We start from the raw sequence: 41,206 nt of genomic DNA on the forward strand, positions 1-41,206 counted from the left end.
TTGAGCTTAGTCGCGGTCAGCGCATCCGTGTAGGGGGCGAAATCTACAGCGAGGGTTTGGCAAGCCGACGGGTAGCGGGAGTGCAAGCTGGCCCGCTCGGCCTTGGCGACCAACCCGGCCCTCGACGCCTGCGGACATTCGGAGATCGCGTTTTTACGTCCTAAGTTCGTTGCTGTTCGAGATTAGGAGATCGTCTGTCCTGTTTGACATTGCTGGTCTCCGCAGCCTTCTAAGCGAGGAGCATGGCTGTGCCGGGATCGCGTAGGTGGGTGACAAGGCCGGTCACTCCTGCCACCCGACGTGGTCTTTGAGAAGGTGGAGGTTGCGCTACCGGCTGGAGAGCATGGTGCCAGTTTTCACAAGACAAGGGTCGCTTAATCGAATGGGCGTCAAGTTCATAGATTGCGAACAGATCATGGGGGGATTTGAATAGTGCTACTGACCGAGGCAGAGCTGAAAAGAGTTGCGAATGCCAGTCGAGGACATAGAGCCGCATCGATCGTTCTAAAGGAAGAGACGGCCGCAGCTACAGCCAGATCGTCATTCGACGTTTTTCTGTCACATTCTTTCAAGGACGCAGAGATCGTTCTCGGTGTGAAGCGAATTTTCGAGGAGCTTGGGTTCACTGCTTACGTAGATTGGGTCGAAGATTCACAACTGGACCGCACAAAAGTCTCCTCGGCCACCGCCGAGTTGCTGCGGACCCGTATGAGGCAGTCAAAGACGCTAATCTATGTGCATTCAAACAATTCTCCAGGATCCAGATGGATGCCTTGGGAGCTTGGCTTTTTCGATGGGTTTCGGACCGCGGTAGCGGTTCTGCCCGTGGCAAAAAATTCTTCGGAAACATTCTCCGGGCAAGAATTTTTGGGCCTATACCCTTACATTGATGGGACAGGACCTGCATTCCTGTTTATGAACAGAGGGACCGCGCCTCGCTCAAGAATAGGCTCTGTAAGCTCGACTGCTAACCTCACGTTTGCCAAATCCTGGCTTAAAGAATTTACCGCCACAAAATAGACTGGTGTGCTTCAAAAATGAAATATCCTGGACTCTATAATAGCGCCGACGTGGCATCCAACGAGCAGCAGGCGACGTTTCTGCGCCTGATCCGGGCAGAGTACGTTCTTCTTTTTTTAGCGTCGGTGCTCTCTTTGGACTTGTCGCCATCAAAAGCCTATTTCGGTGTCTATGCTGCGGTATTTCTTTGCTCAATGGGAGTCCTCATTTTCCGGTCGGTCACAAAGCCCGAGCAGGTCTGGTATCAGGCTCGAGCTCTGGCAGAGTCGGTGAAGACATTGACTTGGCGCTTCGCGATGCGAGCACAGCCGTTCGATGACGCGCGCGCCGCTGACGCCAGAGCTGATTTTCGAAAGCTCATGGAAGGTATCCTTGATAGCAATCGTCACCTTGGTAGCGCGTTGAGCGGCACCGATTCAGCATCCCCCCAAACAACCGACCAGATGATGTCGATAAGGGACTCCCCGCTAAAAGAAAGAAAAGACCTATATCTGCAGAGACGAATCTGCGACCAACGGAAGTGGTACGAGAAGAAGGCGCGCTCGAACAAGAGGTCCGCGAAAGTCTGGATGGGCCTTGGTATTTTTGCATACGCTCTGGGATTCTCGTTCATCGTAGTACGCATCGCTGACCCCGCGATGCCAGGCTGGCCGACCGAGCCGCTAATTGTCATCGCCGCCTCCCTTATTGGGTGGACCCAGATCAAGAAATTTAACGAATTGGCATCGGCTTACACGTTGACAGCTCACGAGATCGGCTTGACTGCCGACCTTATTACGGACGCCAACTCGGATGAGGCATTCTCCGCCGCGGTGAACGAAGCCGAACTGGCTTTCTCACGGGAGCACACCCAGTGGGTTGCTCGTCAAAACAACTAAGAGACAACAATGGCATACAGCGATCCGACCTATGTAATATTTGACGGCGATGAAGACGCTTGGGCATACCGCTTTATGAAAGGGTGGAACGCCAGCGAGAATGTGAGTTTTGAATTCGCGAACGCTCACGATCTGGACAATATGACGAGCCGAGCACAGGACGAAGATTATGTTAAACGCAATCTTCGCAACAGAATGAATGGATCGAGCCAGGTACTTGTCCTGATCGGTGAGAAGACGAAAAACCTTTTTCGCTTCGTGCGCTGGGAAATGGAATTGGCTCTTGATCTAGGTCTGCCGATAATCGCAGCAAACCTTAACGGCTCGCGGCAACAAGATGTGAGCTGTCCGCCTATCATCAGGGACAAATGTGTTGTGCACGTGCCGTTCAAGATGAAGGCCATCAAGCACGCGCTAGCCAATTGGCCGAGCGAATTTCATCGGCTTTCAAACGCTCAGCGTGGCGATGGCGCCAGGAGCTATGGCGAAAGCACCTATCGCGATCTCGGCTTATAATCGCCACCTAAAAGCACTTAGCCGCCCAAACATCCTCGCCATCCGCTGGCGGCGACTAGCCTTAGCAACGTCCGCCAGCGTGTTCCGAGCTTGCCGAGCGATGATAAGAAGAGCACGACGTCCGATTTGCTGAGTTTGGCTGAAAGCTGCAGGTCATGTGCAACCTATTAGAGGAGCCCCGCTCGAAGCGTCGGATCGTCAGACAAGATCATGTCGCGCGAGGGCGCTGGTTTCGCGAGGAAAAGGAGCGGCTGTTCGATGTTTGAGGCTTGATCCAGCGTTTCGAGACTGCACGAGCGGCCAGCATTGATGGAGGCAGCTTTTCAGGCCGCGCAATTCTGTCGGCTCGCCCCCTCCTGCGAGCCGCAGCTCGGCTCGCCCTGCGCAGCAACCACGAATTTGCGATCGCAAGAAAGGCAACACGCTGACGATAGAACTTGGCGGCGCTGGTCGGCTGCGAATCAAGATGTCAATGGCAAGGAGCTCTCGCCGCGCGTCTTTGCCGGGCCGAACCTTCTGGCTATGCTCCTTCGAGAAGTCTGCCGAGCACCAGCCGCCGCACCGCCAAAGCTATCAATATGCGCGAGGGCACGACCTCAGCCTCTCAGCGCTGGCCAACCAGGTTGGAGCCTGTGCCGCGGCACGGAACCCGCTGCCTGCTGATCGAGGCGAATGTGCTTTGCCCCTGATCACCTCATTACCACCCTTGGGAAGGGCAAGACCGATCCGGACCGTCAGAATGTAAGGGATGACCGGCAGTTCGGCGGAACATGGCCGCCGGCGCTCTATCGTGCCTCGCGCGGCCGGCGGGAACAGCGTCCCGAGCGCTATTCATCCGTCAATATCGCCCGCTAATCGGGCACTATGCTGGGCGCATGCGCGTCGTAAGCTGTTCGTGTTTGCAGGACGCGCCCCCGACCCTCGGCTAAGGCGAAGGTGACGCCTTAGTTTTCACGGCAATTCGGGCCGATCCCGCGAATTTCACGGCGAATAACCTGCATTCCCGAGAAACTCAAGGGACGTTTCCGGTATGCTATTTGCTAAACAGGTGGCTGGCCGAGTGCCCTCCGCCAATTTATCGCGAGGAGAGGGACATGCGCTTGAGCAATCTGGGAACCGAGCAACTCCGGGAGAAGGATAGAAGCTTCGTCTTCCATCCTTCTACGCATCTGGCCAAGCACAGCCGAGGCGAAACGCCAAATAGGATTATGGCCGGTGCGGAAGGCGTCTATATCTGGGACACCGAAGGCCGAAGGAGCCTCGACGGTTTCGGAGGACTCTACTGCGTCAACATGGGATATGGATGCACGGAGATCGCCGAGGCCATTGCCAGGCAAGCACACGAATTGCCGTTCGCGCACGTCTATGCCAGCCAAGGTACGGAGCCGGTCGCCCTGTTGGCAGAGGCCGTGGTCGAGTATTTCGGTCAGAACATGCGAAGGGTCTATTTCGGCCTCTCCGGTTCCGATGCCAACGAAACCAACATCAAGCTGGTCTGGTACTATAATAACATTCTTGGCCGGCCCGAAAAGAAAAAGATCATCTCGCGAAATCGCGGCTATCACGGGTCTGGATTGGTCACGGGTAGCCTAACTGGCCTTCCCTTCTTTCACAATTTCTTCGACCTGCCTCTGGATTTGGTGCGCCATACAACCACGCCGCACTATTACCGCCAGGCGCGTGTCGAGGAGAGCGAGGAAGCGTTCTCCCGGCGCTGTGCCGATGAGCTTGAAGCCTTGATCCTGGCCGAAGGACCGGAAACGGTTGCAGCTTTTATCGGAGAGCCGGTACTTGGGACAGGAGGTATTGTGCCGCCCCCCAAAGGGTACTGGACGTCCATTCAAGCGGTGCTCGACAAATACGATATCCTTCTAATCGCGGATGAAGTGGTCTGTGGCTTCGCGCGAACCGGCGAGAAGTTCGGTTCCCACCTGTATAACATGCGTCCGGATTTCGTGACCATCGCAAAGGGTTTGAGTTCCGCCTACCTCCCCATCTCCGGGTCAATCATTGGCGACCGTGTCTGGTCGGTTTTGGAACAAGGAACTGAGAAGCACGGCGCACTCGGCCACGGCTGGACATATTCGGGGCACACGCTTTGTGCCGCAGCCGCGCTCGCCAATATTCGACTGCTTAAAGAAAAAAATATTCTGGAGCATGTCCGCGATGTTGGACCGTATTGGCAAGACCGGATGAAGGCCGAGCTGGCGGGACATCCCATCGTTGGTGAAGTTCGCGGAGTGGGTATCCTGTCGGCCGTAGAGATGATGCGGGACCCAAAACAAAGGATACCATTCGAACCCGACCTTCAGGTCGGGGTGCGCACTGCAGCTGCTCTGTTTGAGAATGGTGTCATCGGACGGGCCATGCCGCATGGCGACATCCTCGGTTATGCCCCCCCCCTGATCATTACCCGAAAAGAGATCGACATCATTGTCGACGCGACGGTAAAGTCGGTCGATACCACCTATCGCGCGCTGAAGGCCGAGGGTGCCGTATGATTTTGCGATCGCGAAGGAGCGAGTCCGGAGGCAGGCATGTCCCTGCGCGCTACTGCGCCGAGCAGACCCAAAACTGTTGAATTCCAGATATCTGATCTTGAGCATGCTCCGGGCTATTTCAGTCACGATTTGTAACCGAATCAGTTCTGCCGCCGCTGTCCTGTTGCCCAACGACCAGGACCTCTGTGCGGCGCGCCCTGCGGGTGTACCTCCCCGCCGGCAGGGCGCCCTTTTTGACCCACGTAATCAGTATCATTATGGCCCGTGCGGGATCGAGGGTCTGGTAAAGGTCATCTGCACGTTCCGATGCAGATTGAGCTTAGACGTGCCCTTTACATCATTGCAGCGGGCCATAATCATTGCGGTGAATTTTATCACGTCAGGTATATAGAAGGACGATACTCACACGCCACCCCGTTCACAAGGAAAGGCATTTTAATATTGTTGAGACGATTTGCCTATCAAAGAAAAGAAAGCATCGCAACACTTCTTTGCGGATCACGGCGCCCCGGGTGGGGGATGAGCGGCTATCCGAATTGTTATGCTAATGCCGACCCAAATTCCTGCAAAAGCTGGGGTCAATGATGGCTTTTGGTCAGCGCAGGATGATTTCTCCTGATTTGGTCGGTGCAGGGGCGGTCATGATTTAATGCATGGAGATTCTCTGATTGAGCTGTTGAGATCATGAGGCGTCTGCCAGACGCCCATCGGGTGAGCCCAGCATGATTGGGATGACCGACGAAGATCGAAAGTGTGGCAGCATTCTGGAGCCCGGTCAGCCCAGCGACGCCCGCGAATTCAATCACGTTTGTCGGGACATACACGACGCAGCCGGAAGGCGTGCAGAAAGAGGAAGAATCGAGCGCGACGATGACGAGGCACATGCCACTTGTTTTCGAGACATTCCTTGAAAGACTGTCACAGAGTATCGATGAGGCAGATTTCCGGGATGCCATGGCTGAGGCGGCCGGACGACTTGACCTAATCTTCTTTGCCTACCTCTCCTTGCCAGCACGGCCTTCCGGCAAACCGAGGTTAATTTCAAACTATCCACCCCGCTGGACCAGACAGTATCTGGAAAATCAGTATGAGAAACTCGATCCTGTGGTCTTGCGTGCTCGAAATGGCGGCTGCCCGTTTCACTGGGGATCGAATTTGGGAGGCGATAAAATGTCGCCGGCTCAACAGCAGCTATTCGATGAGGCGGCTCAATTCAGCATCTGCTGCGGTTTGACGATCCCAATTGTCGATCTCCGCGGCCGCATCGCTGCGGTTACTTTTGCCGCCGATGAGCCTCGTCCAGTATTTCTTCGGGTCGCTGAGCGGTACGAACAAGCTCTTCAACTGATGGCGGCCTGCTTTCATCGTTGCGTTCGCCGCAAATTGCCGAGCGATCGAACAGTGGATGGGGTTTCGCTGACATCCCGCGAATATGAGTGCCTGAGGTGGGCAGCGCGGGGTAATTCAGCCTGGGTGACCGGCCGCATCTTGGGTATCAAGCCACGCACGATCGCTTTTCATTTGGACAATGCCAAGAAGAAGCTAGGCGTGCGAACCCAAAATCAGGCTATAGCCCTTTTGGGGTCCGAAGGGTCCTCAATTGTCTGAGAAGCTTTTTGATCCCCTTGTGCTCGGGCCATTCGATCGCGCGCTTTGTATCGAGCGTTGACTGGATGCCGAGATCTTCTGTTCCGCCGGCTCGGGCGATGCAGCCGTATTCTTCCAGTCCGCGCCGGTGATCATAGTCTATGGGTGCTCGAGCGGGTGTGTCGTCGCTGACGAGCTAGTTGTGGAGCCTCAACAGGTTGTCCTCGGTTAGAGCGAGGCGACTGATAGGTGTTTTGGACTTTAGGCTCCCGTGGGGACGGTGCCAATTGTATCTGTGCAGCCAGACCGGCAACTCTGCGGCGCGGTGATCTGAAGTCGGATAAGCGATGGCATAAGCCCATTCGCGCAGTGCTGTCTGGATGAAGCGCTCGGCCTTGCCATTGGTCTTGGGTGTATAGGGTCTTGTCGTGACGTGCTTGAGGCCGAGATCGCGGCAGGCCTTGGCGAAGGCCTTTGATCTGTAGCAGGAGCCGTTGTCGGTCATGACGCGGGCTATCGTGACGCCGAGGCTGGCGTAATAGGCCACCGCCGCCTTGAGGAAGGCGATGGCGCTTTCTTTTTTCTCGTCGGGCAGGATCTGCGAGAAGGCGATGCGGGAGGCGTCGTCGATGCAGACATGGACGAACTCCCAACTGCTGCCGCGCGAGCTGGCATTGCCGGTGCGCTTGCCGGTAATGCGATGACCGATGCGCTCGAAACGACCGAGCTTCTTGATATCGATATGGATCATCTCGCCAGGATGCTCGCGCTCGTAGCGTCGGATCGGCTCGGCCGGTTCGATATCCCGCAACCGCGACAGTCCGGCACGCTTGAGAACCCGGCTAACGGTGGCGGGCGAGACGCCGACCTCATGGGCGATGTGCTTGCCGGTCCAACGTTGCCGCCGCAGCGCCATGATGCGCTCGGCGATCAACGCAGCGGTGGCCTGCGGCATATTGGCGGGCCGCGAGGAACGGTCGATCATGCCGGCCCGCCCTTCGGACTTGTAGCGCTCGACCCAGCGCGCCACGATCTTGGCCGACACGCCGTAGACACGCGCCGCATGGGCTTTGGAGAAAGCGCCTTCTATCACCGACAGCGCCATCTCCTCTCGACGCAGCGGTGTGAGACGGGCATTCTTATGGATGTTCATTCGGACCCTCCGGTGAGTGCTGAAGCTTGGTAACTCCAGTCTCCCCGGTCCGGTCCGAATGGACAACCTCCCGAAAGCTCACAGCTAGTCGTGCGGTTATATAGTTTCCGAGGATGGCCCGCTTGCATACCTGCCTGCCGGTAATCTCTAACCCTTGACTTAGGGCGATGGCTATCGGTTATGCGGCTTGAAAGCGAAGAGGTGGACCCTTCGTCGAGCGCCGGTACGATATGGAGTGCTGCTCCGGGCTAATACCCATCCAGACAGAGCGGAACCTTCTATCACGTCAGACGCTCGGACAGTTGCCAAACCCCGATTTCCTGGGAACTGAATTGTGCTCGCCACCGGGTCCATTTTGCCGGCGCGTCTGTGGTGCAGGCCCCGATCAGCCTGACCAATGGCACAGGAACGCTTCTATGACCGAGCACTGCGAATTTGTCAGCTGGCGAACAATTCCTTGTAGCCGCTCGTCACCATCCAGTTCGCACGGTCGAGATGACTACGAAGCGCCTTCCTGGCGCGCTCCGGTTCAAGTGCCGGATCAATGCCGAGGATCAGTTGGGCCATTTCCTCTTCGGGCGCCTCATCGGCTGAGGCGTCCAGGAGCCTCATATAGATGGTAAAGTGCGCCCTGTCGTAGGCGGTAAGACGGTCAGACCAAGGGACTTCGTCGAGCAGTGTTGAGCTTTGAGTCCTATCTGTTCCCGTTGATTGATTCATGTCTGCCGCGAACCTCGCATGTTGATCGCTGGATCCAAGGCAGAATATCCCAAAATGGGATAATCCGAAACGGGGATTAGTCGCTGAGCCGGTCTCTACCTGCCGGTTCACCTAAATGCCCAAATCTCTTCGATCTCCCCGCCACCAGCGGTTTCTGGCCCAGTTGATCTCACTGCGCAATGTCAAAGGGCTGACGCAGGCGCAGGTGGCTGAGAAGCTTGGTCGTCCGCAATCTTTCGTGGCGAAATATGAGGGTGGCGAACGGCGTCTCGATGTCATTGAGTTTCTCGACGTAACTGCGGCCCTCGATGCTGATCCGTGTGAGATTCTGTTGAGCCTGCGCACGTAGTGGGCGCCCGCGCCCATCACCGCGCGTGCCGTGTGCCGGTGGGTCGAGCCCCGATTTTCTTGGCTCTGGCGTCTCGACCATTCCGCTGCGCCTCCTAGCGCGTCGTTAGACTCTCGCAATTCGCTCTGTTTTGTGCCTTTCTCAGCAGGTGGCGCCGCATCCTTCTAGGCCCGCCGCGGCGTCCCGCAACCCTTAGCCAGCTGTGAGCTTTCAGTAGGTTGTCCATCCGGCCCTTCGGATGCGGTGCGGCTCAGACGGCGGACCCGTTCCTGTCATGATTCGCCGCCGCACCCATTCCTGGGAAGCAGCCATTGGCGAGCGGAGGACAAAATGATGAGACAGCGAAGCGCTGGGCCATCCGCGCTGTGGTGATACGTCGATGCATGGCGGTTGCGCGACTTCGTTGCTTGAAGCGAAGCGACCGCACCGCCCATTTCGTCAACTGGCGAACAAATCCTTGTAGCCGCTCGTCACCACCCAGTTTGCACGGTCGAGATGACTGCGAAGAACGTTGCGTGCGCGCTCAGGTTCGCGTGCCGGATCAATGCCGAGGATCACTTTGGCCATTTCCTCTTCAGTGGCGTTGTCGGCCGAGGCGTCCAGGAGCCTCATATAGGTTGTAAAGTGGTCCTTGTCGTAGGCTGTAATGCGGTCCGACCAGGGGACCTCGTCGGCGAACGGCGTGTTCGATCTGGGCTGCAACATCGCTAATTCTATCTCCGGCCAATGGACCCGCGAAGCCCTGTGCCTGCTAAATGTGGATTACATATTATAGTTGATAAACTCAAGCCGCCTGATCCGCTGGCTTGCGTGCATGGATATGCGCAAGTTGGTCGGACGGAATGTGCAGAGGATCAGGCAAAGGAAGCGCCTGACGCAGGAGCAGCTTGCGGAGATTTCCGGGTTCAGTCAGCAGTACATCAGCGGCTTGGAGAAAGGCCGAAGAAATCCGACAATTATCACGATCTATGAACTGGCATTGGCCCTCGGCGTCAGCCACATGGATCTGGTTCGGCCCGACAAACAGGCATGATACACCCGCCCTCCAAGTAGCTGGCCGCCTGATGGCGCGCGCCGGGTGCTCGTGAACCCAGGCTTTTCTTAGGGTCCCCCGGCAGCCCCTGCCATTTGGCTCGCCCTGGCCCGGCGCACCCTATTGGACAGTCGGCCGCTGCGGTTTTTGTCAGCCTTTCCTGGGGCGGTCGGCATTGCCTTTTAGGCCCGCCGCGGCCTCCCGCAACCTTCGCTCTCGCTTCAGGTCCTTCTCTTGGTTACGATCCTTCGGATGCGGTTCGCCTCTTTCAGCGGGCCTAATCGCTTTCTGCCGCCCACCCCACGGGGACAGCCACGCGAGACTAGTATGGAGCGTTGCGGTTAGCGCACGAACAGCAAAGGAACTGAAAAAACAGGCAACTGTCGAAGCATGGCTGAACCAGCCATCGTGTCGGCATCTTGGAGCCGCGTGTTCGCCTTGAGGCCCTGCCGGTAGGATCCCTGCAGTTGAAGTCATTGTCGGCATTCTGACAACAATGGACATGAACCGCCGAACTATCAAGGCGACCAGGTTGTTGTCTAGCAATGGTTTTCCGAATCGGCACGGCACTTGCGTTACCAAAAACAAGTACGCCGCGGCACGGATCGCCCAAGAGGCTGAACGACCTGATCTGTTTGACCCTCGCAGCAGGGGTGGATGGCTAACACAAAGGAAACTTTGAAGGTGGACGTTTTCGAAAGTTCTCCAATACCTGTCAGGAAAACACGGACGCCATCTTTCTCGGTGGATCTAGCCTTGCTGGGAGTCGCATTCGTTTGGGGGGCGAGCTATCCGGTCGGGAAAGGCGCACTGTTCTACGCGCCGGTTTCGATACTTGTTCTTTATCGCTTCCTGATTACTACGATCATTACGGCAGTGGCTGCAAGACATGAGATCGCATTGGTCTCCTGGGGCGATTTCATCCGCGGCTTCGCATTGGGAACAATACTTTTTTGCATCTTTATTGCTGAAACTTACGGCGTTGCATCGACAAGCGCAATGAACACGGCCTTGATCATATCGCTTTGTGTGATTTTCACGCCGAGCATCGACTATGGGCTATCACGGCGACTTCCACCTACGGGCATTTTGGCAAGTGCTGCCATAGCGTGCATCGGTGTCGGCATTCTCACTGGCGGGATCAGCAGGTTCAGCCCGGGTGACGCGCTTGTCTTGGGGGCCGCGATTCTGCGAGCGGTTATGGTCGTTTCCACCAAACGCCTTCTGGCCGGCCGGCAGATTTCATCTGCAGCCCTGACGGCCATCCAAGGATCGACGGTGGCAACACTTACTTTCGTTTTGGCCGTCGCTCAGTTCGGAATTTCAGGCCTTGTTGTGAGGGCCACCCTTCAGTTTTGGGGCGCTGTTGCCTTCCTTGCACTCTTCTGCACCCTCGCTGCATTCTACATTCAAAATGCCGCAGTGAGAAAATCCACACCGACACGGGTTGGCTTCTTGATGGGAACAGAACCTTTTTTTGGTTTCGTTCTAGCGCACCTTCTTCTGAATGAGCCTTTGACAGTACCGAGCTTGATAGGCGCAGGCCTCGTCCTCGCTGCGACGTTTGCTGGCATCTGGTTTGAGAGCAGGACATCCAAATGAACCCCATCTTGGCTTCCACCAAACCCGCCATCGGCGGCATTTCGAGTTTTGAAGATCTGGAGGCTTTTCCGGACCGAACCGCACCAGTTGCAACCATGTTCAGCGGCGGTCTCGACAGCACCTATCTTCTCTACAAGCTGCAAAGCCTTGGCTTTGCGAACATTGAAGCTGTCGCAGCGGATGTCGGAACGCGCATCGATCAGCCTTTGTTGGAACGGACGGCAGCCATGTTCGGCGCGCGCTTTGTCTGCCTCGAAGGGCGGGATGCCTTTGTCGAACAAGGCGTGAAATCAGCCATTCGAGCCCACGCCAAGTACCTTGGCATCTATCCGTTGAGCAGTTCGTTGAGCCGTCCCATAATCGCATCTTTGGTTGTTAATCATGCTAGGTCAATCAACTCACGGCTGGTTCTTCATACAGCAAACCTTTCTCAAAACAGTCTTCCGCGCCTTAACAATAGCATTAAGCGCTCAGGATTTTCCGGCAACTTCGGCAGTCCGTATGAATGCTCTGTGATATCCCGACAACAGAAGACCTCCGACCTGTCCAAGTGTGGAGCGACTTTTGTGGCGGACCGCACGTGGAGCGCGGACGAAAACCTCTGGTGTCGGGAATTCGAGTCGGGGCCTTTGGAAGATCCCGAGAACTTTTCCATCCCCGAGGAGGCATTTGCTTGGACGCGCCACATTCCCGCAGAGCAGCCGGTAGAGATCAAACTCGGGTTTGCAGACGGAAGTCTCGTGTCAATTGATGACCGTGATGTTGCATTGGTCGACGCAATCCCGTTCCTGAATAACACGGTCGGCAAATTCGGGCACGGCCGCTTTGTCGGGCTTGAACACATCACAACCGGCCAAAAGGTTCTCGAAGTCCGCGAGGCCCCTGCCGCGGCCATTATCTTCGACGCGCTGCGTCACCTCGAAACCGCTTCTCTTGACGTGGCATCAATCGTTTTGAAGCAAGGGCTTGAGCAAGCCTGGTCCCAAGAGGCGGTTTCAGGTGCATGGGGCAGTACTATTCACCAGATGTGCGAACGGGCCATTGCATCCGCCCTCGAGGGCGTTAGCGGGAGCGTCAGCTACATAGTCGATCACACACGCTTTTTACCTCGGTCGATCCGAGCCAGGACGCCGAGATACATTAGGGACCGCGACCTTTGGGAATACCAAGCCGCAACCCACATAGCGTTGTCCAAAGCGTTCCGTCCTCGCCAAGTCACCAAAAGGGAGACACCCGTGGAAAACAACGCACCCCAGGCGCCGGCCAACCTCAGTCAACAATGCACTGACGGTCTGGTGACAAATGGATGGTGGTTTTCAAAAGGCGAGCGCGCCGAAGCCTGCTTTGGCATCGAAATTGATGCAGCCTGGAAGAACTTTGCTGACCATTGGAATCGACTTCTTCTCGATGAATACATGCGTGACGGCGGAACATATCGTTACCGGCGCTATAGCGCTTTTGAATATGACGCGACTGACGGAATCTTTAGGCTCCTACCCCACGCCCCCTACGAACAATCAAAAAGTGTCAATCATCTGAATGGCGGCTTCAAGCGCCACTTCGAGCCCCTTGAAAACTCCTTTATAGACCATCCCGTCTTAGAAAAGATTCTGACAGGTTTCTGCAGAATTCTATGTGAAGCCGCCCGACATGATCGTTGGAATATCAAGATCCATCCCTACCGGATTGTCGCGCGCGATGGTGTAAATGGCAAACCGGCACCCGAGGGCCTTCACCAGGACGGGGTGGACTTCATTGCTTGCTATATGATTGGGCGGGTCAACGTCACCGGCGGCATGAGCATGATCACCGACGCCTCAAAGGAGTTCCTCGGCGAGGTCGAAATGAACTCCCCGAATGATTTTGTGATCTGCAACGACCGCGAAACCTTTCACGATGTATCGTCGATTGTGGCCGAAAACCTGAAAATGCCGTACGCTTATCGCGACGTCCTTGTGATCGCCTTCGAGAAATTATAACGCCCAGCGCGCCGAGAGCATTTTCAACAAGGTTCAATACTGCTTGGTATCCTCTCGGGTGTTCCTGGTGCGGGAACAATGCAGGATTAATTTCTTGCATCTAAACACCTAGATAGCAGTTTCGCCTCTCTGGTATGATGGTTTTTGGCCTCGCGGATCTCGCGTAATACGAATGACCGTGGACACCCCCGATCTTCGCAAGAAAGTGAGAAATTATCCTCATGCTGTCCGACGAGGTGGTCTGCGGCTTCGGAGGCACCGGGAACTGGTTTGGTAGCCAGACATTTGGGATGGAACCGGACATGCTCTCGATCGCCGGGGGGCTTTCATCCGGTCACCTGCCCATTGGCGGCGTCATTATCTCGACAAGATTTATCAATGCGCCGCTGACGAGGCCCACAAGGTCGGCGTGTTCGGTCACGGTTTCACCTACTCCGGTCATCCGGTGATAGCGGCCGTCGCCGCCGAGGCGATCAGGATCTACAGCGAGATCGATTTCGTGACCCAGGCGCGTCGTCTCGGCGATCACTTGCATGGAGCCCTCGCGGACGCGCTCGGCGACCATCCGCTTGTCGGTGAAGCCCGCGGCCGCGGCTTCATCGCGGGGGTTCAGATCGTCGAGGATCGTGCGCCCGTCGCGTCTTCGCGCCCGAGCTGAGGATCGGCGATGTCGAGCGGCGGTGCCGCGAGCACGGCGTCATGATCCGCAATATGGGAGAAGTGCTTGGAATCTGTCCGCCCTATATAATCACCGAAAGCGAGATCGACCCCTTGGTTGACGGCATTCGTTCTGCACTCGACGGCGCCGCTGCTGCGAATTCCCGGGTCGGTCGGGTGGCATGAGTTCCAGCATTAAGACCGACTGCTTCACTTCAGTGGATATTATCGAGCAAACGCTCACCCGAGGGGTGCACTTCATCCGTGTCCGGTACAAAACGTCACCCATGTCTCAGGTCGGGCACGCCGCTCGCCAACGACACCGAGTTCGGCCTCGCGGCCTACTTCTACACCGGCGATCTCGGTCGCGCCTTCCGCGTGATGGAAGGACTGAAGTACCGGCGTCAATGAAGGCCTGATCACCACGCCGGAGGTGCCGTTCCGCGGCGTCAAGGAATCGGGCCTCGGCAAGGAAGGCGGCCTCCAGGGCATCGTGGATTATCTCGACACCAAACATGTCTGCATCGGCGGTCTCGGCGTCTAGTGGTTCCCGCCTGACATAGGAGTCCAATCAGAGATTCCCTTTCTGGCCTGCGCGTGCGAGTCTGGCGCATGCGCACAGGAAGATCGTTCACCGTTTCGTCGGCCGATCGCGTCCGTCTGACGGCGCTGATCAGGGATCGCAACGCCCCGCAAAAGCATGTCTGGCGCGCCGAGATAGTGCTTTTGCCCGCCGACGGCGTCGGCACCGGCGAGGTCATGCGCCGCATCGGCAAGTCGAAGACCGACGTCTGGCGCTGGCAGGAGCGCTTTGCCGCGGAAGGCTGTGACGGGCTGCTGCGCGACAAGACGCGACAGTGGCGCATTCCGCCGCTCGGTCCCGATGTCGGCGAGCGCGTCGTGGCACTGACGCTTGCCGATCCGCCGGGCGAGAGGACCCACTGGACCGCCGACATGATGGCGCAAGCCGCCGCAATCAGCGCCAGCGCCGTCAGGCGCATCTGGAAGGCGCATGGTCTCGCACCCCACCGCTGGCGCCAGGTTCAAGCTCTCCAATGATCCGAAGTTCGTCGACAAGTTGCGCGCCGTCGTCGGCCTCTATCTCGATGCGCCGGCCCATGCCATCGTTCTGTCGGTCGATGAAAAGAGCCAGATCCGGCGCTCGACCGCACCCACCCGGCCTGCCGATGAAGAAGGGGCGGCTCGGTACGATGAGGCACGACTACAAGCGCAACGGCACCACCACCCTGTTCGCCGCCCTCAACGTCCACTATTGTCCCGTTGACGAGAATATCATCTTAGTTGCTTGTAAAAATTTGTTCTCCACTTCCGTCTCCATCGTATCTCAGTCAACGCGATGGAGCAGGAAATGACTACAAACATTGTGAAACTGGAAGAAGGCAGGGCAATCGGCTCTAATCGTGACGTGCCGCTGTCAGATCATGAGGCGGAAGCCCTAGGGCATCTTGCGGTGGCGCTGAGTGGCATTTCGACGACCATTCGGTCCGCCGCCTACAAACACGCGCTAAACTCTAGTCACGCGATGAAGCCCCTAAAGGAGACGGAGGACGCGCTTACCGACTACGACGCCTTGGCGAGGGCGGCGGGCCGAAAGCAGCCGAAAGCGGCGGAGGAGGACGACAGGAAGGGGGACGCCCTAGCGAGAGAGGCCGCCGCACAGGTCAGCAGGGTCGATCAGACCCGATCTTCCCGCTGGAGCAGACCGCGAAGGGTACCGGTGGCATCAACGGACTACGTTCGGCAGGTGGTCATGGCAGATAGTCAGCTTGGAGCAGTGTCGGCACTGGTAAACGCGCGGCGAGTGGCTCCAGAACGCTTCCATGCTTCTGTTCCCAGTGTAGATAATAATCCGGATGCTCCGCTTCTGACCTCTTTTTCGGACTATCTGAGCAGGGTGTGCGGACTGGAGTCAAAGTCCCGCGAAGGCGTTCTCCTGGGCAGCCGCCGCTTTCTGGATTGGTTCCATCACCACCATTCCCGGCCAAGCCCTCGGCGCGTTGACGGCTGAGCATGTCCTTGCCGCTGTCGAACATCGGCTGTCACTATCGGCGACCTCCGGTACCCGCACCGGCAGCAACTTCTCACATCGTATTGGGCTGGCCACCACGACCAGAATCTCGCGCGCGTCGTCCCCAGGACGCCCCACTGGCGTTTGGCTCATCTAACCCTCGAACTCGGCTACGGCCCGTCGACGGTCTTCTTCACATGGGTCGGATTCGACGAAATGGACGAGGTCACAGGCGACGGCCATGCTGAACTGCTCGACGACGGCTCCATCGACATCACCTTCTATCACAACGGCGACGAGGCAATCCTCAAGGCCAAACGGGACACTTCTTCAACGGCCTGCTAGGAGATCCGTGTTCGCCTTGCGCTGACAAAGAAGCTCACACATGACGTCCGGGAGACGATGCTGGCAAATGGTCTGGCTGAAGCATTCCACCCACAATACCAAAGCCCGTCCCGATCCAAAGCGCTTCTAAGCACTCCACCTCAGGCGCAAGGCCGGTTGGCCAGTGCATCTTCTTGGTCCGCCGGAAGAGAACCCCGCCCGACAATAGCTTCATGAGGTCTTGCGCTGCAGTGTCGACCGTAAAAAAGGGCGCGCGAGGCGCCCTTCATTTAAACCGGCAGTCGGGAAGCAGACTTCACTCTGATATTCAAAAGCGGTAGGTGACACCTGCGCCTATCAGCCAGGGATCGAGCTCCGCCTTCCCCGTCAGCTTCGCGCCGGTCACCGTGACGTCGAAGTCCGGCTTCAGGAAAAGCTTCTTCACGTCGAAGTTGAGGCCCCAGTGCTGGTCCACCATGTAGTCGAATCCGACCTGCAGCGCCGTGCCGAACGTGTTCTTCACCTTGAGAGCATCAGCGCTGCCAGTGTCCTGGTTGTAGAAGATCGTGTAGTTCACGCCGGCGCCGACATAAGGCTTGAACGCGCCGAGATCGGTAAAATGGTACTGCAACGTGAGTGTCGGCGGCAGCAGCCAAACTTTGCCGATGTTGCCCAACCCTCCGATCGTCCCTTGGCCCGCGATGTTGGCATAAGTGGTACCGAGTATGAGTTCGGCGGCGATGTTGTCGGTGAAGAAATACGAGATATCGAGTTCCGGCGTCACCGTGTCCGAATACGAAAGACCGGAGCCGGGAAGCGTATCAACGTAGCCCAGATCTTTCGTAACGACGCCCAACGCCCGCAGGCGGACCTGCCAAGGGATTGGCGCTTCGGTGACCGAGGCTCCCGTCTCCGCCAGGACGGTCTCTGCTTGCGCAGGCTCCGCGGCGACGGCCTGCTGTCCCACCATGATCAGGGCCACCGCCGCTGCTGTTGCCCGCGCTACGCCCATTCGCGTTCTCGCCATGAGATTCACTCCTTGATGTTCAGAAAGGATGCACTGCACTATTTCGTCTCCTGCTCGAATGAATTGTTGATGGACCTCAAATGCCCCTCTTGCGTTGCAACGCGTTCCGCCGTCTCCGGAGGGTGATCGTTGAAGCCGATTGCGCTGCGGAGAAAATTGGTGCCTAGACTGATGAATGCGGCTTGCTCCCGATTGTCCTCGCCGCAGCCGTGCCCGCCTGCGCTGGCCTCGTAGAAGTAAGCGGGATAGCCAAGAGCCTGCAGTTTTGCGGCCATCTTGCGCGCATGGCCCGGATGGACGCGGTCGTCGCGTTTCGTGGTGGCGATCAGGATAGGCGGATAGGGCTGTCCCGGCGCTGCGGCGTGATAGGCGGAGATTTCCTTCAGGAAAGCCCAATCGTGAACCTTGTCCGGATCGCCATATTCGTCGATCCAGCTCGCGCCCGCCAAGAGCTTGGTGTAGCGACGCATGTCGATAAGCGGTGCTGTGCAGAACAGAGCCCCGAAATGCTCAGGATAGCGGGTCAGCATGTTTGCGATCAGCAGGCCGCCATTTGAGCCACCCTCGGCGGCAATCCGCCTCGGCAGGGTGATGCCCCTTCGCACGAGGTCGGAGGCAACGGCGGCGAAATCGTCGTGGGCGAGACGCTTGCCCTCCCTGCGCCCGGCTTCGTGCCAGCGGGTGCCGAACTCGCCGCCGCCGCGGATGTTCGCCTCGACACACGTGCCACCGCGCTCGAGCCACAGCTTGCCCAGCGGGGAGTTGTAGTAGGGCAGGAATGATACGCCGAACCCGCCATAAGCGGAAAGGTGAATCGGAGCATCTCCGTTCCCGTTCGCCGGACCAACCTGCGTATAGGGGATCAGCTCATGATCGATAGAGACTGCCTCGTGGCGCGTGACCACCAGTCCGGATGCATCGAAATTCTCCGGGCTGCGCTTCAGGATTGCTGAAGCGCTGAGAGACGGCGCGGCATTCAGATCGAACAGCAAGAGCTGCGGCGGCGTGATCGGATCCTGAGCACAGATCAGGACCTCTCCATTGGTCTCGTGAACTGCCGCATCGAATGACCAGACGTCGACAGTACCTTCGGCGGGCAGGGTGTTCAGGACTCGGCGCGTCCATTCCTGGTGGCCGGGAGTGAACATCTCGAAACGCGGTGCGAGATTGACGAGGTAAGAGATAATGAGCTTCCCGTCATTCCAGAAGAATGACTGCATGGAGCGCCTTTCCCCTGGTTGAAACAGGGTCTCAAAACGGCGTCCGCCGGCGAGGAAAGTGGAAAGCGAGATGACGATCAGCGCGTCGGCGGGATGGGTGGTGCCTCCCACCGTCCAGGGCTTGCGCGGCCTTACCGCCAGCCAGTCGCCGAAGACCCGCCACGACGCGTCGCGAGGAAGATCGATCTGCCTCCTCGGCCCGCTCCTATCGCCGATCCAGCTGATCTTCTCGAAGAAGGCCGGCTGCTCGATGAACCAAAGGCGCTCGCTGCGGCCGGTGCGGTCCGAATGACCAGACACTTGGAAGCTTTCGAACCCGGCCTCGAAGATTGCCGGCGTGGTGAGGGGATCCGCGTCACGCTTCCACAGTCGAACTGTGCGCGCATAGCCGGAGCGGGTGGCCATGCCATTACCAAGCGCACTGGAAAGCAGAAGCGTGTCAGGGTCCAGCCAATTAACGTAGCCTTTGGCCTCGGGGAGGTTGAAGCCGTCGGCGACAAAGCTCAGAGAAATCAGGTCGAATTCGCGATGCACGACCGCGTCGCTGCCGCCGCGCGACAGGCGCAGAACGGCTCTTTCCCGTCTCTCCGGCTCGATGGACGCGCCGTCCCAGATCCAGTCCTCTCCGTCGCTAGCCGCGAGAGCATCCAGATCGAGCAGTAGCTCCCATTGGGGATCCGCCTTCATGTAGGCGGCAAGGGTGGTCCGGCGCCACAGTCCGCGTGGATTACCGTCATCTCGCCAGTAATTGTAGAGGTACTGACTACGGCGCGCGATCAGGGGAAGATTGTCGCGATTGTCGAAAATGGCTGTCAGAGCCGCGCGGTCGCGCTCGAACTGCGTTCCACCGAAGTGCTTCAGAGTCCTTGCCGATTGGCCGGCGGCCCAGGCAAGTGCCCGCTCGCCCTCTACATCTTCAAGCCAGACATAGGGATCGTCGTCGGGAGCATCAAGCGTTGGACGGACATCAAATGCGTTCATGTCCGGACAGCCTTCAGAAAGAAGGGATAGAGGCTTCCGTCGGCTCGGGAACGCTCAGTGTCGGTAGCGGCGCCCACATGTTCGAAAAGCGTGATCATTGATGAGTTCTTCCAGTCGGTGCGGCATCGCAGTGCTTTTGCGCATAGGGCCGCAACCTTCGTGCCAACTGGGAAAATCGTTTCGGAACAATGCGATCGCTCTGGAAGCGTTGTGTCACATGTCCGACATCGTCGAGAATCCGACAACGAGTGCTCCTCCTAATCACCGGATCAACCTCCGGCGCCAGTCGTGGACACTGTGCAGAACTCGAGAAGTGAAGCTCATTGGAGTGAACCTGGTTGACGCCCAACATCTTCGCTCTGGAGCGCTTCACGCACACGGATTCATGGCAGACACCATGATGCGATCGATGCTGTTAGAGACCAAGCTGGCTGCGCCTGTGAGTTTCAGCCGCCAGCTGGAAGCAGCGGAGTTCTGAGGAGAAGGGTGGGGGGCCCAAGCCCTGCCGCAATCTTGGCCTGCACCGTCCCCTTGATTGTTGTGGGTCAACGTCTGCCTGCCCGCTGAATTTGGCACGCCTTACACCTACGTCACGACCAAGACCTTCCTGTTGCACTTCGGCCTCGACACACTGCGGGATTTGCCCGATTTCGAGGCGATTGAGGTTGCCGCGCTGCTCAGCAAGGAGAAGCTGCTGGCGGGCGATACTCCCATCGGGCTGGTGAGTGGTGGAGGAGGTGAGGAGCGACACTCCAAGGCCAGGACGGGCTAGCGCAGCAGATACATGGAAGTAATCGCTTGATATGAGCGGTTGAGAGTCGAATCAGGGAACTATGCGATCACTATCGATAAGAGGTGGCAATATCGATCGTGATTGTATCGGGCCACTCTACGGCGAAGGAGGCGGCAACTTGTGTCTCCGACCCGAAACGATTACCTTGCGGCCATTATGAGCAAGCATTTGGCATCCGTCTTGACGACGTGAACGCGCCCTGCAGCGTACAGCTGGACGACGCGGCGCTGGCCGATTGCTTTGCGGATCTCGATTTGGCCAAGCAGCATCCCGCTCATGTCAGCGCCTTTCTCGGCGAGGTCCCTCTCGCCCAGCAAGTCGAGTTCGCAACCGCGCACCACATTCGCGGTCGACGAGATGAAGGCTTTTGCCGCCAAGTTCTCTGCCTGGTCCGGCGAAAGCTATCCGCTCGCCGCATAATGGCTGGACATGATAGCCGACGCCCGTCCCGAATGGCGGCGGCTTTTTCGTATTATATCGACCTGATCGACAAGATGCGGCGGAACAGGGGTCCACGTGCGATGCGGCCAAAGCGGATCCAGCTCTCGAGCGCGACTACGGGGTAGGTGTGGTCGCTGGAGCCGCGGCCGACCTCGACCTCGCGCCAGCCGGTCTTGCCGCGCAGGGTGACCAGCAGCCCTTGCCGTCAAAAATCTCGATCCAGCTGGCGCCATCGCTGTTGTCGTCGCGCATGACGTCGAGACCGACGATCTCGGAGCGCCGCAGGCCGCCGCCACAGCCCAGGAGCAAAATAGCGCGGTCGCGCAGGCCCTGAGGTCGTGGCCGAGCGTGGCGATCATCGCCAGCAGATCGTCGCCAGGACCGCCTCTTTCTGCCGCGGTGGCTTTGCGTGCTTGCGGCGAATGCCGGCAAGAACCTTATAGATATGCCGCTCCGCGCGGTCCAACGGCCGGCCGCGCTGGGTAAAGTTCCAGGCGAGGCCGGAAAGCCGCCGCTCGATGGTCGCAAACTAAAGGGCAGGGGCGCCACGCTTCGGATCGCCGGCGGCGGTGCCCGAGGCACAGGCGCTGATATTGAGCCTGATCACCTTCGAGCCCGGAGGCAGGGGATCGAAGCCAGCGCGCCGGCACCAGGAGGAAAAATGCCGCCAATCCTTGGGGTAGGCGTCGCGCGTGTTCTCCGAGGTGGCGTTGTAGCCCCTCGCGGTCTCGACCAGTTCCTGGACATGCGCCGGGACTCTTTGAGCCGGGTCTCCATCTCCTTGTAGAGCTTGTCAAGCTCGCCATCGACTGGCTTCAGGTCGTCGATTGAACATTGCGTCATCATAGGCTTTGTGCCTTGTTGTAGCAGGCATCGTCCGTTCGCGCGGCGGACACAGACATCACCGTCGCTGAGCCGAGAACGACGGTAAAAGAAAATGCACTCACTGACTTCATAACCAATCTCTTTTGCGGGTGATTTAGAAACGGACGCCGAGCTTGGCGCTGAACCCGTGTGTCTGGGCATCCGAGGCGATCTGTCCCTGATAGGCGATGCCGAACGTCGCGTTCTCGGTGATGTTTACGTCAAGCCCAGCTTCGAGCAGAGCTGCGTTCTTTGCGATCGGCACGCCCTTGATGGCGAAGGAGGAACCGCCAGCAAAGGCAAGAGCGGTATCCGGCCTGACGTCGCCGAAGGCGTGGCGCCAGCCAAGACCGCCGCGCGCGGTAGCAGTCACGGTGCCGAGGGTCAGTACCGTCGACGCACGCAGACCTAGCGTGGTAAACGCCGTGTCGCTCGAGCGATCCCCGCTCGACAAGGCGGCTGCGCCGCCATTCTCGGTGAAGCCATCGGCGTCAAAATTCACATAAGCGAGATTAGCGTAGGGCTCGAAGGAAGCCGAAGCCGTATTGATACGGTAGCCGAGCTCGCCAAAGGCCTGGAACGTGCCGGCGTCGTAATCGGCCGAAAGGCTGTCGGCGAAGCCTGGAAAGACCACGGACCTGCCGGTCTCGATGCTGTGCCAGGTATAGGCAAGGCCGGAACGAAAACCGAGATTGCCGTTCTGCGTGCCGGCAAAAAGACCGAGATGGTAATTCTCGCTCGAGCCCGACGACGCGCGATCGTCCGCCTCCAAGGAGGTATGGCTGTAGCCGCTGATGAGGCCGAGCCGCCAGCTTTCGCCGACAGCCGCGTCACCGCCAGCCAGAAAGCCGCCTGTCGAGTGATCGAGACCGGCGGCATTGCCGTCGCTGTCGAGATGACCCCAGGCGCCGAAGCCACGGCCCCATACGGCGAAATTCTCACTCGTTGCCGGGGCCAGTTCCAGACCACCCAGCCCATAAGTCATCACCGGAACGCTGGAGGCACCGACGCCGTCGAACGCCGCACGGATCCGTTCGCTCGCGGCATCGCGTACAGAATGACTGTCCTCGATGAGGCCGCTATGAATGGAAGCATGAACCTCGCCTGATAGCATATCGAAAGCGTTGCGGGCTTCCGGCGCCGTCAGGAACAGGATGTTGTCCTGGATCGGATTACCGCTTCCAAGCGCCTGAGCCGCTGCGGCGACCGAGCGTTGATTGAAGGTGCTGGCTACATCGGCAAACGCCGTCGATGTGCGGCTGATATCGAGATAGACATTGTTGGCATCGTAGACGAGCTGGAAATCGACGAAGGGCGTCGCGTCTGTCGCCAGAGCCCCCGTCAGCCCGCCATAGGTGCCGCTTACGCCGCCTGCTGCGGAGAGCAGAGTATATCGGGCATCGACCGATAGCGTTCCCTGCCGCAGCAGCTCGATCTGCGCGCCGCTGTCGATCGCCGCTGCTCCGCCAACATCGATGAGATCGGACGACCTTGCGAGGTCGACCTGATAGATCGATCCGGACTGCTGCGCGAAATCGCCCGTGACAGTCAGTGTGGTGACGATCCTGCTCGGATCGGTCGCACTGCCAGGAGCGACCGTGCCGCCCTCGGAAATGGTGACCGCACCGTAGGTGCCGCCGCCTGCGACGACACCGCCGCTGTTTGCGATAGCCGTGCCCCCGATCTGCCCGTCATTCCCGAGAAAGCCGGACGTGGTCGCATCATGGGAAAGCACACCTGTATCGGCAAGCAGCAATCCCGCGCCGGAACCGACCGTCGTCATGCCGGAAAAATTGTTCTTTCCGCTCAGCGTTTGCACGCCACCGGCAACGAATAGTTTGCCGCCCATATTATTGTTATCAACGTCGAGGTCGTTGATGCTGCCGGCGAACGTGTCGTTCGAATCCGTTAGCACCAGGGTACGCTTGCCCAGTTCGACCGTTCCGCTGCCACTCAGGCTACGAATACGGGCATCGTTGTAGGCGTCGGAGATTCCCCAATAGTCGCTGCCATTTCCATGTTCGGAGATATCGAACGTGCCGTCTGCAACGACTTTCGCTGACCGTTGGATGTTGCCGAGCCCCGCAAGCGAGAGATAGGCATCCTGAGCAATATTCGTCTCGCCGGTGTAGGTGTTGACATTCGTCATCCGGACCACCGTCTTTGTATCAAGCGTCAGCGATCCGGAGCCGGAGACGACACCCGCTATGCCGAACCCGCCCTCATTCCCCATGCTCGTCGTGATCCTGCTCAGACCGGTCCCTTCGGGTGCGGATGAATCGGTAGAGAAGTTGCTGGCAGTGACGAAATGTGACGTATAAGCGGTATACTTCTTCTCCAGATCGAAAATGACCGATCTGTTTTTGAAGAAGTCAAGACCGGCAACAAAACTGGTCTGGTCATTGGGTTGTTCCGTCGTGCCGCTGGTGTAGGTGAAGTCGATATTGTCCAGCCTTACCGGATCGCCATCCGTTCCTGCGATTGTAACGCTCGGGATGTTGCCCGATGCGCTTACGATCTCGCGTTGCTCATTTCTCCGAACATTTTTAAGTTTGACGCCCGCATCCTGAAATTGCTTCAGCATCGCATCACTGATCTCCAGACTGCCACCGCCCGGTGTGCCGGTGTCGAGCAATACCGCGGTCTTGTTGGGGTCGGTGATTGGTGGGGCTCCATCCTTAACCGTGTACTGCAGATTGTAGCTGCCTTCGTATTCGGTCGAGGCATTGGCGCCAGAGCCAGGAAAATTCTGATAAGAATCCTGATCTTTTTCCTCGGGTTCTCCCCATGGCATGGCATTAGTATATTGGGCCCGGAGGCTTGGATTGAGGTTGACAATCGTGCAGGGGGAACAGCCAGGCGTTTGGTCGCTCTCGGAATCCGGATTCACATTGGCGGAGACCACGTAGCCAGACCTGGTGACACTGCCCATCATGCCCCAGACACTTGTCTTGCCAAGAAAATCGCCGGCCCCGAATGTACCTGCGAAATCGCCGCCTTCGTCTGCCATCTTGCCAGCGGTCATTTTCGCCCGCTGCTCCTTATCGGCGTGATAAGGTTCTTGGAGATCCTGACCATACATATCTTTAAGTCCATCCGTCACGGATCCCGGCGTGCACTTAAGATTGTTGTCCTTGCAATACGCATGGGTATAGACAAAATCGAGAATGCGAGCAGCCCGGTATTTCTTATCGCTTACAGACGGCCCGTCGATTGTTATCTTTTGATCTGGATCGACATATGTAAATTTATCAATTTCCACGTTCTGAAGCTTATTACCATACGTTCCGTCCCCGTACGTATATACGTAAGGCGTGTCGGCAATCGGGCGGACCCCGGTCACCTCTGACCCGATCTGCGTGTTGAGCTGGTCCGAGCCCGTGTCGAATACGTATCGCTGCGCGTTGCCATTGTTGATCTTGGCCCAGATGCCCAGGCGGTCATGGCCTTCCCCGACATACTCCAGCGGGATCGAAATCGGGTCGTCGGCCAACGCTTCTCCAGTTGGAAATGCTACCAGACCCACCCCGAGAGACACAGCCGGCAGGAATACCGTCGTCATCGCGGTGGTTGCCGCCAGAAAGTTCTTTGTCCTGAAACAAGCCTGCATACCTGGTCCTCGAAAAAGTCTCGCAAACTGATTGTTCATTGGAACGGCCTCCTGAATTGTTTAACGAGACCCTTTATGGCGGCCCTGGCTGACAACAGCCTGAAAGCTGCAAGCGGCCTGCGAGAATGGGGCGATCCTGAATGACGACAGGTGCTGTCAACAATGGATGAGTGCTCGGCCTGAAAGCTGAGCACGCTTTATGCTCAGGCTGCTGACAAGGCCAAAGCAGCGTAAGTGCGGAGTGAAATCCAAGGTCCACATGGGTCGTCGCGCTTCCCGTGCGCCTGGGAAGGCGCCGGCCCGGCCAAGCTTTCCCAGATCGTCCGGATGGCGCACAAGATACCGGTTCAGGTCGATCGAGATGGAGGCCGAGGCGTATGCCAAGGCGGTCGACTGCCTGACGAAAGATCAGAATGCGTCGCTGGCGCTCTACGATTTCCGCCGGCAGCGAGCTCAGCTCCTGCCGGGCATCCGTGTTTACTGGCGACGAGACACAAGATGTGCCCAAATTGCCACCAGACCGTCACCTGCGATGAGTTTCGGCAACTGATTTTGTCCTTTCAATCGTCGCCACTTCCTGGCCGCGGCCAACATGGGCCACTCGAAGGCAGCAGACTGGCGGCTATATGGACGGGCTGTGAGCCCGCACCGGAGACATTGGCGAAATCTACGATCTCTATAGCAACGTCAAGGAGAAGCGCGAGGTGTTGCAGATGTGGTCAAATCACATCGAATGGCTGATCAAGCAGGCTGCGGATGACGCTCTGGCGGCGTAGCTGCTGGCATGGGCGGAAGATGCGGCGCAACAATCGTCAGAGCCTCATCGAATTGGAGATCATGCTTGACCAGCAAATGCGCGGCCAATGCTTCGATGGCTGACCAGTGATCGAGTACTAGCCGGGCCGTGCGATCTTCGATCCGCCTCCAACGGGGGCGGCGCGGCATCAGGAACCGCAACTCACCATAGATTCGCTTGGCATCCGCGTAGTCGCTGCTCCCCTCATTCCCATCGGACGCATTCATCGCCATATCGCGCGGGTCCAGATAGCCTTCGAATGCGGATTCTGCAAAAGGACCTGCCAGACACGCAACTATCTCTTGGATCGCTTCATCGCGTTGGAAATGTCGATCCATATCGTTCTCGAAAATCGGCTTTAGCTCCGAGGTGAATCCTTGCGCTGAATAGAAAACCGTGCCTTCGACAAAACCACCGCACTCTCCGTCACCGGCGTCGGGGTAAATACTAACACTTGAGAAAGCAGGGAGTTCACGGTCGTCGTCGAACATCTGACGGTGCAAAACGATGGCGGCCACCGCGTGCCCGGCTTCGTGATGCGCCACAGACGGGAGAAGATATTGGGAGGCTACATTCATGCGGTGCGGCTCTCAGATCTAGTTTCCATCCAAGCCCTGATATCGGATTCAAGCCATGCGACTCGGCCGGGGGAGATGCGACGCCGCTTAGGGAACAGGCCTGCCTTCAGAGTCGCGCGGTCGCGCTCGAACTGCGTTCCACTGAAGTGCTTCAGGGTCTTTGCCGACTGGCCGGCGGCCCAGGCAAGTGCCCGCTCGCCTTCCACATCTTCAAGCCAAAGATAGAGATCGTCGTCGGGAGCATCCAGCGTTGGACGGACATCAAATGCGTTCATGTCCGGACAGCCTTCAGAAAGAAGGGATAGAGGCTTCCGTTTGATCGGGAACGCTTAGTGTTGGTAGCGGCGCCCACATGTTCGAAAAGCGTGATCATTGATGAGTTCTTCCAGTCGGTGCGGCATCGCAGTGCTTTTGCGCATAGGACCGCAATTGTCGTGCCAACTGGGAAAATCGTTTCGGAACAACGTGATCGCTCTGGCAGCGTTGTGTCAGATGTCCGACATCGTCGAGAATCCGACAACGAGTGCTCCTCCTAATCACCGGATCAACCTCCGGCGCCAGTCGGTGACACCGCATTCCTCTGTCTTTCCAGGAGACGGCGTGGACATCAATGCCGTTCCTCACCGAACCCGCCTCCTAGCCCTTCGCCCATACGTCACGGCCGCCCCCCGGTTTGGCTTCAACCTGAAGGATTACGGCGTCCTCTTCGCAGAGAAGATCGGGTTGTTCGTGGCGCGCGCAGCGGAGCCCAAGGAGCTTTTCTGGGTTGCGGATACTGGCATGTCGATATTACGACCGTGTGTCCTTCGACAAGCTTGGTGGCTTCTTCAACCAGAATCTCGCCGCGGAGATCGAATCGTTATCTGCGCCGCAAAGTGCGGCCGGTGAGCGGCGTGGCCCTGCGTTCCAGTTGGCCACGGTCCTCGCTGGGACGAGCAAGTAAATGGCTTGCGCAGCAACGGTGCGATCACACCTGGAGCACGGCGTCATCAGGAAAGCGCCATCCTTGTGCGCCCACGACACCCTGGTCGCCATCGGCCGCATCGCGGGGGGGCACTGTGGGCGATAACCATTCATTGATCTGGGCGATTGAGGGTTCTGCCGGGGCGCTATTGCTGCTCGGTAGGGCTGCGGGCTGGCGAGTCTACCAAGGCGAGCAACGACAGGCGAGACGGCAGACATTACGTGACGGAACTTGATATTGCAGTGCAGCAAGCGTAGAGCACCGCGCGCTTATCGGAGTGTCGTCCATGGCCCTTACCAATGCTGGTAACGAGGCAGAACCTGTCGAACAATCGAGCCATTCTGAGGTCGAGCAGCACAGCACCAAGGCGCTGATGTTGGGCGCACTAGGTGTCGTTTATGGCGATATAGGCACCAGCCCGATCTATGCATTTCGCGAGGCGTTGCATGCATCAGCGGGTGGCAACGTCGCCAGCCGTGGCGACATCCTCGGCGTACTCTCGCTGATCATCTGGTCCCTGACGATCACCGTGACGATCAAATACATCATGTTCGTGCTCCGCGCCGACAATCGAGGCGAGGGCGGAGTGCTGTCGCTTATGGCGCTGGCGCGCAACAGTTTCCCGACCTGCTCTGCGGTGATCCTCGGCATCGGCATCGGCATCGGCATCGTCGGCGCGGCGCTTTTTTTTGGCGACGCCGTCATTACGCCGGCAATCTCGGTACTGTCGGCGGTCGAAGGTATGAATGTCGTCACGCCGACGTTCCAGCCCTATGTGGTGCCGCTGACACTGGCCATCCTGGCGATCGTGTTTGCGGTACAGCGGTTTGGCACCGGCGGCGTAGGATTGGTGTTCGGACCCGTTACCGCGCTGTGGTTCCTGGCCATCGGCCTTTCCGGGCTCAACCACATCATGGACGACCCGGAAATCCTGCTGGCAATCAGCCCGCATTACATCGTGTCGTTCCTGGTCAACTCGCCTGACGTCGCCTTCGTTACGGTTGGTGCAGTCTTCCTCGCCGTCACCGGAGCCGAGGCGCTCTACGCCGACCTCGGCCATTTCGGCCGCAAGCCGATCGTGCTCGCCTGGCTGGCGATCGTGTTCCCTTGTCTGTTGCTCAATTATGTCGGGCAAGGCGCCTTCGTGCTGGCAAATGGCGGCGTTGTCGGTCATCCGTTCTTCGAGATGAACCAGGGCTGGACGCTTATTCCGATGGTCGTGCTTGCCACGGCGGCGACCGTGATCGCCTGCCAGGCGGTGATCTCCGGCGCCTTTTCGCTGACCAGGCAAGCGGTACAGCTCAACATGCTGCCGCGTTTCGTCATCCAGCACACGTCGGAAAAACAGTCGGGCCAGATCTATCTGCCGCGCATCAACCTGATGCTGGCGCTGGTGGTGATGCTGCTGGTGGTCGGCTTCGGCGAATCCAGCCGGCTGGCCTCGGCCTACGGTATTTCGGTGACCGGCAATATGCTGGTGACGAACATACTGCTTTTTGTTGTGATGACGCGCATCTGGAAATGGCCGCTCGGCGTCGCGATAGCCTTAATGGCGGTGTTCGTCTTCATCGATACCGGCTTCTTTGCAGCTAACATCGTCAAGGTATTCGAAGGCGGCTGGGCCTCGCTTGCCATTGCCGCAGTGATCGTGATGACCATGTGGACTTGGATAAGAGGCAGCAGGTATCTATTTGACAAGACGCGCAGGAACCAGATTCCGCTCGATTTCCTTGCGGGCAATCTGTTGAAGAAGAAACCGCAGCTGGTGTCCGGTACGGCCGTGTTCCTGACCAGCGATCCCGCCAGTGCGCCGACCGCGTTGATGCACAGCCTGAAGCACTACAAGGCGCTGCACGAACAGAACGTCATCCTCTCTGTGGTGACGGCGCAGCAGCCCGTGGTGCCCGACAGCGAGCGGATCAAGATGGAAACGATCAATGAGCTGTTCATGCGGGTGACACTGACCTTCGGCTACATGGAACAGCCTAACATCCCGCGTGCGCTGGCGATCTGCCGCAAGCAGGGTTGGAAGTTCGACATCATGACGACGTCCTTCTTCCTGTCGCGTCGCTCGCTCAAGGCGTCACCCAACTCCGGCATGCCGGTGTGGCAGGACAAGCTGTTCATCGGCTTGGCGCGCACGGCCGCCGACGCGACGGAGTATTTCCAGATCCCGACCGGACGTGTGGTCGAGATCGGAACGCAAGTGGCCGTTTAGGTATGCCCGGTTAAGCAGAATCAATTGGCATTTCGCGAGCCGGTGAATGCCTGACCGGGCGGAGGCCACGATGCTTGCGCCAAACTGGGGTCCGGTTCCAGGCCTGAAGCTTCCGGCCCCGAAAGCCGTCCTTTACGCCTGCGATCATTTCCGTTCCGCATTGTCTTGCCGACCCACCAGTCGAGATGCGCTGAAACGACCTCGCCGGGCAGCAACTTATCATTTGAACCTAATCGATGTGCCGCAAGTCCGACCTTCATTCTTCAGTTCACAGGCTAGCGTTGCCAAAATCGGCGTGCCGCCTAACCGGCGCCGCACCGTGACCTGTCAGGATGCTATGCAGGCGCGAGGCAGAAGCTGGCTCGAGGCCGCCGGCCTGGTGCTGGTCCGGCAGCGGCCGGGCTCGGCCAAAGGCTTCATGTTCCTCTGGAGGATGAGACGGGTGCGGCAAACGTCGTCGTCTGGGTCAAGATCTCTCGAGAAATTCCGGCGCGTGCTTCTTGCTTCGGCCATGCTCGGCGTCCGCGGACGCATCCGACGGAAGAGGAGGTGGTGCACCTCGTCGCCCACGAGCTGACCGATCTGTCGGCCGGGCTGGCCAGCGTGGGAAACCGCAAGACGCCGTTTCCGTTGCCGCACGGCCGAGGGACGAGGCTCATCACGGCGGATCGGGCATCGATCCGCGCGGCATGCCGAAGGGGCGCGACATCGTCGATGCAGTATGACCATATCGACCCTATCAAGTTCAAGACGCGTAACTTCCGGTAGCGCTTCCGGAGGCCACTTCAGCAGCATGTTGTGCACACTTTTGTCGGACCCTGTTAACTGCCGATTGGCAGCAGGTCACCCCGTGCCGGATCCCAAATGTCGTCGCTCTCAAGCGCAACGACTGCCCGCACCCTTTTTAAGTCAGCGAGCACCTCCACCGCCGGACGCCGCCCCGTTTCCTGAGCCGCGGCGTAACGGGTGTATTTGTGACTGTCCGGCTCAAACCACTTCAACGATTCCAAAGTAGCCATGGCATCGCCCTTGCGGCTGCGCGTGATGCGAATGATCGTGATCCCATCCTAAGCGCTCGCGTCGAATGGAGACACGCTGCCAACGCTTCATCTGCTCTACCCCATCTTTGTTCCAAGGCGGTCGGATCATCTCAATGAGCCCTGCCTCGGGGTGGCCAAAGCATGCATATTTATCGTTCGGCCCCGCATCGAATTATCATCTGCGATGTGGGACTCGATCTTGGGTTGGCGACGGCTTCGCTCCGGGAGTAGACGTCGGACCACTGATAAGTGCCGGACCTTCTCCACAATTTCTCGGCGGACTCATCGTGAACGCTCGATTGGACGTAAATGCGGTTCGCGGAAACGCAGGTCTGGCCGGCATTGCGGAACTTCGCCTGGACCGCACCGTCAACAGCACCGTCAATGTCGGCATCATCGAAGATGATGAAAGGTGCATTGCCGCCGGTTTCAAGGCTGACCTTCTTGATCTGGTCAGAGCACTGACGCATCAGCAGCCGTCCGACCTCGTTCGAACCGGTAAAGCTGATCTTTGGAATTGGTGCAGAGTTCACGGCCCACGCGATCACCTTCGGACGCATAGATCAGGTTGACCACGCCATCGGGAAAGCCGGCCTGATGGCGAGAGCAAACATTGCACCTAGCCACGCCACGATAAGATCGAGCGCGGCTTCGTTGCGTGCGGGTCTGTGGTCAGTGGAGGGCGGAGGAAAAGCGCTCGGCGTGCTCGCCCTCGCGATACCACTGGTTCGCGCCGGCAAGCGCCAGTTTCTGAGGCAAATCGCCGAACAGCTGGTAGAGCCTTACTCTCAGGGCTTGGCATCTATGTCGCCTACGACCGCCACATGCAGCCCGTCGCGTGCGAAAGCGGCTTTGTGGAAGGCGCTTAGATCGGAGGGCGTTACGCTAGTCAGCCTCCCTTGGGCGGTCTCGAATACGGATGCGTGCGTAGATTCCGCGCCGCCAGGCCAGCTCGGCGATCGCATGAGGTTCGCGCTCATTGGCAATGATTTCGGAGAGAAGCTGGGCGCGTATGCGGTCGAAAAGTGCTGGTGTAGCCGGATGCGGGTCCCGCCGCCGAGAATGTCGGCCAGCAGTCGAGCGCCGCGGCCCCGCACCAGGGACCGCCCATGAATGACTCATGCGAGGCGTCTCAAGGCTGTCCGCGATCCAGCGCCAGATCTCCGCCTCGCCCGAGACGCGCAGAGCTGGCCGGTTGTGCAGGAGCCGTCGGCAATATCCGCCTTCCTCGTTCGGATGGGTAACGCTTGCGATACGGAGTCTTGACTTTGGCAGTCGCTCTGTGACATTACCTATATAAAGTTCGAAAGAAGGCGATATGGATCATGCATAGGTCACAGAGACCCGAATGAAGGCAACGTATAAACGCACCTATTCGCGCTACGCGATGGAAGCGCTTGGCCTTTTCGGTAAGACCATCCGGCTTGGCCGGATGCAGCACCGGTTAACCGCACAGGAGTTAGCCGAGAGAATCGGTGTTTCACGCAGCACCCTGCAGCGCATCGAGAAGGGCGATCCCAAAGTCGAAATCGGACTGATGTTCGAAGCTGCTGCCATTGTCGGTGTGAAGCTGTTCGATGCCGACGGCAATGGCATCACAGCCCTCACAGGCCGCATGGACGATCGCATCGCGCTGCTGCCGAAGCACGTCTACAAGGCCGGCAAGCAGATCGTCGATGAGTTCTAAGGTCCCCAAGTACGACGAAGCCTATGTCTGGGTCTGGCTGCCGGGCGAGACCGCGCCGGTTGTCGCCGGGCGGCTATATGCCCATGACGGACTCGTCAGCTTCAACTATGGCAGGAGCTTTCGTGAACTGGGAAGCGCGATCCCGCTTTATCTCCCGGAACTGCCCCTGAAGGCAGGCGAATTGCCTTTGCTTCCTGGCCTAACCATGCCGGGATGCATCCGCGATGCTGCCCCTGATGCCTGGGGACGACGGGTTATCCTAAACCGCAAATTCGGTGTGAAGGGCGATGAAATCGCGCGGCTCGATATTTCAGAACTGACGTTCTTGCTGGAATCAGGCTCGGACCGCATCGGCGCGCTCGATTTTCAGTTTTCGCCAATGCATTACGAGCCGCGCGCACTGGCCAATGCCACTCTCGAAGAGCTTGTCCAATCGGCGGAGCGGGTAGAGAAAGGTATTCCGCTCACCCCCGAATTAGATCAGGCGCTGCATCACGGCAGCTCGATCGGCGGCGCAAGGCCAAAGGCGCTGATCGAGGGTGACGCCGTCAAGCATGTCGCGAAATTTTCCTCGTCTGCCGACCTTTACAGCGTCGTCAAAGGAGAATTCATAGCCATGCGGCTTGCCGCCTTGTGCGGCATCAGAGCGGCATCCGTCTCGCTCGTTCGCGCCGCAGGCAACGACGTGTTGCTCGTCGAGCGATTCGACCGGATCAAGGTCACGGGCGGCTGGCAACGCAAATCCATGGTCTCAGCGCTGACGATGCTCGCGCTCGATGAGATGATGGCGCGTTACGCCAGCTACCAGGATTTGGCGGAGATCATTCGCCACCGATTCACCGCGCCGTCGGAAACTCTGCGCGAGTTGTTCAGCCGCATTGTCTTCAACATACTTTGCGGCAACACCGACGATCATGCCCGCAACCATGCGGCATTCTGGGACGGCGCTAAGCTCACCCTCACGCCTGCGTACGATATTTGTCCGCAGGCCCGCAGTGGCCAGGAGGCCAGCCAGGCCATGCTCATCAGCGGCAATAACCGCATGAGCCGGATAGCGTCCTGCCTTGAAGCGGCGCATCACTTCCTGCTCAGCGCGCCGGAAGCTCTTGCGATTGTTGAAGGCCAGCTCCGATGCATTGCGGAGAATTGGCCGCGTGTCAGCGAGGAAGCTACGCTATCCGGCACAGATCGCAATCTGTTCTGGGGCCGACAGTTCCTCAATCCCTACGCTTTTACGGCGCTGGAAGGAAGCGCCGACGTTCTCCGCGCTCTGGCTGACGAACTACGCAACAGTGTTCACGCCTGATCCGGCGCTGGATTTCGGACAAGCTCGGCAAGCGCAAGACGCCCACAATATCGACAACCCTTGCCGTGCCAGGACGAAGATTGAACAAACGGCTCTTCAACAGTGACAACGTGCACTGCGGAGAGATGTGGAGCTGACACCGCAAAAGCCCAAGACGCGCGACTTCCCGCGATACAACTCCACATAACTGAGCGTCTACAAGCGGTGCAGCCAGCCAAACATCCAGCCATCAAAGCGATGATCGTCTGATCTTTTGCCGATGACATCACGTCGGGGAAGCCTTGTTCGAGCGCTTGCCGCTTCATATCGATACCGGCCTGGGCGTAGCGCATCGTTAGTTCAGCCCGAGTGGCCTGGCCATCGACTGATGGTGGCGATGTCAACACCCGCCTTGACGAGGTGGATGGCCGTCGTGTCCCGCAAAGGGCGATGATGGATGCTTTTTTCCGCCATGGTGGTTCCTTCGCCCGCAGCCATGTGTGCGCAGCAAGTATGGAACACCGAACCGGGTGAGCAGTGTGGGGCGGTCGTTGCTTTGCTCGGCGGGACAGGGCGATACCAGACGAAGGTCACAATCGAAGATTCAGGATCCCTGAACTCGTGCATCCGTATTGAACATCAGCGAAAACAGAGCGTAATCCCGCTGTCCAGAAGGCGTGCGGCGGACGATACGCGCCAGGACGCTCTTGATTTCCGGGCTCATCGAGATATTCGACAGGTGCCACCCACGCGCCCTCTTGAAGGGAAGTGTCACCACCAGTTGCAGCGTATCCTAATATTCGGGGTGCTCCGAAATCAGGAACCGCGCAAAGGCATGCATCGCCGCCAGCCTTGCATTGCGGGTCGCAACTGCCACGCTCGACCTCAAGTGATGTGAGAAAGCTGCCCATCCTGTCGGTATTGATGTCGGAGACCGCTTCTTCTTTCAAGAATATCTTCCCGCTCTCCCGCGGCATGAGCCCGTGGCATGCTTCGGCCCAATGCTGTGGATTGATGTTTCTTCATGCCACAACCTCGCTGACGAGACCGCCGAAAGCCCCTTCAAAGCGGTCGGTGGCGATCTCTCGCAGCTTTGGAAGGTAGTGCATTGATTTTTCGTGGAATGGGGACCCTGTTTAAAGGGTGATTTTCGTCCAAACGGGACCCCTTAACGATGGGGTCATCAAGATGCCTCCGGCTTGATCGGAGGCATTTGTGTTTTGGATGTTGGTTTTAGAGACGATTGCAAAGATACGTCGGCTGTCGCTGGTCCAGGGGAAGTCGATCAAAGCGATCTGCCGTGAGCTGAAGATCTCGCGCAAGGTGGTGCGCAAGGTCCTGCGTTCTGAGGAGACGCAGTTCCGCTACGAGCGCAAGCACCAGCCCTATCCCCGCATGGGAGCTCGGCGTGAGACGCGGGACCGGCTGCTGTCGGCGAATGCGGCCAAGCCGCAGCGGGAGCGGCTGCCGGTCGCTTCGACGGCTTCCATTGCATTCCCCCGTCGGTGTCGAAGACCTGCACGGTGCGCTTCGACAACAACAAATACTCGGTGCTGTCGAGTGCCGTCGGTCGGCCCATCGAGATCCATGCTTATGTCGATCGGATCGCATCCGCCAGAGGATGGCGTGGTCGTGGGAGAACACGTTCGCTCCTTTGGCCGCAACGAGGTCGCCTACGATCCCTGGCACACGGCGCGCGCCGTTCCTTGGCTGGGTCGTGCGGTCGGCAATGGAGAAGGTGCGGCGCAGCTCAAGGCGGTTGATGACGTCGACCGGCAGATGGTGTTGATCCTCACCTGGGTGCTGACCGACGGATTGAGCGCGGTCGAGGCCGCCTGTCAGGAAGCCATCGAGCACGGTGCATCGTCGGCGCCGGTGATCCTCAACATCCTGGCCCGCAGCCGCGATCCGGCGCCGGGCACGATCCTTTCCATTCCCCAAGCGCTGAAGCTAGCTCACGAGCGGTCGCCGACTGCACCCGCTATGACAGTCTCAGGAGGACAAACAGCCATGGAACGCACCGAGGTACTGGAACTGATGGGAGCGCTGAAGCTCTACGGAATGCGCAGAGCCTATGACGAGATCATGGGCGCGTCGCCATCAAGCGACGGCACGAGCCGCCCAGGATTGTCGGTGATCTCTTGCAGGCCGAGATATCGGAGAAGCAGGCCCGCTCCATCAAATACCAGTTCGCTGTCGCCAAGTTGCCGCTGGCCAAGGACATCGACGACTTCGACTTCGCCGACACGCCGGTCACCCCCTGATGCGCGATCTCGCCCGGCCGCGCCTTCGTCGCCGATCAGCGCAACATCGTCCTGGTCGGCCGCCTTCACGGGTCACCCAACTCGCGCGGAAGGTCGACCGCATTGCGACGGGCGCGTGTCGACTTCCCAACAATGTCAGACAGGAGACGCAACGCTATCGGAGCGATCGCATTGCCCGAAACGATTTTCCCAGTTGGCACGACAATTGCGGTCCTATGCGCAAAAGCAAACTAGACCTGAGAGCCGCACCGCATGAATGTAGCCTCCCAATATCTGCCGCTTGTGGCGCATCACGAAGCCGGGCACGCGGTGGCCGCCATCGTTTTGCACCGTCAGACGTTCGACGACGACCGTGAACTCCCTGCTTTCTCAAGTGTTAGTATTTACCCCGACGTCGGTGACGGAGAGTGCGGTGGTGTTGTCGAAGGCGCGGGTTTTTATTCAGCGCAAGGATTCACCTCGAAGCGAAAGCCGATTTTCGAGGACGATATGGATCGATGTTTGGAACGCGATGATGCGATCCGGGAGATAGTTGCGTGTCTGGCAGGTCCTTTTGCAGAATCCGCATTCGAAGGCTATCTGGACCCGCGCGATATGGCGATGAATGCGTCCGATGGGAATGAGGGGAGCAGCGACTACGCGGATGCCAAGCGAATCTATGGTGAGTTGCGGTTCCTGATGCCGCGCCGCCCCGATTGGGGGCGGATCGAAGATTGCACGGCCCGGCTAGTACTCGATCACTGGTCGGCCATCGAAGCATTGGCCGCGCATTTGCTGGTCAAGCATGCTCTCCAATTCGATGAGGCTCTGACGATTGTTGCGCCGCATCTTCCGCCCATGCCAGCAGCTACGCCGCCAGAGCGTCATCCGCAGCCTGCTTGATCAGCCATTCGATGTGATTTGACCACATCTGCAACACCTCGCGCTTCTCCTTGACGTTGCTATAGAGATTGTAGATTTCGCCAATGTCTGTCAAGGACGCCGCCTTGTGATTCAGTATGTGCTCGATGACGTGTGGCAATACCTGCCGCCTGCCGAGATTTGTCGCGAGCGTCCTGCGCAGATCGTGAAGGGTCCAGTTCTCCAAAGCCACCCCGTCAGTATTGACCTTGCCGTCTAGAGCCTTCTTGCCCTTCGCGTAGCCTGAGAAGTGGCTTCTTTCGTTGCCCCTCGCAGGGAAAAAAACGTGTCATTGGTCTTCGGTACCGTCTGGGGGACCGACACCGCCAGTGTGGACAGCGGAATAAGCGTAGGCTCTTCGTTCTTCGTGCGGTCACCCGATAGTTCCATGTTCCGGCTTCAAGGTTGAGGACCAACGCATCGCGGCAACTTCCGTACGCCTCTGTCCGGTCAGAATGAGCAGCTTGACGATGGAGCCGAACGAATAGCCGATATCGCCCGGTTCGGGCTCACAGCCCGTTCATATAGCCGCCAGTTCGGCATCGTTCACCACTCGCTTGCGCTTGACGATCGGGGCCGGATCCGGATTTTCCAATCCCTCGCGGGGAAACCGCGGATGAGCCGTTGCGGCGGTTTGCGACACCAGTTGAAAAATGCCCGCATACACCAGAAGGCCGTGTTAGCCGCTTGCGGGTGACCCCCGGCGACGATCTTCTTGGTGATGTTAGCAATGTCGGTGTCGATCACATGGTGGATAGAGCGACTCCCGAGGGCAGGCACAAGATACCGGTTCAGGCTGGCCTCGACCAGTGCGGTGTTTTGAGGGTCGTTACTCGGCGGCCTGGAGGTGACCGCCATCGCCGTCCTCGGTATCGTCAGCGCTGATATGCGCCTGATCGGCAAGGAAGGCTGGCAGTTCCGATGGAGCTATGCTGGAATTTGGGTGACGAGGCTGATCAAGCGGCGCTCTGCGGCTTCGTTTCGATGACCTGGATTCCGTCCAGGAACCTGGCACCTGCGATGAGTTTCGGCAACTGATTTTGTCCTTTCAATCGTCGCCACTTCCTGGCCGCGGCCAACAGCTTGAAGACCATCAGCTGGGCGGTTTTCGAGGATAGCGAGCCCTTGGTACGCACCGTGCGATAGCGAACGGTTGCAAAGACGCTTTCGATGGGATTGGACGTTCGCAGATGATCCCAGTGTTGGGCGGGGAAATCGTAGAGCGCCAGCGACGCAATATGATCTTTCGTCAGGCAGTCGACCGCCTTGGCATACGCCTCGGCCTCCATCTCGATCGCATGCGCAAGCAATTTGCGCGCGCCGCTGCGAAGTACATCCGTCAGGGTATCATCGATTTCGTCGGGCTGACGAAGGCGAACAATGTGTTGATAGTCTCGTTCATGGCGTATCACTCTCCTTGAGAGGTACTGGCAGGCTTCATCACCCGCCTCGATACGCCGCTCTCCTCAAGCCGCCATCATCCAGTTTCCGCCATGGCTCCCCCTGATTGATCCGCTTCACCTGTGCAACTGCACAGGCTGCCCTAGCGGGGAGATTGGCCTCCAATGGCGAAAGCTTGCCGCAGGAGACCCTCCGATGACCGTGCCTATGGCGCCGCCGCTACGACAACTTGCCGACAAGCAGCGTGCGATCCACTGCCGCGCTACTGCGCCTTCAAGGGACGTCTGGATCGCGACGCAGGAGCCGATGACCGTTACGGGATCAATTCCAGGTCGCGCTGGCCGTCGCTGTGCCAGTTCGACGGTCTGGTGGCAATTTGGGCACATCTTCTGTCGCCGACAGTGGCGATGGCTGACGCTTCAACGAAACGGGGTCTTCGACGTCTGCTGCCTTCGCCGATGCTTTGCGAAGTGGCATAATGTTTCGACGCACGCAGGCGCGGGCAGGGGATGTCAGTCATGAATCTCCTGACTGGCGCGGATCAGGCCGATTGGCGGGATGAAAGATCATACGACTACACCGCTGGCCTGACGCTGCGGGAGTGGGCTTGGGAGTTCTTACGCCGCAATCCAGCGTTCCAGCGCGATCTGACCGCTGCGCGCCAGCATTGCAAGACTTGGTCTCTCCAATCCTTTCTCGATATGGTCGCGTCGGCCGGCGACCTGTCACGCTGGGGTGTTCTGTTTCGCGGAGTCTTGTGGCCGCGCTTCGGTCGTATTCTGGTGTCCGCTCTGGTGCGTCCATGTGCTGCCGGTCATTGCGGAACGGTTGCCTGCCTCGTCGCCGACACCGCCGTTCGAACTCTCGGCATTGCCCTGTCGTGCAATCGTCCTGCTGGCGCCCGACAAGAGCCAGCATGTTCTTCTTCGCAATGCGGACCACGCGCTGCAGCTCGCCGTCTCGGGCGCGAATATCCTCCACCCTGTTTGCCTGCATACGCAAGCCATCTGGCCCGCGGTGCTTTTAAAGCATCGACTGAGGGGACTGGAGTGCCTCAATGCTCTCAGTCTAGGGCAACAGTTGCCCCCCCGCTTGTTTGCGCCGGAAAAGCGCGGCGTTCGTTTGTCCTTCGTTCTTCGTGCGCTCGACGGTTCGCTCGCCGGAGCACCTCATCGCGAGCTCGCCGAAGTTCTCATCGGTCAACGGCGCGTCCATGCCGACTGGGCGGATCCTCGCGATCATCTGCGCGACCGCATCCGTCGGGCCGTCTCGCGTGGCCGCGCGCTCATGAATGGTGGCTACAGAGATTTCCTAATTTGAAAAGCGACAGTCCGCGCTGTGCGTCGGTGGATGAACGTTCGCTCGCAGCTGTACCCGTCACCAACAGTTCGCCCGCCGACAGGACTGCATGGCGCCTTGCAAGTGCGCTCTGGTCTAGCTTGTCGATGCCGAAATGAGATGGGCGAGGGTGCCAAGGCGGTGGTTCATTAGGGCCGGCCTCGACCTGGACGCACATCATTGGTCGGAAAGCGGCGTGCACCGCAATGTCGCCATAGCAGCCAAGATCCTTTGAGGCCGGACCTGCAGTCCTGTTGGACCGGCGGGTGCAACAATATGGAGGGATCTGAGGCCTCACACCGTTCCCTGGTCGACAGCTCGGTCAACATAGCACCCACCGCTTGATTATGGAAATGGTGTGCCTGGAGTGCAGCGAGTAGCGGCTTGCTGCGCACTGTCCTAAGAATAGCAGTCATGACCCGTCTGGGGTTCTGCAACACGACGATTCAACCGCTTGGGCATTGTCGCATATCCCACAATGTAGAATGCGCAACAGGGCAAAAGCTGATCCATCGGCGGTTTATCAATGCTTTTTGGCTTGGCACGGCACATGCAACGCAATCGGCAAAAGGCGCACGAACTGAGTGGCCCATCGGCCCTAGGAGCGCTGACTTATGCCCTCCCAAGGCATGTCCGGCCCGACAGCGAGCTCAGTCTCCTGCCGGGCATCCGTGTTTCAGGTCAACGGCGTTTGGAACTTCCAATTAGGTGGCGGCATTGACCGCAGGCCGCCCCCCGGTGGGGCGGAGAGACAGTGCAGCAGGTTTCAAATCCCGCCCATGCAAAGATATTTCATTTCCAGATAGTCCTCGAGGCCATGACGGGAACCCTCCCGCCCGATGCCGGATTGTTTGATCCCGCCAAACGGTGCCGCCTCCGAGGACATGCGTCCCGTGTTGATGCCAACCATGCCATATTCCAGAGCCTCTGCCACACGCCAGACCCGCTTCAGGTTTGAGGCATAGAAGTATGCGGCGAGGCCGTATATCGTGTCATTGGCCTCGCGCACGACCTGATCCGCATCGTTGAAGCGAATGATCGGCGCGAGCGGCCCGAATGTCTCCTCTTGCGCGACTGCCATGACGCTGGAAATCTCGGTGAGGACCGTGGGTTCGAAAAACGTGCCATTCTTGCCGATACGCTGGCCCCCGCATCGTATTGTGCCGCCTTTCGCAATGGCATCTGCGACGTGAGACTCGATCTTGGCCAGAGCATGCTTGTCGATGAGCGGTCCGATGTCCACTCCGGCATCGAATCCGTCGCCAACCGACAAGTGCCGGATTCTTTCCACGAATTTCTTGACGAACTCATCGTGAACGCTCGATTGGACGTAAATGCGGTTCGCGGAAACGCAGGTCTGGCCGGCATTGCGGAACTTCGCCTGGACCGCACCGTCAACAGCACCGTCAATGTCGGCATCATCGAAGATGATGAAAGGTGCATTGCCGCCG

Annotated in this window: 31 protein-coding genes and 9 pseudogenes; 25 read left to right on the forward strand and 15 right to left on the reverse strand. The window is 58.5% G+C overall.

From position 1 onward, the window contains the following. Positions 1–1,037: 1,037 nt before the first annotated feature. The 5 genes and pseudogenes from FJV83_RS33965 (at position 1,038) to FJV83_RS33980 (ending at position 6,523) form a co-directional block, all read left to right on the forward strand. Positions 1,038–1,898 (forward strand): DUF4231 domain-containing protein, encoded by an 861-nt coding sequence (locus FJV83_RS33965; protein WP_063169305.1) that lies wholly within the window; start codon positions 1,038–1,040, stop codon positions 1,896–1,898. 9 nt (positions 1,899–1,907) lie between these two features. Then, positions 1,908–2,414: a TIR domain-containing protein gene (locus tag FJV83_RS33970; RefSeq protein ID WP_063169304.1), complete on the forward strand. Its 507-nt coding sequence runs from the start codon at positions 1,908–1,910 to the stop codon at positions 2,412–2,414. A 483-nt stretch (positions 2,415–2,897) separates the two neighbouring features. Beyond that, positions 2,898–3,318: pseudogene (locus FJV83_RS37350) on the forward strand (transposase); the annotation flags it as partial. A gap of 190 nt (positions 3,319–3,508) precedes the next feature. After that, positions 3,509–4,915, forward strand: coding sequence for an aminotransferase (locus FJV83_RS33975; protein WP_063169303.1), 1,407 nt, complete (start codon positions 3,509–3,511; stop codon positions 4,913–4,915). Positions 4,916–5,785: 870 nt separating this feature from the next. Next, positions 5,786–6,523, forward strand: coding sequence for a LuxR family transcriptional regulator (locus tag FJV83_RS33980; protein ID WP_082826574.1), 738 nt, complete (start codon positions 5,786–5,788; stop codon positions 6,521–6,523). A 175-nt stretch (positions 6,524–6,698) separates the two neighbouring features. Here the strand turns inward: FJV83_RS33980 and FJV83_RS33985 are convergent, their stop codons facing one another. Next, positions 6,699–7,655, reverse strand: coding sequence for an IS481 family transposase (locus tag FJV83_RS33985; RefSeq protein WP_140671221.1), 957 nt, complete (start codon positions 7,653–7,655; stop codon positions 6,699–6,701). A 438-nt stretch (positions 7,656–8,093) separates the two neighbouring features. Further along, entirely contained in the window at positions 8,094–8,375 is a 282-nt protein-coding gene (locus tag FJV83_RS33990; RefSeq protein WP_063169301.1) for a DUF2285 domain-containing protein, read from the reverse strand. A gap of 115 nt (positions 8,376–8,490) precedes the next feature. On the opposite strand from FJV83_RS33990, the gene FJV83_RS33995 reads away from it, so the two are divergent. Further along, positions 8,491–8,724, forward strand: coding sequence for a helix-turn-helix transcriptional regulator (locus FJV83_RS33995; protein ID WP_082826573.1), 234 nt, complete (start codon positions 8,491–8,493; stop codon positions 8,722–8,724). Between the two features lie 438 nt (positions 8,725–9,162). Here FJV83_RS33995 and FJV83_RS34000 read toward each other — a convergent pair whose 3' ends face one another. Next, the gene (locus tag FJV83_RS34000; RefSeq protein WP_063169299.1) at positions 9,163–9,429 is read right to left on the reverse strand and encodes a DUF2285 domain-containing protein; all 267 of its coding nucleotides are present in this window, start codon (positions 9,427–9,429) and stop codon (positions 9,163–9,165) included. Between the two features lie 109 nt (positions 9,430–9,538). Between FJV83_RS34000 and FJV83_RS34005 the strand changes: the two genes are divergently transcribed. The 9 genes and pseudogenes from FJV83_RS34005 to FJV83_RS34040 all read left to right on the forward strand — a co-directional run bounded on the left by FJV83_RS34005 (position 9,539) and on the right by FJV83_RS34040 (position 16,369). Next, entirely contained in the window at positions 9,539–9,757 is a 219-nt protein-coding gene (locus tag FJV83_RS34005) for a helix-turn-helix transcriptional regulator (RefSeq protein WP_029354714.1), read from the forward strand. A gap of 657 nt (positions 9,758–10,414) precedes the next feature. Beyond that, complete coding sequence (locus FJV83_RS34010; RefSeq protein ID WP_082826572.1) at positions 10,415–11,359, forward strand: DMT family transporter; 945 nt, start codon at positions 10,415–10,417, stop codon at positions 11,357–11,359. Continuing rightward, a complete protein-coding gene (locus FJV83_RS34015) occupies positions 11,356–13,338 on the forward strand; it encodes an argininosuccinate synthase-related protein (RefSeq protein ID WP_063169298.1) in 1,983 nt (660 codons plus the stop codon). The genes FJV83_RS34010 and FJV83_RS34015 overlap by 4 nt, the downstream gene beginning before the upstream one ends. A gap of 221 nt (positions 13,339–13,559) precedes the next feature. Next, positions 13,560–13,787 carry an aminotransferase class III-fold pyridoxal phosphate-dependent enzyme gene (locus FJV83_RS37630; RefSeq protein WP_263485461.1) on the forward strand — a complete coding sequence of 76 codons (228 nt, stop codon included), beginning with the start codon at positions 13,560–13,562 and terminating at the stop codon, positions 13,785–13,787. After that, positions 13,748–13,996 carry an aminotransferase class III-fold pyridoxal phosphate-dependent enzyme gene (locus FJV83_RS37635; RefSeq protein WP_063169297.1) on the forward strand — a complete coding sequence of 83 codons (249 nt, stop codon included), beginning with the start codon at positions 13,748–13,750 and terminating at the stop codon, positions 13,994–13,996. Before FJV83_RS37630 ends, FJV83_RS37635 begins: the two co-directional genes overlap by 40 nt. Positions 13,997–14,304: 308 nt before the next feature. Continuing rightward, positions 14,305–14,539 (forward strand): annotated as a pseudogene (locus FJV83_RS34025) (aldehyde dehydrogenase family protein); the annotation flags it as partial. Between the two features lie 68 nt (positions 14,540–14,607). Next, positions 14,608–15,263 (forward strand): annotated as a pseudogene (locus FJV83_RS34030) (IS630 family transposase); the annotation flags it as partial. Between the two features lie 101 nt (positions 15,264–15,364). Continuing rightward, positions 15,365–16,024 (forward strand): hypothetical protein, encoded by a 660-nt coding sequence (locus FJV83_RS37355; protein ID WP_063169296.1) that lies wholly within the window; start codon positions 15,365–15,367, stop codon positions 16,022–16,024. Between the two features lie 144 nt (positions 16,025–16,168). Next, entirely contained in the window at positions 16,169–16,369 is a 201-nt protein-coding gene (locus FJV83_RS34040; protein ID WP_244514237.1) for a hypothetical protein, read from the forward strand. Positions 16,370–16,676: 307 nt separating this feature from the next. Here FJV83_RS34040 and FJV83_RS34045 read toward each other — a convergent pair whose 3' ends face one another. Both FJV83_RS34045 and FJV83_RS34050 read right to left on the reverse strand, forming a co-directional pair. Further along, positions 16,677–17,375, reverse strand: a complete 699-nt coding sequence (locus FJV83_RS34045; RefSeq protein ID WP_063169295.1) for an OmpW family protein — start codon at positions 17,373–17,375, stop codon at positions 16,677–16,679. A 38-nt stretch (positions 17,376–17,413) separates the two neighbouring features. Beyond that, positions 17,414–19,576, reverse strand: coding sequence for a prolyl oligopeptidase family serine peptidase (locus tag FJV83_RS34050; RefSeq protein ID WP_082826571.1), 2,163 nt, complete (start codon positions 19,574–19,576; stop codon positions 17,414–17,416). Between the two features lie 217 nt (positions 19,577–19,793). On the opposite strand from FJV83_RS34050, the gene FJV83_RS34055 reads away from it, so the two are divergent. Continuing rightward, the gene (locus FJV83_RS34055; protein ID WP_095769041.1) at positions 19,794–20,054 is read left to right on the forward strand and encodes a hypothetical protein; all 261 of its coding nucleotides are present in this window, start codon (positions 19,794–19,796) and stop codon (positions 20,052–20,054) included. Positions 20,055–20,147: 93 nt separating this feature from the next. Continuing rightward, positions 20,148–20,348 (forward strand): annotated as a pseudogene (locus FJV83_RS34060) (SMC-Scp complex subunit ScpB); the annotation flags it as partial. Positions 20,349–20,509: 161 nt separating this feature from the next. On the opposite strand, the gene FJV83_RS36675 reads toward FJV83_RS34060, so the two are convergent. The 5 genes and pseudogenes from FJV83_RS36675 to FJV83_RS34085 form a co-directional block, all read right to left on the reverse strand. Next, positions 20,510–20,746, reverse strand: a complete 237-nt coding sequence (locus FJV83_RS36675) for a hypothetical protein (protein WP_063169293.1) — start codon at positions 20,744–20,746, stop codon at positions 20,510–20,512. Positions 20,747–20,862: 116 nt separating this feature from the next. Next, a pseudogene (locus FJV83_RS37360) lies at positions 20,863–21,546 on the reverse strand (integrase); the annotation flags it as partial. A gap of 243 nt (positions 21,547–21,789) precedes the next feature. Continuing rightward, on the reverse strand, positions 21,790–25,323 hold the full coding sequence (locus FJV83_RS34075; protein ID WP_082826570.1) for an autotransporter domain-containing protein: 3,534 nt from the start codon (positions 25,321–25,323) through the stop codon (positions 21,790–21,792). A 702-nt stretch (positions 25,324–26,025) separates the two neighbouring features. After that, positions 26,026–26,658, reverse strand: coding sequence for a hypothetical protein (locus tag FJV83_RS34080; RefSeq protein ID WP_063169290.1), 633 nt, complete (start codon positions 26,656–26,658; stop codon positions 26,026–26,028). Beyond that, positions 26,655–26,933 (reverse strand): AlpA family phage regulatory protein, encoded by a 279-nt coding sequence (locus tag FJV83_RS34085; RefSeq protein WP_063169289.1) that lies wholly within the window; start codon positions 26,931–26,933, stop codon positions 26,655–26,657. Before FJV83_RS34085 ends, FJV83_RS34080 begins: the two co-directional genes overlap by 4 nt. Before the next feature lie 975 nt (positions 26,934–27,908). Between FJV83_RS34085 and FJV83_RS34090 the strand changes: the two genes are divergently transcribed. Continuing rightward, positions 27,909–29,840, forward strand: a complete 1,932-nt coding sequence (locus FJV83_RS34090; protein ID WP_063169287.1) for a potassium transporter Kup — start codon at positions 27,909–27,911, stop codon at positions 29,838–29,840. Between the two features lie 307 nt (positions 29,841–30,147). After that, positions 30,148–30,608: pseudogene (locus FJV83_RS34095) on the forward strand (OB-fold nucleic acid binding domain-containing protein); the annotation flags it as partial. 512 nt (positions 30,609–31,120) lie between these two features. On the opposite strand, the pseudogene FJV83_RS36680 reads toward FJV83_RS34095, so the two are convergent. Continuing rightward, positions 31,121–31,617, reverse strand: a pseudogene (locus FJV83_RS36680) (aldehyde dehydrogenase family protein); the annotation flags it as partial. Positions 31,618–32,228: 611 nt separating this feature from the next. Between FJV83_RS36680 and FJV83_RS34110 the strand changes: the two are divergent. Beyond that, a complete protein-coding gene (locus FJV83_RS34110) occupies positions 32,229–32,567 on the forward strand; it encodes a helix-turn-helix transcriptional regulator (protein ID WP_063169282.1) in 339 nt (112 codons plus the stop codon). Continuing rightward, positions 32,557–33,873, forward strand: coding sequence for a HipA domain-containing protein (locus FJV83_RS34115; RefSeq protein WP_063169281.1), 1,317 nt, complete (start codon positions 32,557–32,559; stop codon positions 33,871–33,873). Before FJV83_RS34110 ends, FJV83_RS34115 begins: the two co-directional genes overlap by 11 nt. A gap of 569 nt (positions 33,874–34,442) precedes the next feature. Here the strand turns inward: FJV83_RS34115 and FJV83_RS34120 are convergent. Continuing rightward, positions 34,443–34,802, reverse strand: a complete 360-nt coding sequence (locus FJV83_RS34120) for a hypothetical protein (protein WP_126066776.1) — start codon at positions 34,800–34,802, stop codon at positions 34,443–34,445. 516 nt (positions 34,803–35,318) lie between these two features. Here FJV83_RS34120 and FJV83_RS37365 point away from each other — a divergent pair. The 3 genes and pseudogenes from FJV83_RS37365 to FJV83_RS34135 form a co-directional block, all read left to right on the forward strand. Further along, a pseudogene (locus tag FJV83_RS37365) lies at positions 35,319–35,852 on the forward strand (IS21 family transposase); the annotation flags it as partial. Positions 35,853–35,862: 10 nt separating this feature from the next. Then, a pseudogene (locus FJV83_RS34130) lies at positions 35,863–36,176 on the forward strand (ATP-binding protein); the annotation flags it as partial. A gap of 192 nt (positions 36,177–36,368) precedes the next feature. Continuing rightward, positions 36,369–36,998 (forward strand): hypothetical protein, encoded by a 630-nt coding sequence (locus FJV83_RS34135; protein ID WP_063169279.1) that lies wholly within the window; start codon positions 36,369–36,371, stop codon positions 36,996–36,998. On the opposite strand, the gene FJV83_RS37640 is transcribed toward FJV83_RS34135, so the two are convergent. Next, positions 36,964–37,092: a hypothetical protein gene (locus FJV83_RS37640; protein ID WP_135907184.1), complete on the reverse strand. Its 129-nt coding sequence runs from the start codon at positions 37,090–37,092 to the stop codon at positions 36,964–36,966. The two genes, FJV83_RS34135 and FJV83_RS37640, sit on opposite strands and share 35 nt — an antisense overlap. Before the next feature lie 880 nt (positions 37,093–37,972). After that, positions 37,973–38,428 (reverse strand): transposase, encoded by a 456-nt coding sequence (locus FJV83_RS34145; protein ID WP_256748481.1) that lies wholly within the window; start codon positions 38,426–38,428, stop codon positions 37,973–37,975. Between the two features lie 793 nt (positions 38,429–39,221). Here FJV83_RS34145 and FJV83_RS34150 point away from each other — a divergent pair. Next, complete coding sequence (locus FJV83_RS34150) at positions 39,222–39,737, forward strand: DUF2285 domain-containing protein (RefSeq protein ID WP_224570032.1); 516 nt, start codon at positions 39,222–39,224, stop codon at positions 39,735–39,737. Between the two features lie 784 nt (positions 39,738–40,521). Here FJV83_RS34150 and FJV83_RS34155 read toward each other — a convergent pair. After that, the coding region (locus tag FJV83_RS34155) for an aldehyde dehydrogenase family protein (RefSeq protein ID WP_127302103.1) at positions 40,522–41,206 on the reverse strand (685 nt) is incomplete at its 5' end.

Source organism: Mesorhizobium sp. WSM4307, from assembly GCF_007003945.1.
GTDB lineage: Bacteria > Pseudomonadota > Alphaproteobacteria > Rhizobiales > Rhizobiaceae > Mesorhizobium.

Excerpts from the sequence above, each read along its gene's own strand:
- FJV83_RS34010 (WP_082826572.1), top strand. The coding sequence starts at position 10,415 with ATGGCTAACACAAAGGAAACTTTGAAGGTGGACGTTTTCGAAAGTTCT.
- FJV83_RS33965 (WP_063169305.1), top strand. The coding sequence starts at position 1,038 with ATGAAATATCCTGGACTCTATAATAGCGCCGACGTGGCATCCAACGAG.
- FJV83_RS33975 (WP_063169303.1), top strand. The coding sequence starts at position 3,509 with ATGCGCTTGAGCAATCTGGGAACCGAGCAACTCCGGGAGAAGGATAGA.
- FJV83_RS34055 (WP_095769041.1), top strand. The coding sequence starts at position 19,794 with ATGTCCGACATCGTCGAGAATCCGACAACGAGTGCTCCTCCTAATCAC.
- FJV83_RS34080 (WP_063169290.1), bottom strand. The coding sequence starts at position 26,658 with ATGAATGTAGCCTCCCAATATCTTCTCCCGTCTGTGGCGCATCACGAA.
- FJV83_RS34005 (WP_029354714.1), top strand. The coding sequence starts at position 9,539 with ATGGATATGCGCAAGTTGGTCGGACGGAATGTGCAGAGGATCAGGCAA.
- FJV83_RS34000 (WP_063169299.1), bottom strand. The coding sequence starts at position 9,429 with ATGTTGCAGCCCAGATCGAACACGCCGTTCGCCGACGAGGTCCCCTGG.
- FJV83_RS33980 (WP_082826574.1), top strand. The coding sequence starts at position 5,786 with ATGACGAGGCACATGCCACTTGTTTTCGAGACATTCCTTGAAAGACTG.
- FJV83_RS34050 (WP_082826571.1), bottom strand. The coding sequence starts at position 19,576 with ATGAACGCATTTGATGTCCGTCCAACGCTTGATGCTCCCGACGACGAT.
- FJV83_RS34110 (WP_063169282.1), top strand. The coding sequence starts at position 32,229 with ATGAAGGCAACGTATAAACGCACCTATTCGCGCTACGCGATGGAAGCG.
- FJV83_RS33970 (WP_063169304.1), top strand. The coding sequence starts at position 1,908 with ATGGCATACAGCGATCCGACCTATGTAATATTTGACGGCGATGAAGAC.
- FJV83_RS33995 (WP_082826573.1), top strand. The coding sequence starts at position 8,491 with ATGCCCAAATCTCTTCGATCTCCCCGCCACCAGCGGTTTCTGGCCCAG.
- FJV83_RS34115 (WP_063169281.1), top strand. The coding sequence starts at position 32,557 with ATGAGTTCTAAGGTCCCCAAGTACGACGAAGCCTATGTCTGGGTCTGG.
- FJV83_RS34015 (WP_063169298.1), top strand. The coding sequence starts at position 11,356 with ATGAACCCCATCTTGGCTTCCACCAAACCCGCCATCGGCGGCATTTCG.
- FJV83_RS33990 (WP_063169301.1), bottom strand. The coding sequence starts at position 8,375 with ATGAATCAATCAACGGGAACAGATAGGACTCAAAGCTCAACACTGCTC.
- FJV83_RS34135 (WP_063169279.1), top strand. The coding sequence starts at position 36,369 with ATGAATGTAGCCTCCCAATATCTGCCGCTTGTGGCGCATCACGAAGCC.
- FJV83_RS33985 (WP_140671221.1), bottom strand. The coding sequence starts at position 7,655 with ATGAACATCCATAAGAATGCCCGTCTCACACCGCTGCGTCGAGAGGAG.
- FJV83_RS34045 (WP_063169295.1), bottom strand. The coding sequence starts at position 17,375 with ATGGCGAGAACGCGAATGGGCGTAGCGCGGGCAACAGCAGCGGCGGTG.
- FJV83_RS37355 (WP_063169296.1), top strand. The coding sequence starts at position 15,365 with ATGACTACAAACATTGTGAAACTGGAAGAAGGCAGGGCAATCGGCTCT.
- FJV83_RS37630 (WP_263485461.1), top strand. The coding sequence starts at position 13,560 with ATGCTGTCCGACGAGGTGGTCTGCGGCTTCGGAGGCACCGGGAACTGG.
- FJV83_RS34075 (WP_082826570.1), bottom strand. The coding sequence starts at position 25,323 with ATGAACAATCAGTTTGCGAGACTTTTTCGAGGACCAGGTATGCAGGCT.
- FJV83_RS34090 (WP_063169287.1), top strand. The coding sequence starts at position 27,909 with ATGGCCCTTACCAATGCTGGTAACGAGGCAGAACCTGTCGAACAATCG.
- FJV83_RS34085 (WP_063169289.1), bottom strand. The coding sequence starts at position 26,933 with ATGAACGCATTTGATGTCCGTCCAACGCTGGATGCTCCCGACGACGAT.